Origin of the sequence: Alteribacter aurantiacus DSM 18675 (assembly GCF_000429705.1) — a bacterium.
Classification (GTDB): domain Bacteria; phylum Bacillota; class Bacilli; order Bacillales; family Salisediminibacteriaceae; genus Alteribacter; species Alteribacter aurantiacus.
Genome location: NZ_AUCJ01000011.1, coordinates 1 through 57,260, shown reverse-complemented (window position 1 = coordinate 57,260; position 57,260 = coordinate 1). Strand labels below are relative to the sequence as shown.

General features: G+C 43.1%; 62 protein-coding genes and 2 pseudogenes (1 of these 64 running past the window's edge). 48 read left to right on the top strand and 16 right to left on the bottom strand.

Annotated elements, in window-relative coordinates; translation table 11 throughout:
• Positions 1-557 carry the 3' portion of a tetraprenyl-beta-curcumene synthase family protein gene (locus tag G476_RS0101565; protein ID WP_026688553.1) on the top strand. The gene continues 532 nt to the left of window position 1, outside the view, so 557 of the gene's 1,089 nt are visible here — the last part of the coding sequence; the start codon falls outside the window, past its left edge; the stop codon is at positions 555-557.
• A gap of 71 nt (positions 558-628) precedes the next feature.
• Here G476_RS0101565 and G476_RS0101560 read toward each other — a convergent pair whose 3' ends face one another.
• Positions 629-1,261, bottom strand: a complete 633-nt coding sequence (locus G476_RS0101560) for a uracil-DNA glycosylase (RefSeq protein WP_026688552.1) — start codon at positions 1,259-1,261, stop codon at positions 629-631.
• A gap of 167 nt (positions 1,262-1,428) precedes the next feature.
• On the opposite strand from G476_RS0101560, the gene G476_RS0101555 reads away from it, so the two are divergent.
• From G476_RS0101555 to G476_RS0101515, 7 genes are all read left to right on the top strand, one after another.
• Positions 1,429-1,797 (top strand): rhodanese-like domain-containing protein, encoded by a 369-nt coding sequence (locus tag G476_RS0101555; RefSeq protein WP_156906499.1) that lies wholly within the window; start codon positions 1,429-1,431, stop codon positions 1,795-1,797.
• Complete coding sequence (locus G476_RS0101550) at positions 1,787-2,047, top strand: metal-sensitive transcriptional regulator (RefSeq protein ID WP_026688550.1); 261 nt, start codon at positions 1,787-1,789, stop codon at positions 2,045-2,047. Before G476_RS0101555 ends, G476_RS0101550 begins: the two co-directional genes overlap by 11 nt.
• 110 nt (positions 2,048-2,157) lie before the next feature.
• Positions 2,158-2,385, top strand: coding sequence for a sulfurtransferase TusA family protein (locus tag G476_RS0101545; protein WP_026688549.1), 228 nt, complete (start codon positions 2,158-2,160; stop codon positions 2,383-2,385).
• Between the two features lie 67 nt (positions 2,386-2,452).
• Positions 2,453-2,929, top strand: a complete 477-nt coding sequence (locus G476_RS0101540) for a DsrE/DsrF/DrsH-like family protein (protein WP_026688548.1) — start codon at positions 2,453-2,455, stop codon at positions 2,927-2,929.
• A gap of 271 nt (positions 2,930-3,200) precedes the next feature.
• A complete protein-coding gene (locus G476_RS0101535) occupies positions 3,201-3,767 on the top strand; it encodes a sulfurtransferase TusA family protein (protein ID WP_026688547.1) in 567 nt (188 codons plus the stop codon).
• Between the two features lie 88 nt (positions 3,768-3,855).
• The gene (locus tag G476_RS0101530; RefSeq protein WP_026688546.1) at positions 3,856-4,983 is read left to right on the top strand and encodes an MBL fold metallo-hydrolase; all 1,128 of its coding nucleotides are present in this window, start codon (positions 3,856-3,858) and stop codon (positions 4,981-4,983) included.
• A 384-nt stretch (positions 4,984-5,367) separates the two neighbouring features.
• A complete protein-coding gene (locus tag G476_RS0101515) occupies positions 5,368-5,595 on the top strand; it encodes a sulfurtransferase TusA family protein (RefSeq protein WP_026688545.1) in 228 nt (75 codons plus the stop codon).
• A 194-nt stretch (positions 5,596-5,789) separates the two neighbouring features.
• Here G476_RS0101515 and G476_RS0101505 read toward each other — a convergent pair whose 3' ends face one another.
• Positions 5,790-5,999, bottom strand: a complete 210-nt coding sequence (locus tag G476_RS0101505) for a hypothetical protein (protein WP_026688544.1) — start codon at positions 5,997-5,999, stop codon at positions 5,790-5,792.
• A gap of 129 nt (positions 6,000-6,128) precedes the next feature.
• Between G476_RS0101505 and G476_RS0101500 the strand changes: the two genes are divergently transcribed.
• The 20 genes and pseudogenes from G476_RS0101500 (at position 6,129) to G476_RS0101410 (ending at position 22,562) form a co-directional block, all read left to right on the top strand.
• Positions 6,129-7,706 (top strand): glutathione ABC transporter substrate-binding protein, encoded by a 1,578-nt coding sequence (locus G476_RS0101500; RefSeq protein WP_342664029.1) that lies wholly within the window; start codon positions 6,129-6,131, stop codon positions 7,704-7,706.
• 162 nt (positions 7,707-7,868) lie between these two features.
• Positions 7,869-8,411 (top strand): GNAT family N-acetyltransferase, encoded by a 543-nt coding sequence (locus G476_RS0101495; RefSeq protein ID WP_026688542.1) that lies wholly within the window; start codon positions 7,869-7,871, stop codon positions 8,409-8,411.
• A 42-nt stretch (positions 8,412-8,453) separates the two neighbouring features.
• A complete protein-coding gene (locus tag G476_RS23130) occupies positions 8,454-9,074 on the top strand; it encodes a peroxiredoxin (RefSeq protein WP_084405553.1) in 621 nt (206 codons plus the stop codon).
• 109 nt (positions 9,075-9,183) lie between these two features.
• Positions 9,184-9,570 (top strand): hydrogenase maturation nickel metallochaperone HypA/HybF, encoded by a 387-nt coding sequence (locus tag G476_RS0101485; RefSeq protein WP_026688540.1) that lies wholly within the window; start codon positions 9,184-9,186, stop codon positions 9,568-9,570.
• Positions 9,539-10,198: a hydrogenase nickel incorporation protein HypB gene (hypB, locus tag G476_RS0101480; RefSeq protein ID WP_026688539.1), complete on the top strand. Its 660-nt coding sequence runs from the start codon at positions 9,539-9,541 to the stop codon at positions 10,196-10,198. Before G476_RS0101485 ends, hypB begins: the two co-directional genes overlap by 32 nt.
• The gene (gene hypF / locus G476_RS21060; RefSeq protein ID WP_051314611.1) at positions 10,183-12,513 is read left to right on the top strand and encodes a carbamoyltransferase HypF; all 2,331 of its coding nucleotides are present in this window, start codon (positions 10,183-10,185) and stop codon (positions 12,511-12,513) included. The genes hypB and hypF overlap by 16 nt, the downstream gene beginning before the upstream one ends.
• Positions 12,491-12,724 (top strand): HypC/HybG/HupF family hydrogenase formation chaperone, encoded by a 234-nt coding sequence (locus G476_RS0101470; RefSeq protein ID WP_026688538.1) that lies wholly within the window; start codon positions 12,491-12,493, stop codon positions 12,722-12,724. The genes hypF and G476_RS0101470 overlap by 23 nt, the downstream gene beginning before the upstream one ends.
• On the top strand, positions 12,708-13,805 hold the full coding sequence (gene hypD, locus G476_RS0101465; RefSeq protein ID WP_035185945.1) for a hydrogenase formation protein HypD: 1,098 nt from the start codon (positions 12,708-12,710) through the stop codon (positions 13,803-13,805). Before G476_RS0101470 ends, hypD begins: the two co-directional genes overlap by 17 nt.
• A gap of 2 nt (positions 13,806-13,807) precedes the next feature.
• A complete protein-coding gene (gene hypE, locus G476_RS0101460; protein WP_026688536.1) occupies positions 13,808-14,809 on the top strand; it encodes a hydrogenase expression/formation protein HypE in 1,002 nt (333 codons plus the stop codon).
• Positions 14,810-14,866: 57 nt separating this feature from the next.
• On the top strand, positions 14,867-15,376 hold the full coding sequence (locus tag G476_RS0101455) for a cytochrome b5 domain-containing protein (protein ID WP_026688535.1): 510 nt from the start codon (positions 14,867-14,869) through the stop codon (positions 15,374-15,376).
• Positions 15,373-16,278 (top strand): hydrogenase small subunit, encoded by a 906-nt coding sequence (locus G476_RS0101450; protein WP_026688534.1) that lies wholly within the window; start codon positions 15,373-15,375, stop codon positions 16,276-16,278. Before G476_RS0101455 ends, G476_RS0101450 begins: the two co-directional genes overlap by 4 nt.
• Positions 16,271-17,680, top strand: a complete 1,410-nt coding sequence (locus tag G476_RS0101445) for a nickel-dependent hydrogenase large subunit (protein WP_026688533.1) — start codon at positions 16,271-16,273, stop codon at positions 17,678-17,680. The genes G476_RS0101450 and G476_RS0101445 overlap by 8 nt, the downstream gene beginning before the upstream one ends.
• The gene (locus G476_RS0101440) at positions 17,681-18,136 is read left to right on the top strand and encodes a hydrogenase maturation protease (RefSeq protein WP_026688532.1); all 456 of its coding nucleotides are present in this window, start codon (positions 17,681-17,683) and stop codon (positions 18,134-18,136) included. It begins immediately after the preceding gene.
• Positions 18,137-18,250: 114 nt separating this feature from the next.
• The gene (locus G476_RS0101435) at positions 18,251-19,030 is read left to right on the top strand and encodes a class I SAM-dependent methyltransferase (protein WP_026688531.1); all 780 of its coding nucleotides are present in this window, start codon (positions 18,251-18,253) and stop codon (positions 19,028-19,030) included.
• Positions 19,030-19,419 (top strand): annotated as a pseudogene (locus G476_RS23450) (GNAT family N-acetyltransferase); the annotation flags it as partial. The gene G476_RS0101435 and the pseudogene G476_RS23450, both read left to right, overlap by 1 nt.
• Positions 19,420-19,479: 60 nt before the next feature.
• Positions 19,480-19,848 carry a VOC family protein gene (locus G476_RS23445; RefSeq protein WP_026688530.1) on the top strand — a complete coding sequence of 123 codons (369 nt, stop codon included), beginning with the start codon at positions 19,480-19,482 and terminating at the stop codon, positions 19,846-19,848.
• A gap of 99 nt (positions 19,849-19,947) precedes the next feature.
• On the top strand, positions 19,948-20,673 hold the full coding sequence (locus tag G476_RS0101425; protein WP_026688529.1) for a hypothetical protein: 726 nt from the start codon (positions 19,948-19,950) through the stop codon (positions 20,671-20,673).
• Between the two features lie 220 nt (positions 20,674-20,893).
• Positions 20,894-21,526 (top strand): futalosine hydrolase, encoded by a 633-nt coding sequence (locus G476_RS0101420; RefSeq protein WP_026688528.1) that lies wholly within the window; start codon positions 20,894-20,896, stop codon positions 21,524-21,526.
• Positions 21,526-22,365 carry a 1,4-dihydroxy-6-naphtoate synthase gene (locus tag G476_RS0101415; RefSeq protein ID WP_026688527.1) on the top strand — a complete coding sequence of 280 codons (840 nt, stop codon included), beginning with the start codon at positions 21,526-21,528 and terminating at the stop codon, positions 22,363-22,365. Before G476_RS0101420 ends, G476_RS0101415 begins: the two co-directional genes overlap by 1 nt.
• Positions 22,366-22,379: 14 nt before the next feature.
• Positions 22,380-22,562, top strand: coding sequence for a hypothetical protein (locus G476_RS0101410; protein WP_026688526.1), 183 nt, complete (start codon positions 22,380-22,382; stop codon positions 22,560-22,562).
• 64 nt (positions 22,563-22,626) lie between these two features.
• Here G476_RS0101410 and G476_RS0101405 read toward each other — a convergent pair whose 3' ends face one another.
• Positions 22,627-23,073, bottom strand: coding sequence for a DUF4385 domain-containing protein (locus G476_RS0101405; RefSeq protein ID WP_026688525.1), 447 nt, complete (start codon positions 23,071-23,073; stop codon positions 22,627-22,629).
• Positions 23,074-23,485: 412 nt separating this feature from the next.
• Here G476_RS0101405 and G476_RS22770 point away from each other — a divergent pair, with 412 nt between their 5' ends.
• The gene (locus tag G476_RS22770; protein WP_051314610.1) at positions 23,486-24,385 is read left to right on the top strand and encodes a hypothetical protein; all 900 of its coding nucleotides are present in this window, start codon (positions 23,486-23,488) and stop codon (positions 24,383-24,385) included.
• Between the two features lie 347 nt (positions 24,386-24,732).
• Here G476_RS22770 and G476_RS0101390 read toward each other — a convergent pair whose 3' ends face one another.
• Entirely contained in the window at positions 24,733-24,948 is a 216-nt protein-coding gene (locus G476_RS0101390; RefSeq protein WP_026688524.1) for a hypothetical protein, read from the bottom strand.
• Positions 24,949-25,059: 111 nt separating this feature from the next.
• A complete protein-coding gene (locus tag G476_RS0101385; RefSeq protein WP_026688523.1) occupies positions 25,060-25,587 on the bottom strand; it encodes a YusW family protein in 528 nt (175 codons plus the stop codon).
• Between the two features lie 179 nt (positions 25,588-25,766).
• Here G476_RS0101385 and G476_RS0101380 point away from each other — a divergent pair, with 179 nt between their 5' ends.
• From G476_RS0101380 to G476_RS0101350, 7 genes are all read left to right on the top strand, one after another.
• Positions 25,767-26,237 carry a MarR family winged helix-turn-helix transcriptional regulator gene (locus tag G476_RS0101380; protein ID WP_026688522.1) on the top strand — a complete coding sequence of 157 codons (471 nt, stop codon included), beginning with the start codon at positions 25,767-25,769 and terminating at the stop codon, positions 26,235-26,237.
• Entirely contained in the window at positions 26,215-27,609 is a 1,395-nt protein-coding gene (locus tag G476_RS0101375) for an MATE family efflux transporter (protein ID WP_026688521.1), read from the top strand. Before G476_RS0101380 ends, G476_RS0101375 begins: the two co-directional genes overlap by 23 nt.
• A gap of 248 nt (positions 27,610-27,857) precedes the next feature.
• A complete protein-coding gene (locus tag G476_RS0101370) occupies positions 27,858-29,507 on the top strand; it encodes a PTS transporter subunit IIBC (protein WP_026688520.1) in 1,650 nt (549 codons plus the stop codon).
• Between the two features lie 6 nt (positions 29,508-29,513).
• Positions 29,514-30,320: an endonuclease/exonuclease/phosphatase family protein gene (locus G476_RS0101365; RefSeq protein WP_026688519.1), complete on the top strand. Its 807-nt coding sequence runs from the start codon at positions 29,514-29,516 to the stop codon at positions 30,318-30,320.
• A gap of 257 nt (positions 30,321-30,577) precedes the next feature.
• The gene (locus tag G476_RS0101360; protein ID WP_026688518.1) at positions 30,578-32,053 is read left to right on the top strand and encodes a catalase; all 1,476 of its coding nucleotides are present in this window, start codon (positions 30,578-30,580) and stop codon (positions 32,051-32,053) included.
• A gap of 316 nt (positions 32,054-32,369) precedes the next feature.
• Entirely contained in the window at positions 32,370-34,157 is a 1,788-nt protein-coding gene (locus tag G476_RS0101355; protein WP_026688517.1) for a transglutaminase domain-containing protein, read from the top strand.
• A gap of 179 nt (positions 34,158-34,336) precedes the next feature.
• Entirely contained in the window at positions 34,337-35,632 is a 1,296-nt protein-coding gene (locus tag G476_RS0101350; protein ID WP_156906498.1) for a globin-coupled sensor protein, read from the top strand.
• A 256-nt stretch (positions 35,633-35,888) separates the two neighbouring features.
• On the opposite strand, the gene G476_RS0101345 is transcribed toward G476_RS0101350, so the two are convergent.
• Both G476_RS0101345 and G476_RS0101340 read right to left on the bottom strand, forming a co-directional pair.
• Positions 35,889-36,200, bottom strand: coding sequence for a DUF3243 domain-containing protein (locus G476_RS0101345; protein ID WP_026688515.1), 312 nt, complete (start codon positions 36,198-36,200; stop codon positions 35,889-35,891).
• A gap of 126 nt (positions 36,201-36,326) precedes the next feature.
• The gene (locus G476_RS0101340) at positions 36,327-36,533 is read right to left on the bottom strand and encodes a YuzK family famiily protein (RefSeq protein ID WP_156906497.1); all 207 of its coding nucleotides are present in this window, start codon (positions 36,531-36,533) and stop codon (positions 36,327-36,329) included.
• A gap of 409 nt (positions 36,534-36,942) precedes the next feature.
• Between G476_RS0101340 and G476_RS0101335 the strand changes: the two genes are divergently transcribed.
• The 4 genes from G476_RS0101335 (at position 36,943) to G476_RS0101320 (ending at position 42,417) form a co-directional block, all read left to right on the top strand.
• Entirely contained in the window at positions 36,943-39,327 is a 2,385-nt protein-coding gene (locus G476_RS0101335; protein WP_026688513.1) for a putative bifunctional diguanylate cyclase/phosphodiesterase, read from the top strand.
• 92 nt (positions 39,328-39,419) lie between these two features.
• Positions 39,420-40,115 carry a tyrosine-type recombinase/integrase gene (locus G476_RS0101330; RefSeq protein ID WP_156906496.1) on the top strand — a complete coding sequence of 232 codons (696 nt, stop codon included), beginning with the start codon at positions 39,420-39,422 and terminating at the stop codon, positions 40,113-40,115.
• Between the two features lie 448 nt (positions 40,116-40,563).
• Positions 40,564-42,009 (top strand): aldehyde dehydrogenase, encoded by a 1,446-nt coding sequence (gene aldA / locus G476_RS0101325; protein WP_035185912.1) that lies wholly within the window; start codon positions 40,564-40,566, stop codon positions 42,007-42,009.
• 63 nt (positions 42,010-42,072) lie between these two features.
• A complete protein-coding gene (locus tag G476_RS0101320) occupies positions 42,073-42,417 on the top strand; it encodes a YflT domain-containing protein (protein ID WP_026688510.1) in 345 nt (114 codons plus the stop codon).
• 43 nt (positions 42,418-42,460) lie between these two features.
• On the opposite strand, the gene G476_RS0101315 is transcribed toward G476_RS0101320, so the two are convergent.
• From G476_RS0101315 to G476_RS23115, 6 genes are all read right to left on the bottom strand, one after another.
• The gene (locus tag G476_RS0101315) at positions 42,461-42,931 is read right to left on the bottom strand and encodes a hypothetical protein (RefSeq protein ID WP_051314609.1); all 471 of its coding nucleotides are present in this window, start codon (positions 42,929-42,931) and stop codon (positions 42,461-42,463) included.
• Between the two features lie 121 nt (positions 42,932-43,052).
• On the bottom strand, positions 43,053-43,538 hold the full coding sequence (locus G476_RS21050) for a spore coat protein (RefSeq protein WP_051314608.1): 486 nt from the start codon (positions 43,536-43,538) through the stop codon (positions 43,053-43,055).
• 74 nt (positions 43,539-43,612) lie between these two features.
• The gene (locus tag G476_RS0101305; protein WP_026688508.1) at positions 43,613-43,864 is read right to left on the bottom strand and encodes a hypothetical protein; all 252 of its coding nucleotides are present in this window, start codon (positions 43,862-43,864) and stop codon (positions 43,613-43,615) included.
• 370 nt (positions 43,865-44,234) lie between these two features.
• Positions 44,235-44,723 carry a hypothetical protein gene (locus G476_RS0101300; RefSeq protein ID WP_026688507.1) on the bottom strand — a complete coding sequence of 163 codons (489 nt, stop codon included), beginning with the start codon at positions 44,721-44,723 and terminating at the stop codon, positions 44,235-44,237.
• Between the two features lie 552 nt (positions 44,724-45,275).
• Positions 45,276-45,350 carry a YjcZ family sporulation protein gene (locus tag G476_RS23120; protein ID WP_084405564.1) on the bottom strand — a complete coding sequence of 25 codons (75 nt, stop codon included), beginning with the start codon at positions 45,348-45,350 and terminating at the stop codon, positions 45,276-45,278.
• 172 nt (positions 45,351-45,522) lie between these two features.
• The gene (locus G476_RS23115) at positions 45,523-45,609 is read right to left on the bottom strand and encodes a YjcZ family sporulation protein (protein ID WP_084405550.1); all 87 of its coding nucleotides are present in this window, start codon (positions 45,607-45,609) and stop codon (positions 45,523-45,525) included.
• A gap of 276 nt (positions 45,610-45,885) precedes the next feature.
• On the opposite strand from G476_RS23115, the gene G476_RS0101295 reads away from it, so the two are divergent.
• The 5 genes from G476_RS0101295 to G476_RS21045 all read left to right on the top strand — a co-directional run bounded on the left by G476_RS0101295 (position 45,886) and on the right by G476_RS21045 (position 51,460).
• Complete coding sequence (locus G476_RS0101295) at positions 45,886-46,878, top strand: LacI family DNA-binding transcriptional regulator (RefSeq protein ID WP_026688506.1); 993 nt, start codon at positions 45,886-45,888, stop codon at positions 46,876-46,878.
• Positions 46,879-47,009: 131 nt separating this feature from the next.
• On the top strand, positions 47,010-48,419 hold the full coding sequence (locus G476_RS0101290) for a sucrose-specific PTS transporter subunit IIBC (protein WP_026688505.1): 1,410 nt from the start codon (positions 47,010-47,012) through the stop codon (positions 48,417-48,419).
• Between the two features lie 78 nt (positions 48,420-48,497).
• Entirely contained in the window at positions 48,498-49,019 is a 522-nt protein-coding gene (locus G476_RS0101285) for a GrpB family protein (RefSeq protein WP_026688504.1), read from the top strand.
• Between the two features lie 253 nt (positions 49,020-49,272).
• On the top strand, positions 49,273-49,635 hold the full coding sequence (locus G476_RS0101280) for a helix-turn-helix domain-containing protein (protein ID WP_026688503.1): 363 nt from the start codon (positions 49,273-49,275) through the stop codon (positions 49,633-49,635).
• A gap of 553 nt (positions 49,636-50,188) precedes the next feature.
• A complete protein-coding gene (locus G476_RS21045) occupies positions 50,189-51,460 on the top strand; it encodes a cyanophycinase (protein WP_051314607.1) in 1,272 nt (423 codons plus the stop codon).
• A 46-nt stretch (positions 51,461-51,506) separates the two neighbouring features.
• On the opposite strand, the gene G476_RS21040 is transcribed toward G476_RS21045, so the two are convergent.
• Positions 51,507-53,318 carry a BCCT family transporter gene (locus tag G476_RS21040; protein WP_425387201.1) on the bottom strand — a complete coding sequence of 604 codons (1,812 nt, stop codon included), beginning with the start codon at positions 53,316-53,318 and terminating at the stop codon, positions 51,507-51,509.
• Between the two features lie 194 nt (positions 53,319-53,512).
• Here G476_RS21040 and G476_RS23990 point away from each other — a divergent pair, with 194 nt between their 5' ends.
• Together G476_RS23990 and G476_RS23110 are read left to right on the top strand one after the other, a co-directional pair.
• Positions 53,513-53,647, top strand: coding sequence for a hypothetical protein (locus G476_RS23990; protein WP_281170422.1), 135 nt, complete (start codon positions 53,513-53,515; stop codon positions 53,645-53,647).
• A gap of 21 nt (positions 53,648-53,668) precedes the next feature.
• Positions 53,669-54,289, top strand: a pseudogene (locus G476_RS23110) (HD domain-containing protein); the annotation flags it as partial.
• 276 nt (positions 54,290-54,565) lie between these two features.
• Here the strand turns inward: G476_RS23110 and G476_RS0101260 are convergent.
• Positions 54,566-55,237, bottom strand: coding sequence for a class F sortase (locus G476_RS0101260; protein ID WP_026688502.1), 672 nt, complete (start codon positions 55,235-55,237; stop codon positions 54,566-54,568).
• Entirely contained in the window at positions 55,224-56,048 is an 825-nt protein-coding gene (locus G476_RS21025) for a DUF4397 domain-containing protein (protein ID WP_245579621.1), read from the bottom strand. Before G476_RS21025 ends, G476_RS0101260 begins: the two co-directional genes overlap by 14 nt.
• Before the next feature lie 278 nt (positions 56,049-56,326).
• Here G476_RS21025 and csaA point away from each other — a divergent pair, with 278 nt between their 5' ends.
• A complete protein-coding gene (csaA, locus tag G476_RS0101250; RefSeq protein WP_026688501.1) occupies positions 56,327-56,662 on the top strand; it encodes a chaperone CsaA in 336 nt (111 codons plus the stop codon).
• The last annotated feature ends 598 nt before the right edge of the window (positions 56,663-57,260 follow it).

The window sequence follows — 57,260 nt, the reverse complement described above, 5'->3', positions numbered from 1 at the left end:
AAAAAGAGGATAGAGAGCCTCTTTTAATTAAGTGGTATGAGGAAACAGTGGCACAAGATCCGGCTCTTTCACAGATGCGCTGGTACGAGTTCGCTGCGAGCACGGGATCTACTTTAGGGGTTTATACCCTTGCTGCTTACGCATCTAAAGAAGCACTCACGAAAGAGCAAGCGGAAGGGATTAAGTCGAACTATTTCCCTTACGCACAAGGATTACATATCCTTCTTGATTATTTCATTGATCAAGAAGAAGATCTGGCTGACGATGAACTGAACTTCTGTACGTATTACAAAAATGAAGAAGACATGGTTGAGCGAATGGGCTTGTTTAAGGAGAAGGCCGAGGCGAGTTTGAGTGAGATGCCCGATCCTGGCTTTCATACCTTAATAAATAAAGGGATCATCGCGATTTACTTGGCTGATAAAAAGGTTCAAAAGGATCCTGAAATCAAGCGTGTGGCCAATCGTATGATCCGTTTTGGAGGCATATCTACCCTCTTCTTTTACCTTAACTCATGGGTGTTTCGAAAAGTGGGAGACAAAGAGAAGACCGCATAAAAGGAGTAGGAGCTGCCAGCAATGGGGAGCTCCTTTTGTGTGGTCAATATACCCTGCCACCTATCCAAGGCCTATTTGGTGAAGCATTTTTTTAATTCCTCCAAATCGTGATGAATGACGTCTAGAAGACTTCGATTGTAGAAGATGGATGCCGGGTGGTAGGTGGGGAAAATACGGTACTCCTCTTTAGTCCATACATAATGGTTGTTTTCATCGAGCTTTTGAACGGGCTGGATAAGAAGTGTTCCGTGACAGTCACCGATTTTTTTATCCGAACCTGCCAATCGCTTAAGGCCTACATTGCCTAAGGTGACGATGATCGGGGCTTTGACATGTTCAATTTCGTAGTCGAGTAGCGGAGCGTGAGCAAGAATTTCTTTTGACGTTGGAGGCCGGTTGTATTTTCGCTTCACCCGTTCTCCAGCCCTCGTTTTTTTCTCTCCCCACCGGTATGGCCGGCTTCTCACGGCACTTGTAATATAGACTTGGTCACGGGTAAGTCCGAGCCGATCAATAAAAGCCATCAATTCTTTTCCGGCACGACCTGTAAAAGGAACCCCATTGTGAATCTCGGTTTCACCTGGCGCTTCTCCTACAAGCATCATTTGTGGGTGCTTTGGACCTCCCCCATAAACAAACCCTTCAACTGGATAAGGGGCAATTCTCTGTTGACCTTGGCGGGCTAATTCCTCGGGTATGCGCATGGAAAGATCCTCCTGTCTTTTATCCGAGTCAAGTTATTGGGAGCATGAGAGTACTCGTGTTACACTCATCATCGGAGAGTATACCCTTAGGATAAAAAAAGTAAAAGTCAGGTTGTTGACAGCATACCCCTATAGGTATATACTGATGATAGTAACGAGGTGACATCATGCAAACAATTGTGATTATCTCAGCAGTCCTATTGGCTGCCCGACTTCTATATAAACGCTATGTACCTGTCATAGGGGTCTCATGTATGAGAGTAGAGGACATGAGGCGAGAAGATGGATACTCTGTTCTCGACCTTCGTGATTTTCAAACCTCACACCACGATCCTGTTGAAGGTGCAGTTAATATGCCGATGGCTTATATCTACCGGCACTATAAAGACATTGGAGGAAACTCCATCTACCTTGTGGCTGCAAATATGACCGACGTCCACTTAGCCGCTCGTTTCCTTAAACGAAAAGGAGTAGACGTAAAAGGATTCTCTTTACCAAACCATTGTAAGAAAGGACGTGAAGTACATGGAATATAACGATAAAATGAAACACCGCGTCAAACGTATTGAAGGACAAGTGAAAGCCATTCTTCGTATGATGGAAGAAGAAAAGGATTGTAAAGACTTGATTGTGCAAATGTCCGCAGCACGAAATGCAATGGATCGTACAATCGGACTTGTCGTAAGTACGAACCTTGAGCACTGCGTAAGAGAGCAGATTGAAAAAGGGGAAGACACGGAAGAGATGATTCAAGAAGCTGTACAACTTTTAGTAAAAAGCAGATAGTGTTGACAAAAGAAATAAGGGGTGTTAATATACCCCTATAGGTATTTTGAACACATCAAAAAATTTTGAGTATCTATATACCCCTTAGGGTAATTTAAAGGAGCGATTACATGCATGCAGATAAAGTATTAGACGCAAAAGGGCTGGCATGTCCAATGCCAATCGTAAAAACGAAAAAGGCTATGGATGACATTGCTTCAGGTGAAGTACTTGAGGTTCAAACAACAGATTCCGGTGCGAAAAGTGATCTTACCGCATGGGCAAAAGCTGGCGGACATGAACTAAGAGCAGATACAGAAGAAAATGGCGTATATACGTTTTGGATTAGAAAGAAGTAAAAAATTTTAAATGGTTATATACCCATACAGGTATATGTACCAGGCCAATCTAAGGAGTGTTGAAAAAATGGAAAAGAAGAAAACAACGATTGTACTATTTAGTGGTGAGTATGATAAAGCGATGGCTGCCTATATCATTGCGAACGGAGCAGCAGCCTATGATCATGAGGTGACGATCTTCCACACGTTTTGGGGATTGAACGCGCTTCGTAAAGACGCTCAAGTACCGGTTAAAAAGACGTTTATGGAGAAAATGTTCGGAAAAATGATGCCACGTGGCGCAGACAAAATGGGTCTATCCAAAATGAACTTTGCTGGTATGGGACCGAAGATGATCAAGCAAGTGATGAAAAAACACAACGCTATGCCATTGCCGGATCTTATTGAGATGGCACAAGAGCAAGGCGTGAATCTCGTATCTTGTACAATGACAATGGACCTTTTGGGACTTCAAAAAGAAGAACTTTTAGATGACATCGAATATGCCGGCGTAGCGGCGTATTTAGGTGAAGCATCTGAGGGAAATGTGAACTTGTTTATCTAAGAGGGTATACCTCTTACTCAGAAAACCGATTTTACGTGAAGTACCGTGTCCTTATGTTATGCGTAGCTGAACGCTAGAAGCGACACTCCTGCGGCAGAAGGAGCCAGGAGAGACCCCGCAAGGGCTTTGCCCGAGGAGGCTCGCCGGCACCGCCGCGGAAAGGGAGCGGATGGCGTGAAGCGGAGCCTTATAAACTGAGGCTAGGGACTACTCATTAAAAACATTATGTTTTTAGTCTCACCTATAAAAAGTTCTAAGGAGGCATTTTATTATGATTAAAGCAAACGAAGTACTTGACGCAAAAGGCTTGGCTTGTCCGATGCCGATTGTTCGTACGAAAAAAGTCATGAATGAACTTGAGCCAGGGTTTGTTCTTGAAATTCAAGCTACAGATAAAGGCTCAACGGCAGATTTAAAAGCCTGGGCTGACCGTATTGGCCACCAGTACCTTGGTACCGTTGAAGAGGGAGAGGTATTAAAGCATTACGTTCGTAAATCAGGTAACGATGATGTTGAGCAAGAAATAAAGCATCCTCATGTCATTGATAACGAACAACTTTCTGAAAAAGTAGCAGCTGACACGATCGTATTAGTAGATGTACGTGAAGAAGCGGAGTACCGTTTTAACCACATTCCGGGTGCCGTATCGATTCCACTGGGAGAGTTGGCTGCACGTATGGATGAACTTAACAAAGAAGATGACATTCACGTCGTTTGCCGAACGGGGAGCCGTAGTGATTTAGCAGCACAAAAGCTCACTGAAAAAGGATTTACGAAAGTGACGAATGTTGTTCCTGGCATGAGCCAGTGGACAGGAGAAACAGAAAAAAGCGTATAAGTGGCGTTCAAGCCGAAGGGAGAAACAGATCCTTCGGCGAGGGAACCAAAAAATTTTACACACCAACATACTATAGGGGGTATATTAAATGACTGTAAAAGCAATGAATGCAAGCGAGTTAAGTAAAAAAGTGATTAACAAAGAGCCATTATTTATCTTGGATGTGCGTAATGAAGATGCCTTTACTGACTGGAAAGTAGATGGAGAGAATTTCAGCTATTTGAACGTACCGTATTTTGACTTGATTGACGGCGTTGAAGACATCTTAGACGACGTTCCACAAGACCGTGATGTCCTTGTTGTATGTGCAAAAGAAGGATCTTCGATTATGGTTGCGGAGCTTCTATCAGAAGCAGGACGTGACGTAAGTTATCTTGAAGGTGGTATGAAAACGTGGAGCGAACATTTGGAGCCGGTAAAAGTTGGCGACCTAGACAACGGTGGTGAGATCTACCAATTTGTTCGTCTTGGTAAAGGATGTCTTTCTTACATGATCGTCTCTGGCGATGAAGGAGCTATGATCGATCCTTTACGCCTTGTTGATCAGTATGATGCGTTTGCTAAAAAACTAGGAATTAAGGTTCTTCACATGTTCGATACGCACCTTCACGCTGATCACATTTCCGGTGGACGCCGTTTGGCAGAATCTACAGGTGGTACGTATTACTTACCGCCAAAAGACGCGGACGAAGTGACGTTTTCCTTTGAGCCTCTTGAAGATGGCAAGGTAGTCACGTTTGGTGGTGCCGATGTAACAGTTAGAGCGGTATACACACCGGGTCACACGATCGGAAGTACGTCTCTAATCGTAAATGAAACGTACTTGTTCACTGGAGACATTTTGTTCCTTGACTCTATTGGTCGTCCGGACCTTGCAGGTAAAGCGGAAGACTGGGTCAGTGACTTACGAGAGTCCTTATACGTTCGCTATAAAGAAATGGATCAAGATCTACTTGTGATGCCTGCTCACTTCGCAAAGTTGAGCGAGCTCGATGAGAAAGGCCGTGTGTTGGCACGTCTAGGTGACTTGTATAAAGTCAATACTGGTCTTCAAGTGGAAGACGAAGACGAGTTCCGTCGTCTCGTATCTGAGAACCTTCCACCGCAGCCAAACAGCTACCAAGAAATCCGTAAGACGAATATGGGTAAAATAAGCCCGGACCCAGCAGAAGAAACAGAAATGGAAATCGGTCCAAACCGCTGTGCGGTAAGCTAAAGAATGTAATGAACACCTGTTCGTTGTAGGGAGGGCACTTCACATGCAACTCCCTGCAAATAAATTATTATTACAAGATAAAATCGTGTGTCTTAGTCAGTGGAGACTATACACTGACATGAGGATAGATAAATTTTATACGCTGTTTTCGGAAGTGTTGTTGCTTTTATATAAGAAAAGTTGAAGCAGGAGGGCTCGAGACTCCTGTGGCAGTGGGGGCAATGCAAGACCCCACAGGGCGCAGCCCGAGGAGGCTTGCTAGCACCGCCACGGAAAGCGAAGGGCCCGAATGCTTCAACAACAATTCTAAGTGATGAAGAAAATAATAATAAAGCAACAATCTATACGAAAACAGCCATTTTAAAAAATCAGGAGGAATGAAAAATGAAAGCAAATAAAGTATTAGACGCAAAAGGACTAGCATGCCCAATGCCAATCATAAGAACGAAAAAGGCAATGGGAGAACTCTCAAGCGGAGAAATCCTAGAGGTTCAAGCAACAGATAAGGGAGCGAAAAGCGACCTAACTGCTTGGGCTAAAGCCGGAGGGCATGAATTAGTAGACGACGCTGAGCAAGATGGCGTATTCACATTCTGGTTGAAAAAAGGATAATGAAGCAACCCCCGGATCAGGAGCGGTGATCTGGGGGTTTTTTTGTGCATTTGGTGCTATCCCGTTAATTCCGTGAGGGAAGCCGTCAATAATAACGAGGAACCCGTTAATTCAGTTTTCGAAGCCGCAAATCCACGATTCGAAGCCGTTAAATCTTCAAAGCAACCGGTCAATACCGACATGCTGCTTTCACTTTACTCCCCACGCCTCTCCACGTACCCACGTACCTGCCTGTAAATTTCCAATAAGATATAAAACACAATGATCCACACTAATAGTATCGGTGCATATTGAATGACGCTCATGGCCTCGCCTGCTCTTACATCCCTCAGCCAAATAAAAGAGGTGGCCATGATCGGTAACATGACGAGTATGATAAATAGTTTGGAAGCTTTGTTGCCCATATAATACCCCCTAAATCTCTTGGTCTATTCTACCATATTTTTATTATTTATAATTCCTACCTGTTTACTTGACTTTAAACAAAATTTAACTATAATCAACTATATTGAATAGACATCTTAGGGGGTTGCATGATGAAAAAGGGGTTTGTGAGTTTACTAGTTTTGATGGTGTTCGCGGTGGTTACTGCTTGTGCTAGCGATGATGTGGGGGAGTTAGGATCGGATACGGAACCTTCTGAGAATCACGATCTTGTCATTGGGGTGCCGGCTGATGCCCAAACACTCGATCCACAAGGCGGGAACGAGCACTCCACTTTGAACGTCGGACGAACGATGTACGATACATTGGTATTTACAGATGACAACATGGACATGCATATGAGGTTGGCCGAAAGCTTTGATCAAACAGACGATACGACTTGGGAAGTGACGTTGCGAGAGGACGTAGAATTCCACGACGGATCACCATTTAATGCTGAAGCGGTTAAAATGAACATTGAGCGCTTGCTTGACCCGGATGTGGCTTCACCTGTTGCTTTTATGTTTAACATGATCTCAGATGTTGAGGTCATTGACGAATACACCGTTCACATCCATACTGAATATCCTTTCTCACCACTTCGCGCTCATTTCTCTCATCCGGGAGGACACATGATTGCGCCTTCTGCTATTGAAGAGGATTATAAAGCGATGGAAGAGGGTGCTGAACCAGGGTCGTATATAAACGAGAACCCGATCGGTACCGGAGCATTCATTCTTGAGGAATGGAAGCCTGGTGAATCCGTTAAGGTAGTAAAAAACGAAAACTATTGGCGTGACGTGCCAAACGTAGAATCCATCACGTTTAAGGTCGTTCCTGAAGACAATACACGTGTAGGCGAGCTTGAAACGAATACGTCCCAAATTATCTCTCACCTTAGTCCAGACTCATTGTCACGTATTGAAAATAATGACGATCTTAAAGTAGCCACGCAGGAAAGCGTAAGCATGTTTTACCTTGGCTTTAACACGGAGCAAGAGCCGTTTGACGATCCCAAAGTAAGACAGGCGATTGCTAAAGCGGTAGACAAAGAAGCGATCATTGATGGTTTGTTAAACGGAGCAGGTATTCCTGCGAAAGGTCCGATTGCGCCACCTGTAGCAGGTTCAAGTGACGATATTGAGGCCATTGAAAAAGACCTCGATGAAGCACGGGAGCTTTTAGCTGATGCAGGCTACCCTGATGGTTTTGAGACGACGTTGACTGTGGAAACGTCTCAAATCGGTGAAGATGTTGCAGTAAGTCTTCAGGCGCAGCTTGAAGAAATCGGAATTGACGTTAACATCGATACTCGTGAGCGTGGTGCTTATATTGATATCGTAACGAACGCCAATCAGGACATGTTCCTCGGTTCTTGGGGTACGGTTACAGGGGATGCTGATTATGGTCTCTACCCAATGTTCCACTCCAGTAACCACGGAATCGAAGGTAACCGTACGTTTTATGCAAATGCCGAAGTGGACGCACTACTTGAAGATGCTCGTAGCGGAAGTGAAGAAGAGCGAGCAGCACTTTATCATGACGCTCAGCAACTGATTGTAGATGACGCACCGCTCGTGCCACTCTACCATACAGAACATTTAGCTGCATTACAGAGTAATATTGAAGACTTCTACATTCACCCATCCAGCTTCTTTTACTTGGGCGACGTAAGAATAGAAGAATAAATTTACACCAAACCCTGCTTTCGAAAAGCGATAGCAGGGTTTTTCATTGTAAAAGAGAAGAAGGTTAACGGGTGCCAGGCACTGTGTTCAATCATTCACGTGGTGCCAGACCCTGTGTTCAGGGGTTCACATGGTGCCTGGCACCGAAAAGGGGGGATGGAGATGTACCTATTTGAGAATGATGAGTTAACTGTTTGGGAGTTAGAGAAGTCTGATATTTCTTTTATGGCTAAGTGGTTGTCAGACTCGAGAGTGTTGGCCTTCTATGAAGGAAGGGACCAACCTTTTGATGAGAAGAAGGTAGAGTCAGAGTTTTTCACAAAAAGAGAGCGGGGGGTTCATCCTTGTCTCGTGAGGTGGAGAAATGAACCGATCGGGTACATTCAATTTTACGAGATTGATGATGATACGAGAGCCCTTTATCACTTAGAAAAAGACGGATCAATTAGGTATGGTATCGACCAGTTTATTGGCGAGCCTGAATACTGGAACAAAGGAATTGGACGGTTACTAGTGTCCGGGATGACGGATTTTTTGATCCAGAAGAAGGGTGCGGATTGTGTTGTGATGGACCCTCACGCCGATAACGATCGAGCCCTTGCCTGTTACACGAAATGCGGTTATGAAAAAGTCCGTTTTTTACCTGAACACGAGTGGCATGAAGGGAAGAAGCGTGATTGCTGGCTGATGAAAAAGAGAAAGTAGACAGGAGCTTACGCATACAGTGTGATAGTTGGAGGTGATGAGATGCACGAAGATCAACTTACGGTCTACGACATCGACTCATGTGTACCGCCGTTTTGTGCACAAATTGATGATCAGGCACCTCTTTTTTCCGCTGAAGCTTATCTTCCATCGACTGATACCTTTGAGACGATTGATTTAGAAAGTTATCGTGGGAAGTGGGTCGTACTCTTCTTTTACGGTAATCATTTTTCATTTGTATGCCCAACAGAGCACGGGGCTATGGCTGCGTTGTATCCGGAGTTTCGATACCACAATGCGGAAGTGTTAGGGATTGCTACAGAAGGTGTGTTTACACAAAAAGTCGCCACCCGAATTTCTCCTTCCATGTCGGCAGTCCCTTACCCTCTTGTATCTGACCGATCCCAAGTTATCGGTCGTGCCTATAGGGTACTAGACCCTGCTAAAGGTGCGAACTTCCGAGCGACACTGATTGTAGACCCGGACGGTGTAATTAAAGCAAGACTTTTGTATCCACCGGAAGTAGGCAGAAATGCAGAGGAAACGCTAAGGATCTTGCAAGGGATTCAATATAACCTTGAAACGGGGGAGGCTGTGCCATCCAATTGGAAGCCGGGAGATCCGGGGATCGTAAAAGACCCGGATCAGATAGGGAATGTGTAAAAAAAGAAAGCATCTCAAAAGGTCCGTGATGGGTACCTTACGAGGTGCTCTTTTTTTTTTTGAGGTCTTATGTTTTTTTGCGCGCATAGGTAATAGTGAGGTGTATTCCATGCATGAAATGTCTTTGATGGTAGATGTCATTCAACTTGTGAGTGATGATGCAAAGCTGAGAGACATCAATCACATTTCTAAAATAACGATGATTGTCGGTGATTTGTCCAATGTCTTACCTGATGCATTGGAGTTGGCATTTATTTTTCTCAGAACACAAGAGGTGACGCTTATAAACGAAACCACCGAACTTGAACTGATAAGAGAAGAAGCGAAGGCGATATGCCAAAGCTGTGACCACACGTTTACCCCTGATTACCGGATTGCGTTATGTCCTCGGTGTGGGCTGCTTCGTGCCATTCTTGTATCAGGGGAAACATTCAGGGTGGAATCTTACGAAGGGAGTGATAGGGATGAAAGTGAAGCTACAAGAAGATGTACTTAAAAATCAAAACCTGGCGGCGTCATTTAATAGAAAAACCTTTAACGCTCACCATTTATTTGTTGTGAATCTGATGAGTTCCCCTGGTGCAGGTAAAACAACCTTATTGGAAGAAACGGTCAAAGCTCTTAAGCAGGAATACACCATTGGTGTGATTGAAGGAGACTTGGCAACAGAGCGGGATGCCCTCAGGTTGCGAAGGCTCGGTGTTGCAACGGTTCAAATTAATACGGTGGGAGGCTGTCATCTAGACGCAAGGATGGTTGCCAAAACATTGCCTGAGTTCGATTTGAAGGAGATAGACCTATTATTTATTGAAAACATCGGAAACCTTGTTTGTCCCTCAAGCTACGATCTAGGACAGGGTAAAAAAGTGGTGATCTTAAGCGTTCCAGAAGGGAATGACAAGATTCCTAAGTATCCCGTCATGTTTAAACGAACGGACATGACAGTCATAAACAAGATTGATCTGCTACCTTATGTTGATTTTAGTCTTGTACAAGCAGAAGCAGACCTCGCTACGATTAACTCTGAAGCTCGTCTTATGAGCGTATCAGCTCAAACAGGAGAAGGGATGGAGGAATGGTTGGACTGGCTGAGAGAAGGAGTTAAGTCATGCAAAGAGCAGTAAGGGTCGTGGTGAAAGGGAGGGTGCAAGGTGTCGGCTTTCGTCCGTTTATTTACGGTTTGGCAAGTAGGCTTAACATAAAAGGAACCGTTCAAAATAACGTTGACGGTGTCATCATTATTGGAGAAGGAGAATGGAACAATCTACTCCAATTTAATGGACAAATAAAGGAATCTGCACCACGACTTTCGAGAATAGAATATGTGGCGGTTGATGACATAACGTACAAAGGATACGAAGAATTTTCAATTATACCGAGTGTAGCAACAGGGAAGGAAGTTTCTTTGATTTCACCGGATGCGGCGGTTTGTGAAGATTGTATAAATGAGATGAACAACCCCTTAGACAGGCGATACAAGTTCCCTTTTATCAACTGTACCCAGTGTGGACCACGGTACTCCATTATTCATAAACTGCCTTATGATCGTCCTTATACAACAATGGCGTCCTTTCATATGTGCACAGTGTGCCGTGAAGAATACACCGATCCAACCAATCGCCGTCATCATGCTCAGCCGATATGCTGTGCCCAATGTGGGCCTCGTTTAGAGCTCCGCATGTCAAACGGACAAGTCTGTGAAGGTGAGGAGGCGATCAATAAGGCGATCCTTCTATTAAAAAGCAATAAAATTGTGGCTGTAAAAGGGATTGGAGGCTATCACCTGGCATGCAATGCAAGGGCTGAAGAACCTATCAATCAACTTCGAAAGGTGAAGCACAGACCCAAACGCCCCTTTGCTGTCATGGCGGACTGTTTGGAGACGGTGATGGAGATGTGTGAAATGACAGATGTGGAAGAAGCCGTGCTTAATAGTTCGGAAATGCCAATCACTTTGCTCAAAAAAAAGCCAAGTTACCCACTCTCTGACTGTATTGCACCTAGATTATCCACTTTAGGGGTGATGCTACCCTACACACCGTTACATCACCTTTTGTTTAGGGAAGGGTTGAATGGCCTTGTGATGACGAGTGCCAATGTGTCCGGGTCCCCGATTCTTTACAAGGATGATGACTGTTCCTTTAATCAACTTCGAGCCCTTAGTGATGCGATCTTAACTCATGATCGACCTATTTATCGTCCTATTGATGATTCGGTCGTTCAGTGTGAAAGAGACCAAATCACCCTTTTAAGGCGTGCTAGAGGATATGCTCCAGATCCTTTAAAAACATATGCTCCGGTTGACTCCATTTTAGCTTTAGGAGGAAATCAAAAAAATGCGTTTGCTTTAGGGGTTGGGAGCCATATTTTTGTGAGTCCTCATATTGGAGATCTTGATCATGAAGAAATGGTAGGGGCTTTTCGTGAACACCTTGCTCATTATAAGAAATGGCTTGGCTTTAAGGAAAAGTATGTGGTCATTGATAAACACCCTTTATACGAGACAAACCGATTAGCAAGAGAGCTTGGTTCCAACGTGTTAAAGGTGCAGCATCACCATGCTCATCACGTGTCCTGTATGGAAGAACACGGTTTAAAAAAGCCGACTTTAGGGATCATTCTTGATGGAACAGGTTATGGAAACGATGGCCATGTGTGGGGGTTTGAACTCCTATATGGAGACAAGGGAAGCTTTGAAAGGCTCGGTCACCTACGCTATACCCCGCTTCCTGGGGGAGAGAAGGCGGTGAAAGAGCCGTGGCGAAATGCAGTTGGTATGCTGATCAACTCCTTCTCTCAAGAAGGGAGAGAGCTGGCTTGTGCCCTTTTTCCTGATCGAAAACGTGAGATCGACCTTATTGAGAACATGGTGAAGAAGGGCGTGAACACACCGCTGGGAGGGACGTGCGGGAGGCTCTTTGATGCTGTAAGTGCGATGCTTGGAGTGTGTTCTGTTTCCACATACGAGGGTGAAGCAGCGATTAAACTGGCGGAATTTGGCCAAGATCAAGCTAAAAAAGGAGAACATTATCCCTTCCAGATTCATGACTTGAACGGGACGATACAGCTCGACTTCTCTTCAGGTCTATACGAAATAGCATCGGACAGACTTTCAATGAAGCCTACCAGAACAATTGCACAAGCTTTTCATAGAACAGTTGTAGAAATGTCCGTTCAAATGGTTATGAGTGCGGTTAAAAAAAGACCTGACTTGAACAGGAATGTTGTTTTATCCGGAGGCTCCTTTCAGAACTTCTTCTTAAGAGATGAGTTGAAAAAGGAGCTTTCAGAAAGGGGCTTCGAGGTATTCACTCATCGATTAATTCCTTGTCATGATGGAGGACTTTCGGTAGGACAACTCATCATTGCTTCTGAATGGATATCAAGGCAATCAGCAAAGAAAGGCAGTGAAAAAGATGTGTATAGGAGTCCCAGCTAAAGTGATTACCATTACTGAAGAACAAGCGCTTGTGGATGTGTTGGGTTCTCAGATGTATGTGGGTATCCTCTTCGTTCCGGAAGTGAAGGTTGGAGACTATGTTCTTTTACATGCAGGACAGGCGATGACAGTCGTTGATGAGACGTACGCAAATGAAAGTATAAAGGAATGGAGGGAAATCATTCGTGAGAGCGATGGACCTGTTCTCTGACACTGATCTGACACTCCAATCATTACAAGCGGTCATTAGGGTCGCTGAGCAGTTCAAGGAAAAGTACAAAAGAGCGCCTGTATTTATGGAGGTATGCGGATCCCATACGATGGCTTTTGCAAGGTCTGGTATTAAAAAGCGATTGAATGATCACGTGGAACTCATATCAGGACCTGGGTGTCCGGTATGTGTAACAGACCAAAAATCCATCGATGCCATGATTACGCTAGGGGAATCACCGAACCGAATTTTGTGTACATTCGGAGACATGATGCGGGTGCCTGGATCGAGGCATTCCTTGATGACCGCAAAAGCCGCGGGAAACGATATACGAGTAGTTTATTCTCCACTGGACAGTGTCAAGATTGCAGAAGAAAACCCAGACAAGGAAATCATATTTCTAGGGATTGGGTTTGAAACAACGATCCCGATTCTTACACTCGCCATTAGAGAAGCGGAAAAGAAAGGGATCATGAACTATTCGGTGTGGATGACGACCAAGCTGGTGGAACCTGCAATAAGGGCTTTGTTAGATGCAGGAGAGGTTAAATTGGACGGGTTTCTTTTACCCGGGCACGTATCTGTCGTCATGGGGGAAGAAAAGTATGGTTTTTTACCAAAGGAGTATGGGATGTCAGGGGTCATAAGTGGTTTTGAGCCTGTCCAACTACTGAGCGGCATGTATAAATTGATGGCGCTTCTTTTAGAAGGGAAGCCAGGCATCATTAATGATTATCAAAGCGTTGTGACAAAAAAGGGAAATCGATTCGCTCAGGAAATGATGGACCGCTATCTAACACCGTTTGGTGAGGAGTGGCGGGGGATGGGGGTGATTCCGGACAGTGGTCTTGTGTTGAGAGATCGCTTTTCTCTGTACGATGCAAAAAAGAAGTTCCAAATTTCAATGGATCAACCAAGGAAAACAAAATGTCGCTGTGGGGAGATCATCCGCGGTTTGATAAAACCCGAGGAGTGTGTGTTGTTTAACAAAGGGTGTACGCCACTAAACCCCATCGGACCTTGTATGGTTTCAACAGAAGGGACATGTTCCGCTCATTATCAGTACATGAGGGAGGATTGAAAATGAAAGACGTGATCAGTTTGGCTCACGGAGAAGGGGGAGAGCTTACCCACCGGTTAATTGAAGATCTTTTTGCCAATGCTTTTTGTCACCATGATCAATTGCACCTTGATGCCGCAGTTGTCACCTGTGAGAAAAAAGAGATAGCGGTAACGACGGACAGCTTTGTTGTGAAGCCGATCTTCTTTCCTGGGGGAGATATAGGGAAGCTGTCTGTCGCTGGTACAGTAAATGATTTAGCCGTCAGCGGAGCATCCCCGCTTTTTTTAACAGCTGGATTCATTCTTGAAGAGGGATTTGAGATTCGTGGTTTGAAGAAAGTTGTTCAAAGTATGGCTGAGGAAGCGAAGCATGCCGGTGTGAGGATCATCGCCGGGGATACAAAGGTCGTTGAAAAAGGTGAGGCAGATGGTTTGTTTATCAACACAACTGGCTTTGGGGTGCTCGGATCCAAAAAAGTGAATGGTTCAAATGTAAAAGAAGGAGATGTGGTTATTTGCAGTGGAACCATTGGTGACCACGGCATTGCGATCGTGAGTGCTAGAGAGAAATTGGGCTTACTTACGGAAGTTCAAAGTGACTGTGCTTCGTTGAATCATATGATTGATCGCCTTCTAAGTGAGACAGACGGTATCCGTATTATGCGAGATCCCACCAGGGGAGGATTGGCCACTACGCTGGTAGAGTTGTGTGACAACCTGCAAATGACCGTTGAATTACAAGAAAGAGAGATTCCTGTTAAAAGAGAAGTGGAAGGGGCGTGTGACATATTGGGGTTCGACCCTCTTTATCTGGCAAATGAGGGGAAGGTTGTCATCATTGCCGATGCAACGGAAGAAGAAAGAATACTAGAGATTTTGGGCAAAGACCCCCTAGGAAGACAAGCGCGAACGATTGGGGAGGTCACTTCTGTTGATAAAGGGAAGTTGCTTTTGAAAACACCAGTAGGAACAACCCGGCGTATGGACCGTCTTTCGGGAATGCTGTTGCCCCGGATATGTTAATGATTCTCTTTTTCTTTGCATAGGAATAGGTTGAATGCATAAGAAGGGGAGAATAGGATGACGAACATTGAGCTACAGAGGTTAAGGATGAATCATCTGGTTACTCAGGCCCGCTATGACCTTTACACTCTTTCTGGACTAACCGATCAAAGTCCTCAAAAACAACCGATTCTCCAGCGCTTATGGGATACCCTTTCCGAGATTCATTTCATTAGTGAGGTGCTGGCAAATCAGGCAAATGCCCAGCCAGCGAGTCATCTTACTCAGATGCAGCCAGCGATGCTAGCTGCCAATGGGATGACATTAAATCAGCTACCAAATTCAACTCCCTCCAATGACCGAACGTTTACACTGGAAGAGCTAGCTAATTATGATGGGAAAAATGGAAGAGCAGCTTATGTGGCCGTGAACGGTACGGTTTATGATGTGACAAATAATCGAACGTGGGCAGCCGCAACTCACTTTGGTTTAACAGCAGGAAAAGAGTACACAGAGGAATTTGCATCCTGTCATGCAGGGCAGCAAGCGATTTTAGCTACACTTCCTGTAGTGGGGAGACTACTATGAGCGGATATATCTTACCACCGGAACCGATGACCAATGAAGCGGTAGCTGAAAGGTTAACCAACGCTGCCGTATCAAGAATCCAAAACGGGCTTATAAAAAAGCAAAACTTGATCTACTTAGAGCTAAATGGCTGTTCCGGCAACATTATTTCGTTGTTGAATGGTCAAAACCCTGACTTTGAATATATGGTAAACTCCATGGTCAATCTCCGCTACAGTAATAGTTTAATGGCTTCAGAAGGTGAGCAAGCGATGGAGAAATTGCTTGCTGCGTCCCAAGATGAATATATTCTAGCTGTTGAAGGGGCCGTGGCTCTAAGAGACAACGGGTTATACAACGTGATTGGCACGTTAAACGGAAAACCACTCACAGGTCTAGAAGCGGTAACCATGCTCGGTCAAAAAGCATCTCGAATTTTAGCTGTAGGGGCATGCGCCACACATGGGGGCGTGTCAGCCGCTAAGCCCAATCCTTCTGAGTCCGTTGGCCTTCAGAGGGTTTTGCCCGAAAAAGAGATTATTAAATTGCCTGGATGCCCTGTAAATCCGGACTGGTTTTTAGGAACCTTGGCTCACCTTCTGTTATATGGAGTGCCGGAAACAGATAACCTGGGCCGCCCTCTTATGTTTTACAGCACCCTCATTCATGATCGTTGTCCAAGGAGACCGTTTTTTGATAAAGGCATTTTCGCAGAGAAGCTAGGTGATAAAACGTGCTTGTTTAAACTCGGGTGCCGAGGTCCGGTAACGAGGATCGATTGTCCCACCAGGCAGTGGAATGGCCACGTAAACTGGCCGATTGGTGCGAACACGCCTTGCATAGGGTGTACACAATTCGGTTTTCCCGATGCGATGGCCCCCTTTATTACCTATGACACGACAAGGGTGGTTAAGGATGAGTAAACAAAAAATCATCATTAATCCTTTAACCAGGATTAGCGGCTTTATGGAAGTAGATGTGACCGTAGAAAAAAATAACGTAGTAGATGTGAAAACGAAAGGAAACATGTTCCGTGGGTTTGAGCAAATGCTCGTAGGAAGAAGCCCCTTCGATGCTGTTTATTTTACACAACGGATATGCGGCATCTGCTCAGCGGCCCATTCCATGGCATCTTCACTGGCATTGGAAGATGCTCTAGGGATTGAAGCCGTTGAACAAGGCAGGTATTTAAGAGACATTATCCATTGCTGTGAGTTCTTACAAAACCATATCCGCCACACATATCAATACACGGTGCCAGATTTTGTGAAAATTGAGCAAAACCCTCTCTTTCAATCGGATCATGATGACTTTCGGATTCCAAAGACGGCCAGCGATCGTATATCTAAACATTATTTTGAATCCCTTACGATCAGTCGCCTTGCTCATCAGATGCTTGCTGTTTTAGGCGGGAAAGCCCCTCACAACCACGGCGTTTTTATCGGTGGTGTGACGACACAGGTAAACGCGGACATTGTTGTCAAATTAGCTTCCATCTTAAAACAAGTGACACAGTTTATTGAACAGAAAATGATACCAGACGTTTATGAAATTGCAGCATACTACCCTGAATATTATCGTCTTGGTGGAGGGTATGGAAATTTACTTACTTTTGGGGCCTTCGATCAGTATAAGGAGCTGGGGACGTTATATGTAGATCCTCTAGTATCGATGAGCAGGGGAGTCGAGCCATTTGATGAAACAAAAATCAAAGAAAAAATTGACTACTCTTGGTACCGTTCTACAGATGAAGAATACAAGCCTGACGAAACGATGCCTGAACCGGATAGGGGCAAGAAAACGTCCTATTCATGGGTTAAAGCTCCAAGGTATGATGGGAAACCGATGGAAGTGGGGCCTCTGGCAAGGCTTATTTTAAGCAATGAGTATACGAATGGAATTTCAGCTATGGATCGAACCTTGGCTAGAGCATTGGAGGCACAAAAGATTGCCGGCATTATGAAAACCCTTCTTGGTCAAGTTGTTCCTGGTGTTGACGTCCAGAAAAAATATACGCTTCCTAATGAGGCTGAGGGGAGAGGATTGACGGATACGACTCGGGGAGCGCTAGGTCATTGGCTTAAAATAAAGGGTAAGAAACTCTCTTTTTATCAAATTATTACACCTTCCACATGGGATTTTTCAACGAAAGATGATCAAGGGTATCGTGGTATAGCGGAGGAAGCACTGATGGGAACGCCGATTCAAAACGTCGATCAGCCTGCGGAAGTCGGAAGGATCCTTAGGTCCTTCGATCCATGTATGTCATGTGCCACACATGTATTTGTGCCGGGAAAAAAAGTCAAAACTATTCAGGTGTTCTAGATGAAGAGAACGATGGTATTGGGGATCGGTAACCAACTGATGATGGACGATGGGATTGGAATCTACGTTGTTGAAGCGTTAAAGGAAGATTTGGCCATACCAATGGTAGATTACGTGATCGGAGAGTCAGACATCGAGTATTGCCTTGATAGGGTGGAAGGGGCAGACCAAGTCATCGTGATCGATGCCATGCTTGGGGGAAAGAAGCCTGGAGAAATAACCGTTTCCCATTTGTCTGAACTGGATGCAATGGAAACACTCCCTATATCTCCTCATAACCTCCACCTGTTTCACGTATTGCAACAAACAGGTAAAGATACGATAGTCATTGGCATAGAGCCAGAACAACTTGCGTTTCACATTGGCCTGAGTGATTGCCTAAATAACATGAAAGTAAACATTACAGAAAAAATTAGCCAACTATTGAAGGAACTAGTAGTGCCAGACCCCATGTGAGGGAATTCACACGGGGTCTGGCACTGTGTTCAGCTGTTCACATAGTGCTTGTTCTTTCTATGTTTATGGAATATTATGCTAAAATTAAAGTATCTCACACATGGGGTTGATTGTATGGGCATCAATTTTCATGACAGAAGGAACAAAGACAGTTATACGACGAGGAAAGCAGATCAAACTTGGAAGGAAACCATGGAGAGGCTCGTACGTCCGGCCACTCGGAAGCATGCGGTAGACATTGGTTGTGGTGGCGGGATTTACACGAAGGCGTTGGCGGACCTTGGCGTCTCTTCAGTAACGGGAGTGGATTTCTCTGAAGCCATGCTTACTGGCGCTCGTGAAAAGATCGGTGCTGATCGTAGGCTTACATTACAAAAAGGAAGCGCTCAGGACACTGGTTTGGAGGATGGATGCAGTGACATGGTCTTGCAAAGAGCGCTTATTCATCACATGAAAGACCTTCACCCGTGCTTTCTTGAAGCGAGGCGATTGCTTAGAGAGGGTGGAGTAGTCATCGTCCAAGACCGTACACCTGAAGATTGTTTCTTGCCAGGAAGTGAGGAGCATATTCGAGGGTACTTGTTTTCATTGTTTCCTCGTCTTGTAGACCAAGAGGTGAACAGACGCCATAGGAGTGAGAGGGTTGTTCATGAATTAGAGGCTACAGGGTTTCAACAAGTAAGCGTCCATCGGCTTTGGGAAACAAGACATCGATATCCTTCAAAAGAGCGTTTATTTGAAGACCTTCGTGCAAGAAACGGACGGTCTATTTTGCATGAGCTTAGTAACGACGAAATGGAAGAGTTGATTCGTCACTTGGAAATGGAGCTGCCTGAAGGGGAGATTGTTGAAAAAGATCGTTGGACGATCTGGCAGGCCGTGGTGAGAGAGTGATGAGAATTACAGCGGTTCAGAATGGTCAGGAAGAGGAAGCGAGGGACCTCGTATTGGCTGGGATGAAAGAACGATTCGGGGTACTTGACCACTCTTTTAACCAAGACCTACAGAAGATAAGAACCTTTTACAATCGGCCAGGCTATGTATTTTTAACAGGAATATCACAGGGACAGATCGTTTGTACCGGCGCTATTACTAACGAGTGCGAAGGTGTAGGACGGATTCAACGGATGAGTGTTAGTGAAGGTCACCGCAGAAAAGGGTGTGCCAAACGAATGCTTCATGAGCTTGAAAAACATGGCTTGAGGATGGGGTATAAGAGAATGGTCATTGAAACGAACGATGACTGGACAAGTGCCATATCTTTATATCAAAACAGTGGATACAGTGTGGAACGGTACGAAGCAGGTTGTGTTCATATGATAAAAAACGTGGAGGGAACGAAGATGCCATTTGAATTTAAACGGATTGACCATGTTCAATTAGCTGCACCAAAAGGAAGTGAAGAAGAGGCTCGTCGTTTTTTTGCCGGCGTGTTAGGATTTGAAGAAGTAGAAAAACCAGAGGTATTACGAAAAAGAGGAGGCGCATGGTTCGAATTCGGCTCTATTCAAGTACATATCGGGGTTGAAGAATCCTTTTCTCCTGCTAAGAAAGCTCACCCAGCCTTTGAAATTGATAACCTTGACGGGTTAATTGAGCATTTGGATCATCACGCTGTTTCGTATAAAAAAGACGAGGACTTGCCGGGGGCAAAACGGATCTACTTGGACGACCCATTCGGTAACCGTCTTGAAATATTGGAGTGGATCTAAGTGGTGCCAGGCCCTGTGTGTACTAAATCACACAGTGCCTGGCACCGTTTTCGTTTTTCATAGGAGGGAATAGAAACGCAAAGGAAAGGGGGACGGGGGATGCTCTATCTCGTGAGTTTTCTTTGTGTAGTCGGATTTATCGTTGTTCATTTATTTTCAAGGCATGTGACCTTTTTACACACGATTCCTCGTAGTAAAGTCCTTTCTGTTGCAGGCGGGGTTTCAATTGCTTATGTGTTCATGCATATCTTGCCTGAGCTTCATATGTACCAAGACGAGCTTCATACAAACGAGTTCCAGCTCTTTGGGTTGGGGGATTATCACGTTTATCTCGCGTCTCTTCTTGGCTTATCTGCCTTTTATGGCTTGGAGAGGATGGCGAAAGGTGCGATAGAGAAAGGAAAGAGAGGGGAAGATGAAAATCCATGGGTGTTTAGAATCCATATTTTATCATTCTTTCTTTACAATTTCTTGATCGGTTATTTGTTGCTCCGAGGAGAGAATCGGGAGCCGAGCGAATTGTTCTTATACTTCTTTGCATTATCCGTTCACTTCGTTTCAAACGATCACGCCCTTCGGCAAACCCACAAGCAAGAGTATGACGTTTACGGACGGTATTTACTCGCGGCAGCTGTTGTAGTTGGATGGTTGACCGGCGTATTTGTGGAAGTGAACGAGCACGGCATCGCGCTCTTGTTTTCAATTTTGGCAGGCACAATGATTCTAAACGTGTTAAAAGAAGAGTTGCCGGAAGAAAGGGAGAGTAATTTCTGGGCCTTTGCGGCAGGTGTAGGGCTCTATACGATCCTTTTATACGTGATGTAACGCCATTCGCCATCGTTCGCAAAGTAAATAAACGTTTGTTTAACTTAGGAAATGTGTCGCTCCCTGTAACGATGTGCGTGAGTTTGTTGTTTGCGCCTTCGCAACCAAGTTGGGGGTCTGACCCTTCGTTCACTGTTTCACAAAGCGCCTGACCTCGAACCTTTTAAATCAGCTTTACTACTGATAAACTTAAAGAAGCATGTACATAAGGAGAACGGTGATGACAAACATACTGATCGTAACATCTGTAGAAGTGGAAAAAGCGGCGGTTGAGAAAGGGTTATCCGAAGACCCTCGCTTTCAAGTCATTTGCGGTGGTGTTGGAGTGGCAGCGGCCGCAGCCAATACAGCTACCGCACTTGCTTCGGGCTTATACGACCTCGTTATAAACATGGGGATTGGAGGGGGATTTAAAGAAGTTGCAAAAGTAGGAGACCTCGTGGTTGGAACGAAGAGCATTGCAGCTGACTTGGGTGCAGAGTTACCTAACGGATTCATCCCTATAGATGAATTAGGCTTCGGGTCCGCGGTAATTGAAGGAGATCAAGAAAAAGGAGAAATTCTACTTCACGCTTGCAATCGTAATGTTCATCTTGGGGATGTGCTGACATTAAATACTGTCACAGGGACGGAAGAAACAGCAAACAAGCTACGAACAAAACACCCAAAATCCCTATGTGAAGCCATGGAAGGGTTTGGTGTGGCAACGGCCGCGAAGGAAGCCGGTGTACCGTTCCTTGAGGTTCGAGCGATTTCAAACCCGGTTGGACCAAGAGACCGAGAAGCTTGGAAGATTAAAGAAGCACTTTCCCGGCTAACAGAAGCCAGTGAAGTCATGAAGGAGGTATTTTAATGAAAATCGCGTATTCACCATGTCCGAATGACACGTTTACGTTTCACGCGTGGGCTCACGATCTAATCCCAGGTGCCGAGCCCATCAACGTCACGTATGCAGATATTCATATTACGAATCACTGGGCCATTGACGGGACAGGTCCTGAAGTGATGAAGATTTCGTACGCCACTCTTCCATGGGTTTTAGATGACTACGCCCTAATTCCTTGTGGTGGCGCGTTAGGCCGAGGGTGCGGTCCGTTGGTACTCACAGCCGGCGGTACGACGGATCCGGCTTCTTTATCAGGAAAGCGGGTAGCTGTTCCAAGTGAAAAATCTACCGCCTATTTGCTATTCAGGTTATGGGCGGCCGATCACGTACCTGGAGGCGTTGGGGAAATTGAGATTATGCCATTTGATGAAATCATGCCAGCCGTTCGGGACGGGAAGATAGATGCCGGTCTCGTCATACACGAAGCTCGGTTTACGTATCAAAACTATAACTTGACTATGCTTACGGATTTAGGTGAGTGGTGGGAAAAAGACACGGGTTTTGCTATCCCCCTTGGAGCGATCATTGCTCATCGATCTCTAAACCTTGAAAAGATAGAGGAATGGATTCGTTCATCTGTAGAGTATGCTTGGGCTCATCCGGAGGTGTCTCGTGATTATGTACTGGAGCACGCTCAAGAAATGAGCGATGATGTGGTTAAAGCCCATATCAATCTTTACGTGAACAAATTTACGAAAGATTTAGGTGAAGAAGGGTATCAGGCCATTGAAGCGTTACTAGGTCGCGCCGCAAAAGAAGGAATCGTTCCTTCTTTTGATATGAAAAAGCTTCGGAGTTATAAGTAAGGGAGAAACGAGCGATGAAATTATTGCAGAAGTCACCGGTCCTTTTTTACGTTTTATTTTTAGTGTTCGGGCAAGTGGTTGGACTCATTGTAGGAAATCTGATCAACGCCGTTTGGTTAGGCGCTCTCATGGGCATTGGTGTCGGAATCGGCGTCGGATTGATGGTTCACGGGTTTCTACTCATTAAAAATCAGTGAACATCTTCACAAGGTGCCAGGCCCTGTGATCACTTGATCACGCAGTGCCTGGCACCATTTTTGTTTACCCGTATTCTTTTTGATGCGCTTTTTTCTTTTTTAAGTATTCTTCGTCTGAGCGCACAACCTTCCACTTTTCCTCAAATATACGGGCGGATTCGGCTTTCTCTTCGTCGATGTCCCGCCCATTGATTTCTCCATCGTCGTCATATTTCTTCCCGCCTTTATAGTTAGCGTAACGCCTCGCTCTCGTATAGCCCATTTGAATAAACTTCCTTGCCATGTCCATTCCTACAAAATCATCGTTCGTTTTATATTCTTCAAAGAGCTCATAGATCTTTTCGGAGGATTCTTTAGCGATCTCTGGAGTTTTAAAGCGCCAGTGGGGGAGGATCTCGCTTTTATAAGGTTCCACTAGAAGAACCCCTTGCTCACCGCGACCGACACGGTACTTGTCTGGTTCCTTTCTAAAGTCAATATTGTCAAAGTCCAGGTCATAATCAAAAGCCATCGGGCGTCCCTCCTTGTATTGGAGTTATTATTCCCTTCGTTGGCCACGAGTTAAACGATGGTAATGGCGTTTTTTTATGGTGAAGTCAGCAGGGGGGCTAACCGGTTAATAAGAGTGGTGCTACCGTAAAAAAAGAGGAGTGAGCCGCGAAATCAAATAGCGAACCCGTTAATTCAAGTCAAGTACCGTTTATTTGCTTCAATGCCAAGAGGGTTTGGATGCAGTTGGTCTATCAACTCCTTGAATTCCTTTTTCGCTCCAGTCAGACTTGTGCCGTTGACATACACCATAGATAACTCTCTTTTCATAGTTATTTAGTCTTCCGAAATTAGAAAAATAAACAAAATAAAATAAATGTTGTAAATATAATGACTTTTAATATATAATTTTTTCATCTTGATAAAGGAGGCTTATGAGCATCAAAAAAAGATTTACGTCAAAAATAATTCTCTTTACAGTTTTTGTCCTATTATTTTCTTCAATCGGTAGTTCGTTTTCAACTTTTGCAAACAGTAATTCTCAAGTGAACTTTGAAGATGATTTCTTTGAAGATCAATCATCTTTAGAACACTTACTGTTCGAAGATTTAGAAGAATTGGGTGTTGATGAACTAAAAGAATTAGGTGTAGCCGTGCATCCTGAAGCTGAGGATTTTAATGAAGATATTCTTGCTGAAGATTTTGATGTTGAGGATGCTGTATATGATTTAGATATATCGAAAATGGATGAAGAAGAACGAGAAGAATTCCTTCAAATTATTGAAGAAGCAGCGGCTATTTCTGGTACTACAGAAACAGAATTACTAGAAGAAGCTCTTATTAGTATTTTTGATAGTGAATCGGAAACATTTAATGACCTGGAAGCTACACAAGAAGTACTAGAAGAAAAATATGTTGAAAAAATAGAATCTGAAGAACTAGCTTTAATTTCTTTTTCTAAAATATTATTTTTAGGTTCTGATAAAGTTTATGCTTCTAATAAAAACAAAGGCAAAGTAAGGGTAGGTGTATACTTAGCTGGTTCTGTTTTTAATGTGGCAATAGGCGGTATCGTCGGTGGAGGTGTAAGTGCAGTTAAAAGCTATATTAAAAAGAAAGGAAAAAAGGCAGCTGCAGATACGTTATCAAGAGTTGTTACAGCACAAGCCAAGAAACTAAAAATCCAAACTGTTAGAGGAGTTGCTATAGCATCAGTAGTTGGAACTGCTGTATATGTAACCTTGGATTATGCTGATATTGGGGTAGCTGTTGCTAAGTTTATAGATTCAAAAGATTGGTATAGAAATAACGGTTGGATAGATATAACACAATGAAATATTTAAGGTATTTTATATATTTTATTATAATCTGTATAGTTTCTTATTTGGTATCCCAATATATCACTAAAGATAAAGAGATATTAAATGTCATAATAGGCTTCTTTATCATGCTTCTAGTGACATTTCCATTAATGTACTTAGAGTTTATTAAAATTCAGAAAAGATAATTATACCTGCCAGCATAACTTTATGCTGGCTTTTTTAGAGCTTTAAACACTAGACTGGAGTCTAGTAAAAAAACTCTTAATCCCAAGCCATTAAAACACCCTAAATGACCTTAAGGAAGGCGCCCGTCCCCGCTCCACAAAAAAACCCCGACACTAAGGCCGAGGTCACCATGTCTATTTTTTAATTAAATCTCGAAGTTGCTCTGCTTCCTCTGCCATTTGCAAATACGTATCATCCTTTTCCATTTCTGCCACTTGGCGCATGATGTCTGCGCGATCTTGTAATGCCAGGTCAAGTATGGCCATTTCGTTAGGAGATACATCTTCAAGGTTGTACACCGGGGCGTCTGGTGTAATCTTTCCTTCGACTTCATTCATCGTTTTTTTCACGTGAAACGCTCCTTACTTTAAAGAATTCCCTCTAGTATGGCATACGTGTTGGAAGATTTCATCCAATAGGAGAAAGTCGGACACAAGGAGCGCCCGACCGGTTTTTACTATTTACTCATCTTCCACTTCAACATCGTCTTCGTCAAAGAAATCGATCTCTACTTCAAACTCCTCATAACCTTCATCGAGGCTAAAGGCATCCATAACGGCATCCCGAATCTCATCATCAGACATGTCACTTGAAATGTCTAAGCTTGTAAGAGGTCCTTCCATCTCATCGAGCGCTTCTTGTCCAGACATCTCAATATTCACATCCGCACGAGTATCTTCAATTTCAGCTTCAGGATATCCATCGTTGTACTCGTATTCAGCTTCATAACTACCATCACTATACTCGACTTCTAGCTCAAAGTCATAAAATGCAAGGTCTTCGTACCAGTCATCTGATCCGTTGTCTCCAGCTTCATCGTCCATGTCATCGTTGTCGAGCTCATCATCTTCGCCGAGATCATCGTCCATATCATCTGATCCGTTGTCACCAGTCGTACCATTATCATCCATGTTATCATCAGCTGTTCCACAAGCCACTAAGCCAATTGCTAGTGCTATTGTTGTTAGTGAAAGTGCAAATTTTTTCATATTCTTTCCTCCAGTGTACTTGAAGATATTTACAAACTCATTTTACCCCTATAAAAAAAGCGGTAAACAATGATAGATTTATTTCTTGAATCGGAATATTAGTCAACTAACAATTATATATAGATATTATCCGATAAATATGGTTAAATAAACTACATAATACTTAGGGGGCTAATTAAATGCTTAGGAAGTTTGACCAATTAGTGGGACATCACGTGAACTTGGTTTCACATTTCTTAAAAAACCGATACAACGAACGACTCTCTGAGCTTGGGTTAACCATGTCTCAAGCGAAAGTCCTTTTTATCCTTTTTGACCAAGGAGAGCGAACGCAATCTGAACTTCAGAAAATGCTTTACGTAAAAGGGTCGACCATGAACGGGATTGTGGATTCTATGCTAAAGCAGGAGTTAATCATAAAAAAAGACAGCACGGAGGACCGTCGAACAAAGGTGATTGAGCTCACTGAAAAAGGCCGTGTAAACGAACAGAAAATATGGAGAATCATTAATGAGCTTGAAGAAGATCTAACAAGTGAAATGTCAGACGAAGAGCAAAAGCTCCTCATCTCTTGGTTGAAAAAACTTCAACGTAGTTTTAACGAAGGAAAGAAAGAGGTGATTACGAATGACGCAAAAAGAACAGAGTAAACGCCTCGGGACGGAACCGATTCCGAAGCTACTTAAAAACTTATCAATCCCAGCGATGATCGGAATGTTCGTCATGGCTCTTTACAACCTTGTAGATACGATATTCATATCGTGGTTTGTAGGGATTGAAGGGGTTGCCGGTGTAACGATTGCCTTTCCGGTGATGCTTATTATTATGGCCGTAGCCGCTGCTGTAGGTATCGGTGGAGCTTCCGTTATTTCCAGGCGCCTTGGTGAAGGGCGAGGGCACGAGGCAAATCGGGTATTTGGTAACATTTTGACGATGATCATCCTATTTAGTGCCTTTGCCTTTATCGGTGCGTTCACGTACCTCGAGCCGTTATTGTCTTTATTCGGGGCCACGCCGGAAACGCTTGGATATGCAATGGATTATATGTTTCCGATCATGCTCGGAACGATTTTCTTTTCCTTTGCGTTCACAACGAACGCCATCATCCGATCTGAAGGTAACGCCCGTTTTGCCATGATGACGATGATTATTCCATCTGTACTTAACATTCTCCTCGATCCCGTTTTTATCGTATGGTTGGATATGGGGGTACAAGGTGCAGCGATTGCGACTGTCATTTCACAAGCGTCCATTTCAATCTTGGTGATTCGCTACTTTATGTTAGGAAAAAGTACGTTAACGCCGTCCTTATCCGACTTTAAACCTGTTTACAGTGTCATCAAAGAAGTGACCATTATTGGTATGCCGGCTCTTGTTCGTCAAGTTGCAGGTAGTGTGATGATGATTGCTATCAATGCTATGTTGCTACGCTTTGGTACTGATTTTCACGTAGGCGTCTTTGGCATCGTTCAACGTGTAGCCATGTTTACCCTCATGCCAATGATGGGGATTCTTCAGGGAATGCAGCCGATCATTGGCTATAATTTCGGTGCCAAGCAGTATGGTAGATTAAAAGATACGATCTGGCTTGGACTAAAAGTAGTAACGGTATTTTCAGTGATGGTCTTCATAGTGGTGATGGTGTTCCCTCATTGGTTTATGCGGATCTTTACAACCGATGCTGCTACGATTGAAGCTGGAGCAGAAGGTATGCGAATCATGTTTGCCGCAGCGGTTTTAATCGGGGTGCAAGTGGTGAGTGGCGGTCTGTATCAAGCGCTTGGGAAAGCGAAAGAGGCTCTCGTTTTATCTATGGCAAGACAGGTGTTGTTTTTAATCCCTCTCGTTCTTATCTTGCCTCACTTTTTCGGTGTAGCAGGAGTGTGGCTGGCATTTCCTATAGCAGATGTACTGGCATTCATTCTATCAGCTGCTCTTTTGTATCGGGATCGACGACTCTTTCTTATACGAACGAAAGAAGATGATCTGCCGGTATTGGAGAAAGAAGCTGTTTCATCTTAAGCAAAAAGAATCCCTGTTCGAGTTTTATTCGAACAGGGATTTTTTAATAGAATGACCGGACAAACTCGTCCTAACACTGCAAATGAAAATCCCCTAAATTACCCACTTGCATTTTGAAAGCACTTCCTTTACCATAAGTATATACATTAAGTGCAAACGCTTGCACATAACTAACGATTCAAAGAATTCCAATACAAAAGATTCAGTCATCCAGAAAGGTGAGACGTACAATGGACAAACTCAAAAACATGCCAATTTTATCCTTTGATTTCTGGCAAAAGTTCGGAAAAGCTTTATTAGTAGTAGTTGCGGTAATGCCTGCAGCAGGTATTATGATTTCACTTGGTAAAGCGCTTGCCATGATCGATATTGATTTAGCTTTACTGCAAGCGGTTGCACGGATTATGGAAGATATCGGTTGGGCTATCATTACGAACCTCCATATCTTATTCGCGGTAGCCATCGGTGGCTCGTGGGCGAAAGAGAGAGCCGGCGGTGCTTTTGCAGCATTGATTGCCTTTATTTTAATGAACAGAATTACCGGTGCGATTTTCGGGGTTAACGAAGGAATGTTAAACGACCCTGAAGCAACAGTTCAAACAATGTTTGGTAGTGAACTTGTCGTATCTGACTATTTCATTAGTGTATTAGGAGCTCCTGCCCTTAACATGGGTGTATTTATCGGGATCGTATCCGGTTTCTTAGGAGCAGCACTTTTTAACCGTTTCTATAATTTTGATCGTTTGCCACAAGCGTTGGCCTTCTTTAACGGTAAACGTTTCGTACCCTTTACCGTAATTGTAGGTTCTGTATTCGTGGCGTTCCTCTTGTCACTCGTATGGCCGATGATTCAAACAGCTCTTAATAACTTTGGTGAATGGATCGCAACTTCTCGTGATACAGCGCCAGTTATCGCACCGTTTATCTTTGGTGCACTAGAGAGACTTCTCTTGCCATTCGGACTTCACCATATGCTTACCGTTCCGATGAACTACACGGAGCTTGGTGGAACGTATATGATTCAAACCGGAGAAGCAGCCGGTCGTATCGTAGCCGGACAAGACCCTCTTTGGTTAGCTTGGATTACAGACCTTAACAACTGGTTAGCTCAAGGGGATATGGAAGCATACAACGACTTGAAAGAAGACGTAGCACCAGCTCGTTTTAAAGCAGGGCAAGTTATTACATCGACTGCAGCTCTGATTGGTATTGCTTATGCCATGTATAAAAATGTGGATGAAGATAAAAAAGTGAAATACAAATCTGTTTTCTTATCAGCGGGTCTTGCTGTATTCTTGACAGGTGTAACAGAGCCGATTGAATTCATGTTTATGTTTGCAGCTCCTGTACTTTATATTATTTACGCTGTTATGACAGGAATGGCGTTTGCTGTAGTAGATTTAATTGACCTTCGTGTTCACTCATTCGGGATCATTGAGCTTCTCACTCGTACCCCGCTTATGATTAATGCAGGTATCGGACGAGACTTGTTTAACTTTGTGATTACATGTGCCGTGTTCTTTGCTCTAAACTACGGTGTCGCAACCTTTATGATTAAGAAGTTCAACCTTCCAACACCAGGGCGTAATGGGAACTACATTGACAACGGTGAAGAAGGACAAACGGACGCTCAAGATAAAGGTAGTGACGGAGATGATAACAGTCAAGCCGCACAAGTGATTGCACTTCTCGGTGGTCGTGATAACATTGAAGATGTAGATGCATGTATGACTCGCCTTCGTGTAACGGTAAAAGATCTTGAGAAAGTTGCAGATGAAGGGGATTGGAAAAAGAACGGTGCTCTTGGTTTAATTCGTAAGAACCGCGGTGTTCAAGCGATTTACGGACCAAAAGCCGATGTATTGAAATCTGATATTCAAGATCGACTAGGAGCGTAATAATCTATGAAGCTATTGACTCTCAACTGTCATTCATGGCAGGAAGAGAACCAGTGGGAAAAAATCAGGACGATCGCACAAGTGATTGATGAAAATGACTACGATGTGATTGCCCTTCAAGAAGTAAGTCAGCACGTGGATTCTACCGAACTTTATGGTGGTGTGAAAGACGACAATTTTGCCTATGTGTTGGTAGAAGAGTTAAAAAAAAGAGGGAACGATCGTTATTCCATGGTGTGGGATGTGGCCCACCTTGGTTACGACGTGTACGAGGAAGGCCTTGCGATTTTAACGAAGCACCCGGTTGTCTCAACCGAAAGCTTTTATATTACAAAGAGTGAAGATACGTCTTTTTGGAAAACAAGAAAAGTAGTAGGGGCAACGATCCGCTACCTTGAAAAAGAAATGACGTTTTATTCCTGCCACCTCGGCTGGTGGGATGACGAAGAAGAGAGCTATAAAGACCAAGTGGACCGGCTCGTAAAAAAAGCCGGTAACCACGAGGTGTACTTCCTCCTTGGTGACTTCAATAATGATGCAGGTAAAGAAGGAGAAGGGTACGATTACCTTCTATCAAAAGAACTGGTGGATACGTACACTTTGGCCATGGCTACAGATGACGGAACGACCGTTGTGGGTGACATTGCCGGATGGGATGGAAATGAAAAGGGTCTTCGCATCGACTACATTTTCTCCAACATCTCGTTACCTGTTCATGGTTCGAATGTCATTTTTAACAGTAAAAACAAGCCTGTCGTCTCCGATCACTTCGGTGTTGAAGTGATCTTGGAGTCCCCTCTGCCAAAAAGCTAAACCATGTGTGCCCCGGAGAGCTGCTCTCCGGGGTTTTTTTATTCAGTAGAAAACGGGATTTAGTTTGAACGTGCTGGAAAGAAGGAAAGAGAGAAGTGTGTTCTGGTTAATGAATTGGATTACGTGCGATTGATTTTGAGCATATGATTAGCATTATTAAATTAAAATAATTATAATTAAAAAGTAATTTTAATTAAACTAGTTACCCACTTTAGGTAGCGCGTGTGGGTTTACACTATTTAAGGAGGCAATCCATTATGGATCATAAAAAATTGACTACAAATCAAGGTGTTCCCATTGAGGATAACCAAAACTCCCGAACAGCTGGGCAAAATGGGCCTACATTATTAGAAGACTATCAATTAATCGAAAAGCTGGCTCACTTTGATAGAGAGCGAGTACCTGAGCGTGTTGTTCATGCTCGTGGTGCAGGAGCTCATGGTGTCTTTAAAGTGAAAAATAGTATGAAGCGTCATACGAAAGCGAAATTCCTTCAAAATGAAGGGGAAGAAACACCTGTATTCGTTCGCTTCTCTACGGTCATCCATGGCAATCATTCGCCGGAGACACTCCGAGATCCTCGTGGGTTTTCTGTTAAATTTTACACAGAAGAAGGCAACTACGACTTCGTAGGAAACAACCTTCCTGTTTTCTTTATTCGTGATGCCATGAAGTTCCCTGATATGGTTCATGCCTTAAAGCCCGACCCACGTACAAATGTACAAGACCCTGACCGCTATTGGGATTTTATGAGCCTACGTCCTGAATCAACGAACATGATGCTTCATCTAATGTCCGATGAAGGAATTCCTGCTTCTTACCGCAATATGAGAGGATCAAGTGTACATGCTTTTAAATGGGTGAATGAATTTGGAAACATGACATATGTGAAGCTTCGTTGGGTTCCGAAAGAAGGAATCAAAAACCTTTCTGAAGAGGAAGCGGCGGATATTCAAGCAGAAGAGTTCAACCATGCAAGCCTTGATCTTTACAACGCGATAGAAGAGGGTAATTTCCCTGAGTGGGATCTGTATGTTCAATTCTTAGCACCGGAAGATCTCGATAATTACGACTTCAATCCACTGGATGCAACAAAAGACTGGTTTGAAGAAGACTTCCCATATCATCATGTAGGAACGATGACGTTAAACAAGAACCCGGACAACGTTTTTGCTGAGACGGAATCTGTAGGGTTTAACCCTGGGGTCTTAGTGCCGGGAATCGAACCTTCTGAGGACAAAATGCTTCAAGGACGATTGTTCTCATACAGTGATACACAGCGCCACCGTGTAGGACCGAACTATTTACAGCTCCCAATTAACTGTCCGTTTGCAAAAGTAAATAACAATCAGCGTGACGGTTTCATGCCAATTGGTCAGCAAACGAATTCTATCAATTATGAGCCTAACCGATATGAGGATACGCCAAAAGAAGATAAATCCCAGTCTGAATATCGAGCACCTCTTGAAGGGGTAACCGGTCGTCAGCCGATCGAAAAGAAAAATCACTTCGGCCAAGCAGGTCAAGTGTGGCGCCGTTATTCAAAAGAAGAACAAGAAGCTACGATTAAAAATATTGTAAATGATTTAGGCGATGTTGCCGAAGAAACAGTACTTCGAGCCGTGTGCAACTTCTACCGAGCGGATGAAGAATTAGGTAAAACGCTCGCAGAAAAGCTTGAGGTAGATATTACTCCCTACCTGGAAGCTGCTAAACAGCACAGCTCAAAATAACATGACTAGAGGTTGAGACATATAAGAAAGTGTTTAGAGTAGTGCGAACATTTCGCTACTAGAGCGGAGTATATTTCAGTAGCGGTTTATTCGAACCGCATACCAGTGTTCGGACTTCTACTCTTAATAAACACTTCTGTCCCAGCCTCTATTTTTTGTGTTTTCTTCTTGAGCTCAGACCAAGTTCACTTCTGCATTTACTCCTTATCCTAAGGAAATTATGGGAAAAATGAACCAAAAGATGGTACAAAACTAGGCCTATCCCCCTTACAATAGAAGGAGTAAATAAACGAAAACAACATAATGGAGTGGGACGATGGCATTTGTAAAAAGAAATGTGTGGGTACTTATGGCATCCCTTCTTGTTTTGGGAGCTTGTGGGGATGAAGAGGAAACGATATCTAAAGAAGAAGCAAATGAAGCAGCAGAAACAGAAGAAGCTGTAGAAGAAACAAACGAAAATGATGCCTTAGATGGGGACGTATTAGATGAAGAAATTGATAGACTCAGTGCAGAGGTTGGCGTAGAAACAGAAGTCCATAGCCTAACCGGCTATGCTGAAGAGATCGGACTTACCCTAACTTCCCCAGTGTATCAGCGTTATGCGACACACAACCAAGTCACGATTGAAGGCCAGATCGAACATACAGCGGACTTTCAAAGTGATCAATTGTGGGTCAATGTCAGGTACAGTGGGGACGAAGATTTGCCTTATGACAATACGATGGATCATTATGTAGCAATTGAAGAGGACGGGTCTTTTACAAAAGACTTCTTTCTACATGGAGGTATGGGGGAGCACCGAATTGTAGTTCGTGCACCGAGTACCACAGATGGAGAGGACAACCGGTTTTATGATGTGTCTAATTTGGTAGTAACGAAAGTGGAAGAGGAATTGATTCGAGACATTGAGGTTACTTCCACAGGTGCTTCACATCAACTCATGATAACTCAGCCGGAAACAGGGATCATAACGGCAGACGGGACCTTTGTCCTTTCGGGAGAATTGCCCTTGGCAGAAGACGATCATAGCATGATAGTTGAAGTGAAGGGAGAAGGGTCAGGTGAAAGTGAAGATGTGAAGGTAGAGATTGAAGATGGCTCCTTCCAGAGTGACATTCCTCTTTATTTTGGGGAGGCCTATCATGAAGTCATTTTGAAAGTGTTTAATCCTGAAGACGAGTTGTACTATGAAGCAGCTACTCTATATGTAGACAACCGTTCGAATGACCGATTTGTAGGGAAAGAACTTTTTATAGACTATTTTGAAAGAGGTGTGACCTTGTCTCAACCGACGGTTACAACCCCTCTTGAGCATACAGAGAATACGTATCGATTTGCCGGGGAGTTGGATTCATCGATCCCGGGAGCTGATGAGATTGAACAGATGATCATAACAACGGAATATGAAGGAGAGGAAGAAGCTACTTATTATATTCCGGTTACCGACTATTCCTTTGACGGTGATGTCTGGCTTCGCTTTGGTGAAGGAGAATACGTAATCACAATCAGTGTCCCTGAACTTACTGACGATGAAGAAAGCTTTTTTAGGTACCGTGGGGTGGCGCAATTTACTCACGAAGTAACCGGCGTGGAAGATGAAAGAAGCCTTCTTCCTTCGAGAGGGATTGAATCCGACCATGAAGATATTCAGTCTCTTGCCGATGAACTTACAAGTGGTCTTACAGTTGATCGGGAGAAAGCAAAAGCTGTTTACGATTACTTAGCTGAGAACATTGCATACGATGTGGAAAAGTTTAATGATCGTCTATTTGAAATGGATGATAGTGCTGTAAAAACCTTAGAGCTTCAAAAAGGGGTATGCCAAGATTATGCCTTCTTAGGTGTCGCCCTGCTCAGAGCGATTGATATGGAAGCAAACTATGTGGCGGGGATGGCAGGAAGCGGATTTTTGACTCGCGAGCGTCACGCATGGATAGAAGTGAAGGTTGACGGTGAATGGATCGAAATGGACCCGACTTGGGGTGCAGGATACATTGATGAAGAAACCGATGAATTTGTGTTCAATTACACTGACGACTACTTTGACCCTGATGAAGACTTTTTGAATCAAACACATACAAGAGAAGAAATCATGTATTAAGAGAGAAGTAGACTCGTAAAGAAGGAGACAGCCTTTTTTACGAGTCTTATTTTTGTTTAATAATAACAACTATCAACTGTGGGATGATCGTTTTACCTGTATTCCTAAATAAAAGGGTGTACCTTGTCGATAGGTTTAGGAGAGGGGATGGCTGAGACCATCAAAACGGTTAAGGGGCAATGATGATGAAAATTCCACAGTTGTTCAAAGCAAATTCAAAACAAAGGGAAGAGGTTTCTTTCCATCAAGGGAAGATCGACGTTTCAGATCAAGTGAAGCTCCAGCTTTCAATGATTGATTTGCAGGAAGAAGACCTTGCCATTATAAAAGGGGTCCAACCATATATAGCGAAGCATATTGAGACTATTGTAGATCAGTTCTATAAAAACCTTTCGATGAACAGTCAGCTTACTAAGACGATTGATACTCATAGTTCATTTTCGAGACTAAAGAGTACGTTACGAAAACACATTGAAGAGATGTTCGAAGGTACGATTGATCAAGCGTTCATTGATCAACGAATAACCATTGCCCGCGTTCATGTGAAAATCGGACTGGATACAAAGTGGTATATGTGTGCGTTTCAAGATTTATTGCAATCCATTGGACGCGTGTTGGAAGAAGAGATTGCTGAACCGAATAAAAGGTTTCAAACATTGTTGGTTGTGTCCAAAATCCTAAACATCGAGCAACAGCTCGTATTAGAAGCGTACGAGGTGGAGAATCAACGAATTCGAAACGAAGGGTTTGCGGCAGAACAGGCTTTAAAGGGAAAAGTAAGTGGTACATCAGAAGAACTGGCAGCTTTATCACAGGAAACAAGTGCATCCATTGATGACTTAAGAGGCAAGGTGAAAGATGTTGTAGACTTTAGCCGAAGTGGTGCTGAATCATCCGGCCGTGTGGACAGCCTTTCAAAAGAAGGGCAGTTAAAGCTTGGTAAACAGTACGAGCTGATTAAAACGATACGAAATCATATGGAAGAAATATCATCTGAAATTGAATCGCTAAAAGACATGTCAGAAAAAATCAATCGCATCGTCACGATCGTTCAGTCCATTGCAGATCAAACGAACCTGCTAGCCTTAAATGCAGGAATTGAAGCAGCCCGAGCAGGTGATGCGGGCAGAGGGTTTAATGTCGTTGCTAAAGAAGTGAGAAAGCTTGCGGAACAAACAAAAGTATCCGTAAGTGATGTATCTGGACTCGTTGCCCAAACAAAAGTAAGAGTTGGGACTGTTTCTGAGTACGCTCAAAAAATCGACGGACTTGTAGAAACGAGTAACGGAGGACTATCCGAAGCGAACGAGTTTTTCACTCACATTGTTGGGGAGACGGAGAGGGCGAGAGAACAAAATTCAAACGTAGAAAAAGAGCTATCTTTCATTTCAGCTGTGATTGATGAGATGAACGAAGCTGTCCATCAACTTGCTGTAACAGCGGATCATTTAAATGATGAGACCAATACATTGTAATGAAAAGAGTAGAGGCTGGGACAGAAGTGTTAACTATGAATGAATCCGAACAATGGTATGCGGTGCTAATACACCGCTACTGAAATATACTTCGCTTTCCGCGGGAAGCGGTTGAGCCTCCTCGGGCTTTGCCCTCCGGGGTCTCACCTTCGCTTTTCATCCCGCAGGAGTCTACGTATATTTCATCCGCTCTACTAGCGAATTGTTCGGATCCAACTCTAAACACTTTCTTTATGTCTCAGCCTCTAATCGATTATTAGCCTTCTTTTTTTGCTAATTTCACAAGGACGTGAGCCATCTGATGCTTTTCGTCATCGTCGGCTACTTTCCACATTTCTTGAAGCAACTTCTCTTCTGTATTTTTTGGATCTTCGTGATTCTTTAAATACTCAGCTACACGTTCTGCTCCTTTAGCAATCTGCTCTTCACTTAGGCCAATTTTTTCTCCTTTTTCAATCTTATCAGCCAGGTATCCTTGGAAGCGGTCGAAGCTACTTAAAATCTCTTCTTTCTTTTGTTCGGGCATGGCTTGTACTTTCTCTTCTGCTTGTTGCTGTGTGTTTGCCATTTTACAATCCCTCCAAGATTAGAATGTGATTCTACTCTGCTTGTTCCTGATTTTTCGGGTAGCTAAACATCTAATGAGATAAAAAAAGAAAAGCTGTCCTTTTAATCGGGACAGCTTGGGGGGAGCTTATCTTTCTCTGGAGTGGTGAAGGTCATTTGAGACCTCTCTCACGATTTTTTGACTTTCTTTGTGATCTTTTTCACGGCTTTTTTCTACTTCAATTTTCTTATCCAAGTTGGCATTTAAACTATCATGCCCAATTCCGTGATTTTGTCTTAATCCTTTTTCCATGTGCTCCGTATATTTTGGAGCGTCATCTTTTCCTGTCATCATGCATTCTCCTTTTTTGTAAGGTTAATTTCGTAACCATGTTTTCAATTTGTTCATTTCCACAATTGGAGTGAACACCAATGCTCGCATGCAACCTCCTGTAAGCAAAGAAAATGAAGATTATGTATGTCTTATATCCGTTCAAAAAAAAGATCAAACATTTAATCAAGAGTAGCCTTGCCAATCTTTCCTTTTCTCATTCATATGCGTTGTTTTTTGTTTATAAAAGCCATGAAACGAAAGCGTTCATTGGTCCTTATCCATATCGGTAAGAAACCCCGTGTGTTTATGGGATTATCATAACAAAGGAATGGAATGAGCGAATTTTAAAGTTTGAAATTGCTCGCAAATAATGGAGAAATTTGTGGTAAAATGTATCTTATATTATGTCTTAAGAATCAGGAGGAAAGTCATGTTCTATGTTGCTATTCTAAATCAAATTGCCGTCTCCTTTCTTGCAACAGCTTACCTTCTATGTATTTGGACATGCTTTATGTGCATCAAGCACCGCCTGGCTTTTAAGGACTATACGAAAAAAAAGCAGCTTGCCATTGTAACGAAATATGGGGTGACTTTTTGGATTGTACATCCTCTAACTCTTTTGTCTGAAGGAACAGTGTCGTTGTCAGGAACAGCTGTTTTGCTAATGATTATGACCATTCCTTTAACGTGTTCTGCCTTATGGGTTGCTCTAGCTATGGGGGCGAAGGTTGAGATATCATCCGCGCAGTTTTTAATAGGCAGCGCCATGATAGGTACGTTGATTTACGTATTGGACGTTTCTTTGTACGCATTGGCATTTATAGACACCTTGGACGCAAATGGACTCATTCTGATTTATAGCTATCTATTGGTTTGTTGCATCGCTGGAGCCGTTTTAAGGTTTCTTCTCATCTTAAACAATGAGACGGAGCAGGATGAAATAAGAAGGTGGCACATTGTCGGTGCCATTACAATCGGTGTTGCACTTACAAGCATACCGAATGTGATAAAAGCTTCGTTAACTGCAGGTCAAGAACTGACGAATTTCACTTTAAGCTTTGATTCTATTTTCTTTTCCTTACTGGTAAACATTGTTGCTTTGATTGTTCTTATTCTCGTTCCTGATTTGTTTGGGGATAATCAAAGGAAAAAAACCAAACTTGATTTGCTGACAAACCGTGCGGAATACCACTCTTTATTTTTCAATCATCCTGACGCTGTTTTTGCTCTTGATAAACAAGAGCGGTTCATCCGGATGAATGAAAAAGCCAAAGAGACAATTCGTCATACAGGGTTAACCTCAGATTCCCCTTTGCTGTTAAAAGATGTTTTAACGTCTCGTACATACGTTCAAGTAACGAAATACTTAAAGCAAGCGTTTGGGGGAAAAGGGAGCGAATTTCACCTTTATACAGCTGATGATCGATACTTCCAAGTGACACTTCTTCCACTAAAAGCCGAGTCCCAAACTGCTGCTTATGCCATACTGAAGGATCAAACGGAATCGAAAAAATCCCAAGAACAAATCCAACACTTTGCATACCACGATGATCTTACGGGATTACGAAATCGTAGAGGATTTTTTGACGAATTGGATAAGGTAGAAGAACCGTTTTCCATTATTATGATCGACTTCGATCACTTTAAGCGAATCAATGATATTTATGGCCATGAATACGGTGATTTACTCCTAAAGGAACTGGCAAGGAGAATGAGAAATCGATTTAAGAAGGGGTTTTCGATTGCTCGAATTGGTGGCGATGAATTTGCCTTGATTTATCAAGGTCATGACCACAATCTCATGTTTGAAAAGTGCCGGGAATTTCTTCAAGATTTCTTTGAGCCGATTCATGTAGGTGGAAGGCTTTGCTACATGACCCCGAGTATGGGGGTTGCTCACGCCATCACTGGCGAAGAGCGATCAACCATTGTGAACTATGCAGACTACGCAATGTTCAAATCAAAAAACAATGGACGAAATCAAATCCAAATCTTTAAGCCGGAGATGAGGGACCAGTTGGAGAGAAAGAAGATACTCGAACAAGACCTCCCTCATGCCATTTTAAACAATGAGCTATTCTTAGTGTATCAGCCAATCTTAAACACCAAATCAAATGATTTTTGTGCTGTTGAGACTCTCGTCCGTTGGAATCATCCTAAAATTGGATTAATCTCCCCCGCAGAGTTTATTCCGATAGCAGAAGACATCGGAGAGATTGCCCACCTTGAAGAATGGGTCATGGATACTGGGTGTAGAGAAGTGGCCAAATGGAATGGAAAGCTTCATGAACCGGTGATGCTGTCAGTGAATATTTCCATGAAGCATATGGAGCAAACAGATATTCACAATTTTGTAAAAGAAAGAATCGAACGCGCGGATTTTGACCCGGAATTACTCATTATTGAGCTCACTGAAACAACCCTAATGAGGCGTCAAAAAGAGACTGGGCAGTCCATTGAAAAGCTAAAAGACATGGGCGTAACGGTTTATTTAGATGACTTTGGCACGGGATATAGCTCCCTGAACTACTTGAATAGTTTACCTCTTGATGGGGTCAAGCTGGATCGCCTCTTTCTAAGAAAGATGGAGCAAGCCAATGAGCACTATACACTTGTAGATTCTTTAATTTCGATGAAACGAAAATTAGGGTTGGTTGTTGTTGCTGAAGGGGTTGAGACGAAGGAGCACCTTCTGATGCTCCAACGAATGGGTTGTGAAAAAATTCAAGGTTATTATATTTCTAAACCGTTAGTAAAAGAAAAGTGTTTTCATTTGCTCCAATCAAATCGTTCAAAGCCGTTAGAAAAGGTATGATATTCCTGTTTGGGCATTTATGTGGAAACAAAAGGGATAACATGAAATAATGAAAGAAGAATAGATTATTATGAATAAGGGTTAGGGGTTTTATGGGGAATAATAATATGGAGATGCTCGTTCAAACAAAAAAACAAGTAAAATTTTTAACAAAAGCCGAGATTGATGTGATTGTCAGTCATCTTGTTAATAAACAAGATGCCATTATTATTAAGTTATTGTTCAATAGTGTTCAAGGAACAGAAGTATCAGAGATTCGCAATTTAACCATTCACGATGTAGACAAGTTGGCAAAGGAAGTTGTCGTCACAGATGATAAGCATCCGGATGAACCTCGACGTGTGAAATTGGACGACGAAACGATCGCGCTTATTGAAGAGGCTTATGAAGAGAATGAATACGTGAAGAAAAACGGGAAAATGACACAGACGAAAAATGTGAAAACGACAGTTGAGATGCCTGATTCTCGGGAGACTGAGTTTATTTTAAAAACAGGGAAGACCAACCGCAAGCATGCAAAAAAGGTGAGTCAGTATACGATTTACAACCGTATTGAAATGATTCGCGATTTGGAAAGTGTCAAACGTATTTCAAGCCGAATCAATTCAAAAACCATTGTCCGAAGCGGCATGCTATACCGTGCCAAGCAACTTCTTGAAAAAGAAGGGGGAACGTTAGATAACCCGAAAATCAAAAAGGTTTGCGAAGAGTTTAACGTAAAGAGCCATTGGGCAGTGAAAGACTTCATGAACATGGAGACATTGAAAGAGTTGTACGATGACTGTTAAATGAGTGTAGAAGATTCTCTGAACAGAAGCTGGTTTTAAAGGACAAGTCCTTTAGAGCTGGCTTTTTTGATTTCTTTAGAATGTTCTTCTTCATTAGAAATACCTCCCTTTATCTTGGAAAGGGAAGATACCCGACAGTATGAACCGGTAAGCAATTATTAATCACAAGCGATATGAACTAGGACATGTGAATAGGTATAGCCGGAATGTTCGAAGACTCCTGCGGCCGTGGGAGCTAGGAGAGACCCCGCAAGCGAAGTGAGGAGGCTCGCCGGCACCGCCGCGGAAAGCGAAGAATATTCCGGCTACACCTTTCTTCAACTTATTTACTACACTCCATCCTTACGATGATGGCTATGCAGTTATCCCTTGCTGTTTTAACCGCTCTTAATCGGGTATTGATAAAGGTGTCTAACATTTAGTAAGTAAATATGCGGAGGTGCTAGGTTTGACGAATACGATCTACATTAACGGCGAGTTTGTAAAGAGCGATTCCACTGACATGATTGACGTGATTAATCCTGCAACAGAAGAAACGATCTCACAAGTGGTAAAAGGGACCGAAAGTGATGCTAGAAAGGCGATCGAAGCTGCGTTTGAAGCACAAAAAAGCTGGGAACAAACGCCGGCAGTTGAGCGTGCGTCGTATTTAAATGTCATAGCCGATAAGCTTGAAGAAAACGTGGACGACTTCGCACGATTATTAACAGACGAACAAGGGAAAACGTTGGCGTTTGCAAAAGAAGAGATTGAAACAACGGTAGAGTATTTTCGATACATGGCAGGCTTTGCAAGAAGAGTGGAGGGCGATGTTGTACCAAGTGACAGCCCGAATGAGAATATCATTGTTTTAAAGAAACCAATTGGCGTCGTGACAGGCATTGTTCCGTGGAACTTCCCTATGATGGTGCTTGCCAGGAAAGTGGCACCAGCCATTGTAACCGGGTGTACGGTCGTCATTAAACCGAGTCAGCAGACACCTCTGACTGCAATCAAATTCACCGAACTTCTTCACGAACATGTAGGCCTGCCAAAAGGGGTCTTCAACCTTGTGACCGGTTCCGGATCTTCAGTTGGAGACGAGCTTGCCTCCAATGAAAAAGTAGGGATGGTCAGTTTGACAGGAAGCTTCCCGGCGGGATCAAAAGTGATGGAAGCAGCATCGAAAAAGATTGTGAAAGTAAACTTGGAGCTGGGAGGAAAAGCACCGGCCATCGTAACCGAGCATGCAAACCTAGACTTGGCAGTAGATAAGGTGATTGAGTCAAGAATCATTAACTCGGGACAGGTGTGTACCAATGCAGAGCGTGTGTATGTTCATGAATCCATTGCTGATCGATTTATCGATAAAATCACGTCTAAAATGAGTGAGCTCCGTTATGGGAACCCATTGGAAGAGGGGATGGATTTTGGTCCACTTGTGAGCGAAGACCAAGTGAAAGATGTGGAAGAGGCTGTGGAAAAAGCAAAAAGTGATGGAGCGCGTGTGTTAACTGGTGGGAAACGAGCGGACATGGATAAAGGGTACTTTTTTGAGCCAACGGTCATTACAGGCGTGGAGCAGCAAATGGATATCTTGCAAGAAGAGATCTTTGGTCCTGTTTTACCGATCGCCACTTACAAAGACTTAGACGACGCGATTGCCCTTGCGAATGACTCTGTTTATGGCCTGTCTTCCTCTATTTTTTCTGAGAACTATCATGAAGTCATGAGAGCGATCAATGAGTTGAAGTTTGGTGAAGTATTTGTTAACCGTGAACACTTCGAGGCTCTGCAAGGCTATCACGCTGGATGGAGACAGTCGGGTCTTGGAGGGGCCGATGGAAAATACGGCGTGGAAGAGTACTTGCAAACAACAGTGGCATACATGCAGTACGACAAAAAGAAAAAGTAATTCAACTCTTTTGTTTAAAAGAAAAGCAGAGCGGGTATTTCAAACTCCAGGAGGCGATATTAGATGGAACCATTATACAAAGAGTTTTATAATGACGAAGAAGTCGTAACCGCTGTTGATTCATTGAAGAGTAAAGGTGTAAACGAAGATAACGTGTACATCCTCACTCATGATGATGACCGTACCGACCGTGTTGCTGATAATGCAGATGCGAACACGGTGAGTATGAAGGAAGAAGGGCTTGATACATCTGTTAAGAACGTCTTTCGTAAAAAAGGGGACGAGCTTCGTGCCCAATTCGAGGAATTAGGCTTTACGAGTGATAAAGCACATAGTTTAGAAGAAAAGCTTGATCAAGGAAAAGTAATTGTTGTTGTAAAAGATGCACCAGCCGATTTGGTTCTATAAATAAAGCTAAAACGGGCTGTCTCAAAAGAGGCAGCCCGTTTGTTTATTCTAGTTGATTAATGAGTTGTTTTAATGCCCCCAAATGATAGGCGGAGTGAGCCAAAGCTGCACTTACGGTCGCTGTTTGTTCACTAGTGAAGGAAATGTCTCTTAATCGAGACATGTAATTCTCATACTCCTCTCGAAGCTGACTCTTAAACGCTTGCCATGTTCCTTCATCGACTTCGTGGATTCGCCAGCTTAAATCCCAATCCACGCGGCGCTTTTCATCAAGCAACCTGGCCCCGGATACTTGCAAATAATAGAGGGTATGGTGGACGTGTGCAGCAATCGAAGCCTCGGAAGAAGGAAGGATCATTGAAGCTTCTCGAGCATTGATTCTCTCGATCGTTCCAAGGAGTCCGCTATCAGGTTTCGGGTTCGTATAAAAGCTGCTCGTGCCACTGGGACCTTCAAACGTTTCTTTTAACAAAGACAAAAAGGAATCACGAACGGTTATTTGCTCTATCTTCAACGCCATCACTCCCTTAAATTAGTCCACTCTCTCATTAATTTAAGGAAAGGGGAGCCATTCTCCTTCTTTTAAAGAAAAAAACTTCTTATGATTTGGCAAATTCATAAGAAGTGAATGGGTTTTACCCGTTATTCAACTGCACAAAAACGGCAACCAAAAGTTGTAAGAGTAATTGAATGTTGATGAGGAGTTGTGTATCTGTAGAAGTAATCTCCACGTTTCTGGAGCCCTCGATTCTGATATGGCGATTGGAGATCTGTTTCGTCTTTGCCGATTGTAACAAGTCATTGGCAATGAGTTTTGCTTGGGCTCGGTTTGTACCAGAGTTGCTGATAAGGACGATGATTGCTTCTTGAAGAGTAGCTTGAAGGTTGGCGGCTGCTTTTGTATCTGTTAGGTTTACTGTGATGTCACGAGAGTTCCTGATGGTAATCGATTCTTCGGATAGTTGAATGGATTTGTTTTGGATGGTTTCGTCCGTATCGTGATGGTTATATCGATGGCACTTACAGCTTAGGGGCTTAAAGCCTCTTTTACCGCAATAAACGACTCCATGACTAAACCCTCCTACAACGGCTTTACCAGTGTCGGAATAATATGCTCGCATATACGTTCCCTCCTTTCTCTTCTAGAGTATGGAAAGGAAGGTATTTTGTTTGGACAAACCATGAGGTCATTTATCTATTTTTTCTTCTTCTTCTTCTTCTTATTTTGATAGACAACGGTTTTCTCTGATTCATGAGTTGTTTTCATTGGTGATAGAAGGTGCTTTTCTTTCGCTTTGTCAGTAAAATTATGCACTTGCTGTTCCAAGTCGGTTACGATATTTTGAAGTTTCTCTTTTTGCTCTGGAGTCAACTTCCTTTTTGAGATGCCATGTTTTTCAAACGTCTGTTCAACAAGAATACGGAGTAATGGCTTACTAGGTTCCATAGGGACACCTCCTCTAGTGAAATGAGAACAGTGAAAAAAGTACACCCCGACTTTTTCACTGCCTTTATCTGACTTGCAATGGCTCCACTTAGTTGGGCGCCTTTTACAAGAAACCCACTCGTATCAGGCTTTCAAAACAAGCAGCTGTTACGCTCATTGCTTCGAAGGCATTGAAAAAGTTAAAAATCGAACTTTTTCAGGGCCTTCTAGTGAAATGGGTCGGTACTAGATAGTCTATGAGGAAAAAAGAAAGAGGTGTCGTGATCCGCCACGTGAGAGAGAAAATATACTTTTGTAGGGATTAGGTGGTGGTAAAAGCTTAGAAAAGAAAGAATGTCTAAACAAAAAAACTTCTCTTTAAAAGAGAAGTTCAGGGTTTCATCTGCAGAGAGTGGATACTTTCACCAATGTAGGAAGAATACAAGAAGCTAGCTACTTCCTTAACGTGTCGCTCATCGTGAGTACATAGCTCTTCAATATACTGAAGTAATGAATAAGAGTGATTGTCCAATTGAAACGAGGCGGACAGATTTGAAGTATGAAGCTTCTCCGCAAGCTTTAACCTCGATATAATAGCTTTATTAAGGAGTGTATGTTTCGGAATCGTTTTAGAAAATTGTTCTGCATCTTTGTTAATTAAGTGAATACGCTCGTTGAAGCTTGGAAGGGTGTCTCCATTAAGCATATCGGGAAGTCTCTCTTCTATAATAATTTGATCCCAATAATGAAAATGTGCAACGATGGCAGCAGTTGACCATTTCCCGTCACCTATAGGAGCATAGAATGTTTCATCATCGATTTGTTTTAGGTGATTTAAAAAAGATGTCAACTGTTCAAACTTTGAAATAACTGTGTTCATCCAATCCCTCATTTTTATATAGTCCGGATTTTACTGCTTTCCTAATTGTATAAAAATTCCTTTATAAATGAAAGAAAACTCAATCAATTTGGCTAAAAAGGGCTATGAAAAAGTAGAAAGATCCTAAAGAATCGTTATATTGTATGGGTACTTTTTTCATAGATGAGGAGGTGATTCTTCATTTGTGGGAAGGGTGTTTCTTTATTTTATAGATACAAGTGTGCTTAGAAGGGTTCATTCACGCTGTTATTGTGATAGATTGCCGTTCGATGATCGTGCATTTCAATGTATAAGCCCCCGCTTTAAACCATCAGCTCCATTTCCGCGGTTGTGCCGGCGAGCCAGTAGAAATACTATGTTTTTCTTCTGCTAGTAACTCATATAGTGTTCTGTGTCGAAGCAATAGGCAGCGAATTCACGATGTAAACGCTCGTCACTGCCACAGAACTGTACCTGCTAGCATTCAGCTACGCACACAAGGCATACTTATTTATGTAAAAAAGCCCGCTGGGGGGAGCGGGCCTTTTTTATATGGTGGGAAGGGTCAGTTAACTAGAAGTTGCAAGAACATCCTACAATAACTAGCAATATAAAGATGACAACGACGAATGTAAATGTGTTGTACATGTTTGATCACTCCCTTTACACCAATTTTTGAGGGGATCTCTCAAGTTGGCGTCCACTTGAGAGTTAAAGGAATACCACGAATGTCCGGTTTTGCAAGGTCGTCATCACAAAGGAAGCAAAGGAGGTTGCTTATACTTAGTGGCAAGTGAAGTTGGGGGCATAAAGCTTATTCTTAGTTAAAGCAAGAGCAGCCGATGATTACTAAAAGGATAAACAATACAAGGATTAGCGCGAATCCGTTGCCGTTGTAGTAGCTCATGATTTCTCCTCCTAATTGTTTATTTGAGAAGTTTTTTGCTTCTCACTCATAACGTATGTAAATAGAGCGTAAGAGTCTGGACAAGTGATGGAGGTGAAATGCCTGTTTTTTGGAGAATGGGTGAACGGCTACCTCCTAAAGGGGCAAGGTAGTTGGGGCAGGAGACTAATTGGGGTCTAGACTAATTGGGGTCTGACCCTCTGTTCGGTGTTTCACATTTTGAGTTTACTATTGAAGGGGGAGTGGCTATAATGGGTGCAGAATGAGGTGAATAGAATGGTTACGATTTTAGATATCGCTAAGCTGGCCGAGGTTTCCAGAACAACGGTTTCGCGGGTGTTGAATGATTCTGGTTATGTTAGCGACAAAGCGCGAGTCAAAGTGTTGGAGGCTATTGAGCAGACAGGGTACGTGCCGAGTGAGCAGGCAAAATCGTTACGCACTAAGAAAACGAAGGTCATTGGTGTGATTCTCCCCAAGATCAGCACAGAGACAGCCAGTCGAGTGGTGGACGGGATTGATCATGTGTTAAGTGAAAAAGGCTACCAAATTCTTTTAGCCAATGCGAACTTGCAGGTGGAAAAGGAGATTGAACAACTAAAGCTCTTAGAAAGCAGAAGAGTGGATGGTATTATTTTATTGGCCACGAATTTAGAAGAAAAACTGTTAAAAGCAATTGCAGACCTTAACGTTCCTTTGGTTGCCCTTGGTCAGGATGTACCAGGCATCCCTTCAATCGTTTATGATGATTACCGTTCAGCCAAAGAATTGACAGAGACCATCATTTCAAAAGGCCATAAGCACATTGGCTTTATAGGTGTGTATGAAACAGACGAGGCGGTTGGAAAGGTAAGGAAACAAGGCTATATGGATGCCATGAAAGATCATGGACTTGTCATAGAAGAGGCGTGGATTCAAAAAGGAAAGTTCGATATTGAATCAGGTTACGACGCTATGAAGAAGATCCTTTCCAATAGCAACCATACGCCAACAGCGACCTTTGCAGTGACTGACCGGTTAGCTATTGGAGCGATGGAATACTTAAAAGAAAAGCAGATTGTCATTCCCGATCAAATGGCGATAGCAGGCATTGGTGCATCTGAAATTTCCAAGTATGTGAGCCCGCGACTAACAACAGTGGATTACAATAATGAAAATGCGGGAATGGAAACAGCAAGACTACTTCTTGATCAACTAAATGGTTCCGAAGAAAAAATGAGAAAGTTGTCTATGGACTATAGACTTATCGTAAGAGATAGTTTAAGATAACTTATGGAATCGATTACATAAATCGCTTCCATCCTTTTTTCCTTTTGTGGAATCGATTCCACTAAAAGTTACCTACTGAATGGATTTAAAAGAAATGGACATAATTTCAATGATAGGAAAGGAGCCTAACCATGTCAGAAAATCGGAAAATTGCAGAAGAGTTAATTGAAGCCATTGGCGGAAAAGAAAACATTGATTCGGTTGCTCACTGTGCTACACGGTTACGCATTATGGTCAATGACAAAGATAAGATTGACCAAAAACGAGTAGAAGAGATTGATAAAGTAAAAGGTGCTTTCTATAACTCGGGACAATACCAAGTCATCTTTGGTACAGGAACGGTTAATCGTATTCACGAGGAGGTTACGAACCTCGGTGTTTCCGAGTCGTCCAAAGGTGAACAAAAAGAACAGCAAAAGAAACAAGGAAACGCGTTCCAACGTGCGATCCGGACGTTTGGTGACGTTTTCGTACCGATTATCCCCGTCCTTGTTGCGACAGGTTTGTTCATGGGACTGCGAGGTCTTCTTACACAAGAAGATATCCTTGCTTTAGTAGGACTTGTTCCTGAAGATATTTCAGAGAACTTCCTATTATTTACTCAAGTGTTAACGGATACGGCCTTTGCTTTCTTACCGGCCCTTGTTGCGTGGTCCGCATTCAGGGTATTCGGTGGAAGTCCGATCATTGGTATTGTACTTGGGTTAATGCTCGTAAGTCCTGCCTTACCGAATGCTTGGGACGTAGCAGAAAACCCGGACCTTGCTCTTGAGTTCTTAGGGTTTATTCCGGTTATCGGTTACCAAGGATCTGTTCTACCGGCATTTATTGCAGGTTTTGTTGGGGCAAAGCTTGAAAGATGGATCAGAAAGCGTGTACCTGAAGCTCTTGATCTGATTTTGACACCATTCTTAACCTTGCTTGTGATGATCACTCTTGCTTTGTTTGTAATCGGCCCTGTCTTCCACGCAGTTGAAGCAGCGGTTATGGCAGCAACAACAGCACTACTAAACTTACCGTTTGGTATTAGTGGACTCGTCATCGGTGGTCTTCACCAAGTAATCGTAATTACAGGTGTGCACCATATCTTTAACTTCCTTGAGATCCAGTTACTGAACCAACTTGGGGAGAACCCGTTTAACGCGATTATCTCTACGGCAATTGCTGCTCAAGGCGCAGCGGCTTTAGCGGTTGGCCTTAAAACGCGCTCAAAGAAACTAAAAGCTCTTGCTTTACCATCATCCTTCTCCGCTTTCTTAGGGATTACAGAGCCGGCGATTTTCGGGGTAAACCTTCGATACATGAAGCCGTTTGTAATGGGATTGATTGGAGGAGCTGTTGGTGGATTCTTCGCATCACTAGTAGGTCTTGCAGGATCAGGTATGGCTGTTACTGTTATTCCTGGTACTCTCCTTTATTTAGGACCTGAAATTGTACTCTACCTTCTTGCAAACCTAATTGCAGCAGGTGTAGCGTTCGCCCTTACGTACATGTTCGGGTACACTGATAAAATGAAAGAAGAAATGGACGGACAAGCGTAATTCGAACTTCTGACCTTAAAGGATCATTCCTTTAGGGTCTTTTTTTCGGTTATAGTGATAGGAAAGGAGGGGTTATCGGTGAAACGTAAAGTAAGAGTTGTTACTTATGATCCGGCTTGGAAAGATACATTCGCCGAGGCGGAGTTGGAGCTTAGAACCATTTTTGAGGAAGGGGACATTCATCATATTGGAAGCACGTCTGTTGAAGGGTTATCAGCTAAACCGATTATTGATATTTTAATTGAAGTGGATCATATTGAACGAGCAGATGAAGAAACAGAGCGAATGGAGCATCACGGATATGTAGCAAGAGGAGAGCATGGCATCCCCGGAAGACGGTTCTTTTATAAAGGAGAAGGGGAAGAAAGGAGTCTTCATATTCACACCTTTGAAAAAGGCAGTGACGGAGCGAAACGTCACCTCGCTTTTCGTGATTATTTACGTAGCCACCCAGATGTGAAAGAGGAGTATGGGACATTGAAGACCCTTTTGGTTAAAAAGCATCCTGAGAGCTTGGAAGATTATATGGATGGGAAAGATCCGTTCATTAAAACAGTTGAAAAAGAGGCTCTTGTTTGGAGATACAGTGATTATCGGTGAAAGGTAGCATCGATTAAAATGCTACCTCCTGGTGTCTGAAGATTGGTTAAAACCCTTTTACGACAAACCAAAAACGATACATTCATTCTTGTATATGCGTTGACACGATTGGGAAAAACAAGCCTTAAGGGTCATATCTTTATCTATAGTTAGTTTCCTATATCGAACGAAAAAGAATAGACAAAAGGATTATTGTTCGTTATAATGAACTAAATGAGATTTGGGTCTAAACTAAGGCGGTGAAGAGTGACGCATGGGCGAAGTAGGGAATCGCATTAAGAAATACCGATTAAGAAAAGGCTATTCCATTTCAAGGTTGGCTGAGGAAAGTGGCATCGCTAAATCATATATTAGTTTTCTTGAGCGTGATCAGCGGAAAAACCCGTCTGTCGATACGTTAAAAAAGCTTGCCGGAGTATTAAAGATACCACTAGAACTCTTAATGGTAGATGAGGAAAGAGAATCCATATTGGAAGTGCTCGATGATGAGTGGTTAGGGCTCATTAAAGAAGCGAAGGAAAGTGGCGTAAGCAAAGAAGAAGTGAGAAACTATATCCGCTTTATTCAATACAACAACTGGAATGACTCCTTTCCACAAAAGAAACAAGATAACTAATCCACCCTCGGTATGTTTATGAGGGTGGATGTTTGTTTGATCGGTGAGGGAAATGAAGGGGCGGAGACGGTCACCGGTTAAGCCTGTGAGTGGGTGGCTTATTGATTGAGTTTGGAATTTATCGATCGACTTGGTTGATTTGTTAATCGAGTTTGGAAATTATCAATTGACTTAGGTGATTTATTCATCGAGTTTGGGATTTATCCATCGACTTGGTTGATTTGTTAATCGAGTTTGGAATTTATTAATCGACTTGTGTGGTTTGTTAATCGAGTTTGAGATTTATCGATCGAGTTTCCCAATTGTTCATCGACTCGCCACCCTTTATGTCGAAATCCCCTTACTTAAATAAACGTTTGTTTAAAATGCCACCATTCGATTCTTTCAGACAGGTTCAGGAAAAAGGTCCCTTTATCCGGCAAACTAACCGTATGTCTATTGTCCTAAATGACATCTGACTTTACAGTTCTCCACTCCTATTTTACTGAAAACTCAAACATTTTATCCTTTTATCGCGTTAAACTAAAGCCATCTGACTAAAGGAGGGCTTTTCTTGAAAAAAACAGGACAATGGTTACTCGTGGTGTTATTGATAACAGGACTTTTTTCTTTTCCCAACAATGGGGAGGCTGCAAGAGGCAGTCATTTAGTCATGATTGGTGGCGCTCTGGGGTCATCTGAAGGAGCAGAAGCCATTTACGAGAAAATGGTGGCGTTATCCGGCGGAGAAACCGGGAAGATCGGTGTGATTACTGCCAGTAGTTATCCTTATGATTGGGATTGTGAGGAGCGAGGCGAGACTGTCTGTAACAACCCTAATACAAGCAATAGTAAAATGAATGCAAATTACTATATTAAAGCTTTTGGAGATTATGGTATCGATGCAGAATGGATTCCCGTTGATATTGCTAATACTGATGTAGCCGATGACACAGAGTGGGCGGAGCGAATCCGATCAGGAGAATTTAGCGGATTCTTTTTTGGTGGTGGTGATCAAGATCGCTATATTACATCTCTTGTTCGAGGAGATGACTGGGAGGACTCAGCAGTCTTAGGAGCTATCCGAGAACGTTTTGATAGTGGACAGCTTATGATTGCCGGATCCTCGGCAGGAGCTGCTGTTCAAGTGAGTGAATACATGATTACAGGTGGGGATAGCTATCAAGGGATTAGGGATGGATCCATTGAAGGTTATCACGATAGTGCAAGGGTTTTAGGTTATTACAAAGAGGGAGGACTAGGATTTTTCACGTATGGCTTGATCGATTCTCATTTCACCCAATGGGCACGTGAAGGTAGAATGATACGTCTCGCAGCTGATACAGGTGTAGACATGGTGTACGGAATTGATGAGACCACGGCTTTAGTGGTTGAAAACGCGAACCACCCTTCAGTAAAAATGGAAGTGGTTGGTGAGAATGGGGTTCAGATTCTCGATCTTTCACAGTCAATGGTGTCCATTGATGAAAGTGATAATTGGGGAATTAGTGGTATTCAATCAACTTATTTGAACCATGGAGACAAGTATCTTCCTACAGCGAACAACCCTGTTTTTCATTCAAAGTCGAAGCCTGTACACGGTGGGGAAACAGAGTTAGACGTTTATGATGATATTTTTTATGAAGATAACGCTTATAGAACAATGGTTTGGGACCTGCTCACATCAAATGAGTCATCCGTTACGGGAACGTCTTGGGAGAATGATCCTGAGTACTCTCTAACGGCTCATAAGACAAATCAAACGAAAACAAGACTCAGGGAAGCATTCGGCGAAGAGCGATGGTCTTACAGTAACGTAGAAATCTCCATCTATCCGTCAGAATGATACAAAAAAAGACCTCATCCACGTTGGATGAGGTCTTTTCCTTCGTTTATTTTTTATCCTTAGGGTCAATATCCGGCTTCTTCGGTTTTTTATCCAATTCACCGTTTAACTGATCGCCTAAGTCTTCACGAAGATCGTCGTATACCCGTTCTTTAAATTCTTCGTACACTTCTTCTTTAATATCCTCGTATACTTCCTCTTTAATATCTTCATACACTTCTTCTTTAATGTCTTCGTATACGTCTTCTTTGATATCGTCATACACACGACCTTTCATTTTATCGTGCATATCACCGTACACTTCTTCTTTTACCCGTTTGGTCTGACGTTTGGACGTGCGTTTTTGTTCAAGCTTCAAGTCTTTCCCCATCATGATCAATAAGGAGAAGATCATCACGACCATAATGATGGCAAACGGGAGGGCTGCAACAATGGAGGCAGTTTGTAATCCTTCCAATCCGCCACTAATGAGAAGTACGCTTGCTGTACCAGCAATCAAGAATCCCCAAATCACTTTGACAGACAAGCGTGGGTCCAAGCTTCCGTTACTTGTCATGGCACCTAAAACATAGGAAGCCGAGTCTGCGGATGTGATAAAGAAAATGAGGATAAGCGCAACAGCCAAAATACTCATGATCATTCCGAGTGGGAGTTCACCGAGAGTGGCAAAAAGGGCCACTTCCACTTCATCCAACACAAGGTCACCGAGCTGTTCGTTTCCACCAAGGATCATATCAAGAGCGGTTCCACCAAAGGCTGTAAACCAAATGGCACCTAGCAAAGATGGAACAATCAGGACCCCAGCGACGAATTCACGAATGGTTCGTCCGCGAGAGATTCGAGCAATAAAGATTCCCATGAACGGAGCCCATGAAATATGCCAAGCCCAGAAGAAGATGGTGTACGTTCCTAACCATTCACCGTCACCAAACGGATCCAGGTCCAAACTCATTTGGGCCACATTCGCCAAGTATCCACCAATGGTGGTTACAATACTTTCTGCAATGAACAAAGTTGGTCCCATCGCGATCACAAAGATGAGCAGGATCGCCGCGATTGTTAAGTTAATAATACTTAAAATACGGATCCCTTTATTAACCCCAGTAGCAGCAGAGAAAATAAACAAGACTGTCACTATCGCGATTATGATAAAGTTGGTCATCCCGGTATTCGGGATCGTGCCGTTTGTTAAGTATGAAAGTCCCCCTGTAATTTGAAGAGCACTTAAACCAAAGGTCGTAGCTACACCTGTTGAGGTTGCGAGAACCGCCAGTGTGTCGATTCCTTTGCCAAAAGCACCGTATGTTTTGTCCCCTAAGATCGGTTGAAACGCTGAGCTAATAAGGGCAGGCTGGTCTTTTCTAAACTGTACATAACCAAGGGTTAAGGCAACTAAAGAAAAAATTGCCCATGGGTGCAACGCCCAATGAAAAACAGCGTAGCGCAGCCCAGCATTCGCTTGGGCAGCGACGTCACGATCGGCAAAATCAGGGTGAGGATCCAAGTAGTAAAGGGCAGGCTCTGCTACACCCCAAAATACGAACCCTACGCCGATTCCGGCTGAAAAGAGCATACCAATCCAGGTGTAAAAGGTATATTCCGGCCTTTCATCAGGTTTACCAAGTCGTAGCTTTCCGAATGGACTAATCGCCAAAAATAGGACGAAGGCGATGAAAAAAGCGGTGGAGAGCATGTAAAACCAACCGAAGTTATTTAGAGTAAAGCCAAGAGCTTGTCCTGAAAAAGCATCGAGGGACTCCGGTCCGAAAGCACCCCATAATACGAAAAGGGCTACTAGTGTTGCTGAGATGTAGAAAACAATGCTAGGTTTTTTTGTTTCGTATTCAAATTTGCTCACATGTACGTTCATCCGGTACGTTCCCGGATGATCCTCCTTTCAAAATTCTGAAACGTTGAGAATATCAGACATTCATTCCAACGTAAAGATAGGATTCAATCGAATAATTCCTTATTCCTACTTTCCCCTAAACACAAAGAATCAAACAAACAGTTTAATCTTTGAGGTACGATAAACGAAAGGAGGAGAAGACGATGACATACAACGATATTTTTTATGGCGAATCAACACTTGATCCTGTGTTGATTGAATTAATAGAGAGTATGCCGCTAAAAAGGCTAAAAGGGGTACACCAAGCAGGGGCTGTCGCTCTTTTTAAGAAAGAATGAAACGTTACACGATTTGATCACTCGGTTGGAGTTATGCTGATCGTGAGAAGGCTTGGGGGGAGTGTTGAAGAGCAGGTGGCTGCTCTTATTCACGATGTTTCACACACTGCTCTTTCACATTTCGTAGATGTGGTGTATGAAAAAGACGGTGAAGACTATCATGAAGACATTTTCGAACAACTCGTTTTAGCCTCCGATATACCTGCAATCTTGGAGAGGCACAATATAAACGTACAAAACGTAATAGACATGACAGACCGTTCTCCAATACTTGAACAACCGTTACCAAGCTTGTGTGCCGATCGTATTGATTATACGTTAAGGGACGCTTATACGTATTTTTCCACGCATAAAAGAGAAGTGGTTCGTTTTGTTGATTCTCTTGCCCAATCAGACGAAGGAGTTCTTTACATCACGACTATTAAACAGGCGGAGTGGTTTGTGGAGCTTTTTTACGAGGAAGTGATTGAGTTCTTTTTACACCCGACTAACATCTATGTGAATCAAGCGTTGAAGCCGGTGTTGCTTGAAGCGATGGATGCAGGAGCGATTTTAAAGGACGATTGGCTTCTCACAGACAAGTTTTTTTTGAAAAGTTGCGGAGCCATGAACCTGCCAGGAGGAGTATTGATCGAATCATAAAGTACCTTCCTGCAGTGAGAGCCACGTATCCGGGTGAAGAAGGGGATTTTGTGCATCGTGTGAAACCGAGAATCATAGACCCTCATGTCCTCTTTGAAGGAAGGGTGGTTCGGGCATCTACTGTATCGTCTACCATCTTTAAAAAGAACCAATCGGTAGGGAGAGCCTTTCAGAGAGGGGTAAAAATAGAGTAGTTGTACGATTTTTTTGCGCGAAAAAGGTCCTATGAACCGTTTCATCACAGGACCCGTTTTATATAAACAAACACGAGGTAGTCTACTCCTTTAACTCCGTATAGACTACCAAGCGTTCGCGATGCGTACGTTCCACACGGTCAAATTCACCGGTACATGTAATCAAGTTTAGACGTTGACTATTTGTATATCCGAAAATATCCCTGATTGGAGCATCGTCATACGGGTACCGTTCCATTTTGACCACTTCGAACATCAGAGCCTCGTCACGCTCTCCGTAAACAACCACCTCATCACCGATGTTCAACTCTTTTAAATCGAAAAAAACAGCAGGTCCAGTGTAATCATCTACATGTCCAGCTAAGACCGCATTTCCTCTGGCGCCGGGCTTTGCTCCGCGGTTATACCAGCCAACCGTTTCGCCGTCCTCAGGGACATCCATTGCGCCGGTCTCAGTTAGGCCGAGTGATTCGATAGGGGCGTTAATGTTTAACGAAGGAATCTCAACTGAAGTTGGTGTGATTCCAGATGTGACCGTCCCTTGTACTGTTTCGATTGGAGTCGCAGTTTCCTCATTTTGTTCAAGCGTTTCGGCAGTCTGGTCACTTGGTTCTTCTTCCATTTGTTCAATTGTCTCTGCCTCGGATAAAGAGGAAATCCCCTCTTCTGTTTGAGCAGAAGAAGGGTCCTCGGTTCCGCACGCTGTTATCAATGCGAGGAGAACAGCGAAGGGGAAGAGCTTATTGATTTTCAAAGGCTGGTCTGCGGAAGAAGAAGAACAGTGCACCAGATGCAAGGAGAACAATCAACATTCCAGCAGCCATGTAATTTGAATTTTGATCAGCTGTTCCACCCATGCCAGTTGCAGGCATTTCAGATGGCATCGCATCATGTGATGGATCAGCTAGGATAATTGTATCAAGTCCCGGCTCACCATCAGCAAACCCTACTGCAAGAACCGTGTAAAGCATGTCGCCTTCAAGCTCCGTACCTGGTAACTCAAGTACAACGTCTTCCGTACCTGCTACACGTACATCAAGGTCAGCCGTCATCGGTTCAACCTCTTCGTAACCTGTTACAGATGGGAACTCAGCCCCTGCAAACAAGACGTCGCCACCGGCTGTTACATCAACCTCAGGTGCGTCAGGGGATAGGTGTCCTACACGAACCCAAGCCATGCCGTCAGTCGTAGACGTTTCGTCTTCAATAACATGTAAATCAAGGTTTTCTAAAGTATTGATCGCTGCTACCGTGTACGCATTACCAGCACCTACCTCAAGTGTTGCTTCAATGACTGGTTCATCATGTTCACCAGCTGGGAAAATCGCTACATCGTGCTCACCAGCAGGAAGTTCTAAGTAATCAGTAGCCGCCTTAAATTCAGCGCCTTCAACTACAACATCTCCGTTAACCGTTACATCTACAGCCGGTGCGTCAGGGGAAGCATGTACAATACGTACCCAAGCATCGTCGCTCTCATGATCATGAGCGAACGCCGTTACTGAAAATACGGAAAAGACCATTACACCAGCCAACATTGACATCATCAAACGCTTTAACTTCAAAACAACCACTCCTTCATTTTTGTTAGGATCATCTCCTGTTCATCAAGTACCCGGGTTTTAAAATAGTTAAACACTTGTTGAACAAAGATTATACGATAAATATAAAATGCTTCTTAATTTTCGTCAAAAGATAACCCTTTTTAAAAGAAAAATAGTATTTTACTCCTATTCAAATGGAATATTGAGGTTAAATTATTGTTGAGAAATACCAATAGAGGGAATAGCTTATACAAGGCGAATGTAGTTGTATAGGACGTTGTACAAGGAGGGGTGTAAGGATGGAAATCTCGTTTGACGATTTTTTAAAAGTGGATATGAGAGTAGGAACAATCATAGAGGCAGAGCCCTTTCCAGAGGCGAGGAAACCGGCAATCAAAATGAGGATTGATTTTGGTAGTGAGATTGGGGTTAAACAATCAAGTGCCCAGATCACAACACGGTACAAACCGGAAAATCTACCAGGTAGACAAGTTGTAGCCGTAGTGAACTTTCCACCCATGCGCGTAGCTGGGTTCAAGTCCGAAGTCCTTGTGATGGGCGGTGTGCCAGGTGATGGAGATGTGGTGTTGATGAACGTGGATGACCCAGTTGAGAACGGGACGCGAATTGGGTGAAAAAAGGAAGTGCCTCCGAGTTTTTTTCTAATAAACCTGGGTCATAATCTAGTAAATAAACAGAGTGACACACTGAGTTCCACTCTGTTTTGTCTTATTCTGCACGATGACTTTTCGTGTGTCGGTGTAGTAGCATAGTCGTCAAGTTAAGCAAAATTGGCGGCTTTTATTTGGTTCTTTATCTTATTGATCATTCACTCTCATTTTTTCACATGACAAAGAAGCTTCCTTTCGGAAGTTTTTTTGACAAGGATATATTCCGTTACAGGTGGACGCTTTCCGCGGGCATCGCCTTAGCCTCCTGATATGAACGAAACTTTCAAGGCCCCGCTGAAATATTGATTATGATCCTGTTTTTGGGCAACTTTAAGAAGGAAAGCTATTCTGGGCTTCTTGACTTGGTTGTCCTTTATATTCAGTCTGATTTTGTCCCCCTTTAGCTAATCATTCTTCCTCAACCCTTTGAATGGTTGTCAAGTGCTCTCCTTGACTGCCATTCAAAGGGTTGAGACTCTTATAAAGCTAAAGGGTGGAAATATTCTTAGATACCCTACCTCCTTTTGATTAGATGTTGAGAACACGGCACGAAGGCAAAAAC

Bases quoted from the DNA above. Each gene is read 5' to 3' on its own strand.
- G476_RS0101560 (WP_026688552.1), bottom strand. From the start codon at position 1,261: ATGCGCATACCCGAGGAATTAGCCCGCCAAGGTCAACAGAGAATTGCC.
- G476_RS0101555 (WP_156906499.1), top strand. From the start codon at position 1,429: ATGCAAACAATTGTGATTATCTCAGCAGTCCTATTGGCTGCCCGACTT.
- G476_RS0101550 (WP_026688550.1), top strand. From the start codon at position 1,787: ATGGAATATAACGATAAAATGAAACACCGCGTCAAACGTATTGAAGGA.
- G476_RS0101545 (WP_026688549.1), top strand. From the start codon at position 2,158: ATGCATGCAGATAAAGTATTAGACGCAAAAGGGCTGGCATGTCCAATG.
- G476_RS0101540 (WP_026688548.1), top strand. From the start codon at position 2,453: ATGGAAAAGAAGAAAACAACGATTGTACTATTTAGTGGTGAGTATGAT.
- G476_RS0101535 (WP_026688547.1), top strand. From the start codon at position 3,201: ATGATTAAAGCAAACGAAGTACTTGACGCAAAAGGCTTGGCTTGTCCG.
- G476_RS0101530 (WP_026688546.1), top strand. From the start codon at position 3,856: ATGACTGTAAAAGCAATGAATGCAAGCGAGTTAAGTAAAAAAGTGATT.
- G476_RS0101515 (WP_026688545.1), top strand. From the start codon at position 5,368: ATGAAAGCAAATAAAGTATTAGACGCAAAAGGACTAGCATGCCCAATG.
- G476_RS0101505 (WP_026688544.1), bottom strand. From the start codon at position 5,999: ATGGGCAACAAAGCTTCCAAACTATTTATCATACTCGTCATGTTACCG.
- G476_RS0101500 (WP_342664029.1), top strand. From the start codon at position 6,129: ATGATGAAAAAGGGGTTTGTGAGTTTACTAGTTTTGATGGTGTTCGCG.
- G476_RS0101495 (WP_026688542.1), top strand. From the start codon at position 7,869: ATGTACCTATTTGAGAATGATGAGTTAACTGTTTGGGAGTTAGAGAAG.
- G476_RS23130 (WP_084405553.1), top strand. From the start codon at position 8,454: ATGCACGAAGATCAACTTACGGTCTACGACATCGACTCATGTGTACCG.
- G476_RS0101485 (WP_026688540.1), top strand. From the start codon at position 9,184: ATGCATGAAATGTCTTTGATGGTAGATGTCATTCAACTTGTGAGTGAT.
- hypB (WP_026688539.1), top strand. From the start codon at position 9,539: ATGAAAGTGAAGCTACAAGAAGATGTACTTAAAAATCAAAACCTGGCG.
- hypF (WP_051314611.1), top strand. From the start codon at position 10,183: ATGCAAAGAGCAGTAAGGGTCGTGGTGAAAGGGAGGGTGCAAGGTGTC.
- G476_RS0101470 (WP_026688538.1), top strand. From the start codon at position 12,491: ATGTGTATAGGAGTCCCAGCTAAAGTGATTACCATTACTGAAGAACAA.
- hypD (WP_035185945.1), top strand. From the start codon at position 12,708: ATGGACCTGTTCTCTGACACTGATCTGACACTCCAATCATTACAAGCG.
- hypE (WP_026688536.1), top strand. From the start codon at position 13,808: ATGAAAGACGTGATCAGTTTGGCTCACGGAGAAGGGGGAGAGCTTACC.
- G476_RS0101455 (WP_026688535.1), top strand. From the start codon at position 14,867: ATGACGAACATTGAGCTACAGAGGTTAAGGATGAATCATCTGGTTACT.
- G476_RS0101450 (WP_026688534.1), top strand. From the start codon at position 15,373: ATGAGCGGATATATCTTACCACCGGAACCGATGACCAATGAAGCGGTA.
- G476_RS0101445 (WP_026688533.1), top strand. From the start codon at position 16,271: ATGAGTAAACAAAAAATCATCATTAATCCTTTAACCAGGATTAGCGGC.
- G476_RS0101440 (WP_026688532.1), top strand. From the start codon at position 17,681: ATGAAGAGAACGATGGTATTGGGGATCGGTAACCAACTGATGATGGAC.
- G476_RS0101435 (WP_026688531.1), top strand. From the start codon at position 18,251: ATGGGCATCAATTTTCATGACAGAAGGAACAAAGACAGTTATACGACG.
- G476_RS23445 (WP_026688530.1), top strand. From the start codon at position 19,480: ATGCCATTTGAATTTAAACGGATTGACCATGTTCAATTAGCTGCACCA.
- G476_RS0101425 (WP_026688529.1), top strand. From the start codon at position 19,948: ATGCTCTATCTCGTGAGTTTTCTTTGTGTAGTCGGATTTATCGTTGTT.
- G476_RS0101420 (WP_026688528.1), top strand. From the start codon at position 20,894: ATGACAAACATACTGATCGTAACATCTGTAGAAGTGGAAAAAGCGGCG.
- G476_RS0101415 (WP_026688527.1), top strand. From the start codon at position 21,526: ATGAAAATCGCGTATTCACCATGTCCGAATGACACGTTTACGTTTCAC.
- G476_RS0101410 (WP_026688526.1), top strand. From the start codon at position 22,380: ATGAAATTATTGCAGAAGTCACCGGTCCTTTTTTACGTTTTATTTTTA.
- G476_RS0101405 (WP_026688525.1), bottom strand. From the start codon at position 23,073: ATGGCTTTTGATTATGACCTGGACTTTGACAATATTGACTTTAGAAAG.
- G476_RS22770 (WP_051314610.1), top strand. From the start codon at position 23,486: ATGAGCATCAAAAAAAGATTTACGTCAAAAATAATTCTCTTTACAGTT.
- G476_RS0101385 (WP_026688523.1), bottom strand. From the start codon at position 25,587: ATGAAAAAATTTGCACTTTCACTAACAACAATAGCACTAGCAATTGGC.
- G476_RS0101380 (WP_026688522.1), top strand. From the start codon at position 25,767: ATGCTTAGGAAGTTTGACCAATTAGTGGGACATCACGTGAACTTGGTT.
- G476_RS0101375 (WP_026688521.1), top strand. From the start codon at position 26,215: ATGACGCAAAAAGAACAGAGTAAACGCCTCGGGACGGAACCGATTCCG.
- G476_RS0101370 (WP_026688520.1), top strand. From the start codon at position 27,858: ATGCCAATTTTATCCTTTGATTTCTGGCAAAAGTTCGGAAAAGCTTTA.
- G476_RS0101365 (WP_026688519.1), top strand. From the start codon at position 29,514: ATGAAGCTATTGACTCTCAACTGTCATTCATGGCAGGAAGAGAACCAG.
- G476_RS0101360 (WP_026688518.1), top strand. From the start codon at position 30,578: ATGGATCATAAAAAATTGACTACAAATCAAGGTGTTCCCATTGAGGAT.
- G476_RS0101355 (WP_026688517.1), top strand. From the start codon at position 32,370: ATGGCATTTGTAAAAAGAAATGTGTGGGTACTTATGGCATCCCTTCTT.
- G476_RS0101350 (WP_156906498.1), top strand. From the start codon at position 34,337: ATGATGATGAAAATTCCACAGTTGTTCAAAGCAAATTCAAAACAAAGG.
- G476_RS0101345 (WP_026688515.1), bottom strand. From the start codon at position 36,200: ATGGCAAACACACAGCAACAAGCAGAAGAGAAAGTACAAGCCATGCCC.
- G476_RS0101340 (WP_156906497.1), bottom strand. From the start codon at position 36,533: ATGATGACAGGAAAAGATGACGCTCCAAAATATACGGAGCACATGGAA.
- G476_RS0101335 (WP_026688513.1), top strand. From the start codon at position 36,943: ATGTTCTATGTTGCTATTCTAAATCAAATTGCCGTCTCCTTTCTTGCA.
- G476_RS0101330 (WP_156906496.1), top strand. From the start codon at position 39,420: ATGGGGAATAATAATATGGAGATGCTCGTTCAAACAAAAAAACAAGTA.
- G476_RS0101320 (WP_026688510.1), top strand. From the start codon at position 42,073: ATGGAACCATTATACAAAGAGTTTTATAATGACGAAGAAGTCGTAACC.
- G476_RS21050 (WP_051314608.1), bottom strand. From the start codon at position 43,538: ATGCGAGCATATTATTCCGACACTGGTAAAGCCGTTGTAGGAGGGTTT.
- G476_RS0101305 (WP_026688508.1), bottom strand. From the start codon at position 43,864: ATGGAACCTAGTAAGCCATTACTCCGTATTCTTGTTGAACAGACGTTT.
- G476_RS0101300 (WP_026688507.1), bottom strand. From the start codon at position 44,723: ATGAACACAGTTATTTCAAAGTTTGAACAGTTGACATCTTTTTTAAAT.
- G476_RS23115 (WP_084405550.1), bottom strand. From the start codon at position 45,609: ATGAGCTACTACAACGGCAACGGATTCGCGCTAATCCTTGTATTGTTT.
- G476_RS0101295 (WP_026688506.1), top strand. From the start codon at position 45,886: ATGGTTACGATTTTAGATATCGCTAAGCTGGCCGAGGTTTCCAGAACA.
- G476_RS0101290 (WP_026688505.1), top strand. From the start codon at position 47,010: ATGTCAGAAAATCGGAAAATTGCAGAAGAGTTAATTGAAGCCATTGGC.
- G476_RS0101280 (WP_026688503.1), top strand. From the start codon at position 49,273: ATGGGCGAAGTAGGGAATCGCATTAAGAAATACCGATTAAGAAAAGGC.
- G476_RS23990 (WP_281170422.1), top strand. From the start codon at position 53,513: ATGACATACAACGATATTTTTTATGGCGAATCAACACTTGATCCTGTG.
- csaA (WP_026688501.1), top strand. From the start codon at position 56,327: ATGGAAATCTCGTTTGACGATTTTTTAAAAGTGGATATGAGAGTAGGA.